The following is a 55,502-nucleotide window of genomic DNA, read 5'->3' on the forward strand; positions in this document are numbered from 1 at the left end:
AGTCCATGGACCGCTACAATCCTATCTTCATGATGGCTGATTCCGGCGCCCGTGGTAGTATGGCTCAGATCCGTCAGCTGGCCGGTATGCGTGGCCTGATGGCCGATACCTCCGGCCGTACCATCGAGATCCCCATCAAGGCCAACTTCCGTGAAGGCCTTTCCGTACTGGAGTACTTCATCTCCTCCCGAGGCGCCCGAAAGGGCATGGCCGATACCGCTCTGCGTACCGCCGACTCTGGTTACCTGACCCGTCGTCTGGTTGACGTCTCCCAGGAGGTCATCATCCGCGAGGACGACTGTGGTACCGACGATGGTATCATGGTCAGCGAGATCGAAGAGCACGGCCAGGTCATTGAGACCTTCGCTGAGCGTATCCATGGCCGCTATGCCACCGCGGATATCGTCGATCCTGAGACCGGCGAGCTGCTCTTCACCAAGGACACCATGCTCCGCAAGGAGAATGCTGAGGTCCTGGAGGCCCACGGCATCCACGCCGTCAAGATCCGCTCCGTACTCACCTGCCGCGCCCGCAGCGGTGTGTGCGCCAAGTGCTACGGCATCAACCTGGCCATCGGCGAGCCTGTGGGCGCCGGCGAGGCCGTTGGTATCATCGCTGCTCAGTCCATCGGTGAGCCCGGTACCCAGCTGACCATGCGTACCTTCCACACCGGCGGCGTAGCCGGCGGCGATATCACCCAGGGTCTTCCCCGAGTCGAAGAACTCTTCGAGGCCCGCAAGCCCAAGAAGATGGCCCAGCTGGCCGAGATTGGTGGCCGCGTGACCATCGAGGAGACCAAGCGCAACGTCATGTGCAACCTGACCATCACCGCCAACGACGGCGAGGTGGTGACCTACGCTCTGCCTTACTCTGCCGGTATCAAGGTCAAGGACGGCGACACCGTGGAGAAGGGCTTCCAGCTCACCGAGGGCGCTCTGTCTCCCCACGAGGTGCTGCGTATCCGCGGCCTGTCCGACTGTCATAACTATCTGATCCGCGAGGTTCAGAAGGTGTACCGTCAGCAGGGCGTTGACACCAACGATAAGCACATCGAGGTTATTGTCCGTCAGATGATGCGGAAGGTCCGTGTGGAGGACGCCGGCGATTCCGATCTGCTGTCCGGTTCCACCATCGACATCATCGAGTTCCTGGATGCTGAGCAGGCGGTCAAGGACCGCATCGCTGCCGGCGAGAAGAACGAGATGGGCGAGGAGCTGCGTCTGCCCACATGCACCCGTCTGCTCATGGGTATCACCAAGGCCTCTCTGGCCACCGAGTCCTTCCTGTCCGCCGCCTCCTTCCAGGAGACCACCAAGGTGCTCACCGAGGCTGCTATCAAGGGTAAGGTGGACCACCTGCTGGGCCTGAAGGAGAACGTGATCATCGGTAAGCTGATCCCTGCCGGTTCCGGTCTGACTCAGTACCGCAAGTTTGATACCTTCGACGACGAGGGCAACCTCACCGCTCAGGACGGCGGCATTGTGGCCGACGCTCTGGAGGCTCACGAAAGCGAGGACGCCGGGGAAGAGCTGCTCTTCGAGGAGGGCGCTATGGAACTGGAGTCTGAGTCCGTGGAAGAGGACCAGGCGCCTGAGCTGTAAGTTTAAACAAAACCCTGTTTTATCGGGACGCCGCAGAACGCGGCGTCCCGATTTTTATATATCACATATCCCACAAGATATAAAAAACACTGATCCATGCAATGTTGGAATGCATAGGGAAAATATAATTTATCGCTAAGAAAATGTTAAAAATGTGATATAAATTGATTAAAATAGTTGGATTTATACCATTATTGAAAATAACTGAAAATGTGCACAAAACAGCCTGTATTTTCCATGGAAGAGATTGTAATATCGTACATTGACTGTTTTCAGCTCTCCGACTATGCTAGTGACATAAGGAGAAAGGAGTTGAGCAAAATGGTCCTGAATGATGTGCTCAGCGTTGCTGGGATGCTGGTTATCGTGGTTGGTATGCTGTGGGCTTTCCAGTCTGAGAACCTGGGCGTCAAGCACCACGCTTAATGACGTAACGATATAAGAACAAAAGGCCGGAGAGCTTCCTGGGGAAGTTCTCCGGCCTTTTCTTGCGCTGGTTGTCTTTTGAGAGAGAATGGGATACAATGATCCTAACATCATAACAGGAGGTGGGGATATGTCCCTGGAAATGCAGAAGGCGGATATTACCAAGTTGAAGGTGGATGCCATCGTCAATGCCGCCAACCGTTCTCTGCTGGGGGGAGGCGGCGTGGACGGCGCCATTCACCGGGCCGCCGGGCCGGAGCTGCTGGCGGAGTGCCGAACCTTGGGCGGTTGTGAGACGGGAGAGGCCAAAGTTACCCAGGCCTACCAGCTGCCCTGCCGGTATGTGATCCACACCGTGGGGCCCATCTGGCATGGCGGGCAGCGGGGTGAGCGGGAGAAGCTGGTCTCCTGTTACCGTACCAGCCTGAAGCTGGCCTGGGAGAAAGGGTGTGCCTCGGTGGCCTTCCCACTGATCTCTGCTGGGGTGTATGGATATCCCAAAGACCAGGCCCTGGAAGTGGCAGTAGAGACCATTCAGGCCTTTTTGCAGGAGCACGACATGCAGGTGATCCTGGTGCTCTTTGACCGTGTGGTGGTCCAAATTGCCCAGGAAAAGTATCCCGATCTCTGGCAGAAATAAAATAGATCTCAAATATGTAGCCCCATAGGTACAATGTGAACCTATGGGGCTTAGTACTATGTATGAGGGAAATTAAAGCATGCGGGACAGCACATGCATGAATGTTGGCCATCTTGTCAGATAGAGTCTGTGCAGAATTATGTCCCAGATGTTTGCCCCAGTTCTCCCGAGGCTGCCGTACTATCTTGACCACGCACACCACCGCGGCCATCTGTACCGGCTTGGTTGCCCATTCCGCCGCGGCCGCCGCTCATCTGGCCGGGGTTGGTCTCCGAGCCATCGTTGGTGGTAATATCGCCGCCGTTGTTGGCATAGGCACCGTCACAATCAATAGCGGTGTTTCCGCTGCCGTTGCAGGTGAGAGCCAGTGTACCGCCGTTGATGGTAAGACTGCCGTTGGAGTCCACGCAGTCACCGGTGGATACGATGGTAAATGTACCGCCGTTAATCATAATAAAGCAGTTGGAGCTGGCGGTAAATGTGTCCTGCTGTCGGGCGCCAAATCCGCTAAAGCCAGAGCTGTCTGCCCCACCGCCGGCGTTGAGGCCGTCGTCATTGGATGTAATATCAAACACACCGTCCTCAATGGTGATAGACAGACCTTCAATGCCTTCATAGCAGTAGGGGATGGTAAAGGTGCCGCTTTGAATGGTGAGGGCGTCATCGCAGTGGATGGCATCATCTCTGCTGCTCAGGGTAAACTCTCCCGCGGCAATCGCCATTTCTCCTCCCGAATGAAGGCAGTCATCTGCGCTGTCGATGGTGAAAGTGCCGCCGTTGATGGCATAGGTGTTCTCACCTTTGATACCCTTCTGGCTGGTGGAATCCTCTTCCGTCTGGGTGGTGGAAGTGGTGGTCTGGTTCGTCCAGCCGCCCCGCTGGCCGCCGCCAAACTGGTCACTGCTGGTCATCTCTACGCTGGCACTGCCCTCTCCGGTAGATAGATTAAAGGTGCCGCCGTCAATCTGAAGGGCTCCCATGGCACTGACGGCATCTCCCTGAGAGAGGATGGTGAAGCTGCCATCCTTGATATAGAGCCATCCTAAAGTGAGATCGTCGCTGTTCTCCGCATGGATACCGTCCTTACCAGAGGTAATGGTCAAAACACCGTCTGCAATGGCGACACAGTCTTTGCCTGACAGGCCGTGGCTGGCGGAGGTGATGGTATAGTTTCCACCGGTAATGAGCAGGTCGTCCTTGGATACGACGCCATGACCGGCCTGGGCGTTGATGGTCAGGCTGCCGGAGCCATTGAGGGTTAGGTCAGTTTTGGCAAAGATTACTGCATCGATATTATTGTCATCGATAGCAATATACTCCCCACCGTTGGTCAGGGTATTCTCCGTGTTCTCCGCTGAAGTAATGAAGACCTTGTCAGCCTCTAAAGCGTAGATGGCAGCGGAGGTGGAGCTGGTAATGTCTGCTCCCGCCAGCACCAGTTGAACCTTTTCAGTATCGCCGGCGTCTACCACGATTTGTCCATCCGTAAGAGTACCCGAAATGCGGTAGATCCCCTCGGCGTGATGGTGATAGTACCGCCGTCGATGACAACGGAATTGGAATCGCAGGAGGCGGTGTTTCCATTCAGTTGTATGTCAATAGCCTCGCTCTCGTCATAGGTTCCTGCCAGATCCCGGTCACTGAATATTTCGGCTGTGTCGATGGTGGATACTGTGGTGGCCGTCATATCCTCAGAGGAAACGGTTCCTGTATTGGACGTGTCCTGCGCTGTGTTCTGTGCTCCGCAGCCGCTGAGAACCAGCAGGCCACACAGCAAAACGGCGGTAAGTCCGCGCTTTGTTTGTTTCATCGTATCATCTCCTTTTTACAGGGTGGCTATGGGCCCCAACCTTTGCTGCATACCTTGCAAAAAAGCGGGCGGAGGGCAAACATTACAACATTGCGCTTTCTCACGCTGCCAAGAAGCTGGTGCGGCTTATTTTTGCTATGGAGAAATCCAGGCAGCCGTACTGCTCGGCAACGTAAATTCCTCTTGATAGCCAGCACTGGGGTTCTAACGAGCTCCTGCTTTGCTATACCCTTTTTGAACCATCTGCCGTTTTACCACATCCATTCATTTTTAGGGTTGACACTTAATAGTTAATCTCTCTGTCTGTTGAGCATAATGTCCTGATAGGCAGCACCGTATTTGGAAAAAGAGGTCTTGAAGATCCCTTGCTCCGAAAGAACGTGTGCCATCCACAGGGGCAGGCCTCCGGCCACCTTCAATTCCATGAGTACCTGGCCAGGCGGCAGGATGGGTATCCCCCATGTATCGGAATCCAGCGTCAGCTCCTCCTGACGGTATCGGATTTCGCTGTCAAAGGTTATCCGAAGCTCCTCGTCCTCTACCCCGCGAAAGGAGTCCCGCTCATAGGAGAGGAACACCGCCGGACGCAGAGCCTGATAAAAGTCCATGGTATAGGCCAACTCTCTGCCGATTTGACTATTCTGCCAGGGCCGCCTCCCGTCGATACATGCCATCGCCTGATCCTGTGGAATGGAGATGCGACGTTTATACACCACCGAGAGGTACTTCTTTTTTAGTTCCATAAACACCGGATCGTGTTCTCCAGCCTGACCGTAGCTGCGCACACGGAGTTTTTCTTTGTAGATGGGTTTCTCCAGACTGCGGCGAATAAGCCGGTAATTCGGTGTATCCAGATAAAGATTCTGGATCGAGCTGTGGCTGTACTCGTCGGGTACCATATGGGGATCCATAGCAGTCAGTACGGCTTTCAGCTGACGGTAATCCATCAAATATTTGAATTCATATCGTTGAAAGGTCATTTGGTTCTTCACAGGCGAGGCCTCCTTGTTTGGATATTGTAAAACCAGTGTAAAAACCAAAACATAATTGAAGCTTAATTACGGCAGTGTTTTTCGTGAACAAAAAATGAACGTTTCCAGCCTCCGGGGATAACGGCCGGTTTGGAAAAGAAGGATTGTCTATGGACCGGGTGTGACAATAAGGAAGCGCAGGACTGCTTGGATACAGACACCCCCATCCCGATGCTGCGGCTTATCGCAAAGCTGGAGGAGGACAACCTCAGTGGTCTCTATATGGGGGGCAAAGGCCACCCGGCATAAAATAAAACAGGCGGACAGCGCAAAGCTGTCCGCCTGTTTTCCTAATTATTCAACGGTTTTTAAAGGGTGACCTATGAGAAAGGTCAGAATTGGGGAACCATTTATTCTATTGGATTTTATCGGCCCTGGAAGATGCGGGTGAGCTGAATGAGCAGGGTAGGAGCAAAGGCCAGGCCCAGCACACACAGAAGGTCAAAGCCGTTGAGGGGAGAGACCAAGAACAGGCTCTCCATGGCGGGGACAAACAGCACCAGAGCCAGCAGCAGGATACCTACGCCGAAGGCCATGAGGGAGTACACGTTGCTGCCCAGACCAAGCTTGACGATGGACTCCTTGCCGCGGCAGTTAAAGCCGTGGAACAGGCGGGCAAGGGTGAGGGTGGCGAAAGCCATGGTGCTGGCCAGAGCGGGGCCGGACTGGTTCAGACCGATATAGAAGGCGACCATGGAGGCGATGCCGATCATCAGGCCCTGACCAAACACCCGGGTGAGCATAGGCTTATCCATCATGGAAGCATTGGGGTCGCGGGGAGGCTGGTCCATCAGACCGGGACGCGCGGGCTCCATGCCCAGGGCGATGGCGGGCAGACTGTCGGTGAGCAGGTTGATAAACAGCAGGTGTACCGGCTGGAAGGGGACGCTCAGCCCGGCAATGGAGGCGTAGATGACGGCCAGAATGGCGCCCATGTTGCCCGAGAGCAGGAACTGAATGGCGTTGCGGATGTTGGCATAGACGCTGCGGCCGTTGAGTACCGCCTTGACGATGGTAGCGAAGTTGTCGTCGGCCAGAATCATGGCGGCGGCATCCTTACTTACCTCGGTGCCGGTAATGCCCATGGCCACACCCACGTCAGCCTTCTTCAGGGCGGGGGCGTCGTTGACGCCGTCGCCAGTCATGGCGGCGATGCAGCCACGGCGCTGCCAGGCGGTGACGATGCGGATCTTATGCTCGGGAGAGACTCGGGCGTAGACAGCGATGTGGGGGAGCTTCTGATCCAGCTCCTCGTCGCTCATGGAGTCCAGCTCCACGCCGTCCAGGGACATATCGCCCTCACCGAAGATGCCGATCTGCTTGGCAATGGCGGTGGCGGTGACCTTGTGGTCGCCGGTGATCATGACAGTACGGATACCGGCCTTTTTGGCGTCAGCCACAGCCTGGATGCTCTCAGGCCGGGGCGGGTCAATCATGGAGATGAGGCCCACGAAGGTGTAGTCGGTCTCGTCTTCCAGGGTGAGCAGACGGGCTTCCTTCATGGGACGCAGGGCGAAGGCCAGCACCCGCAGACCATTTTCCGACTGCTGGCGGTTGACCTGCTGGATCTGGGCGCGGAGCTCGGGAGTCATGGGGACAGGGCCGTTGGCGGTGAGCAGCCGGATGGAGCGGTCCAGCAGCACATCGATGGCGCCCTTGGTGTACAGGGTGGGACCGTCGTCGGTGTTGTGCAGGGTGCTCATCAGCTTGCGGTCGGAGTCAAAGGCCAGCTCGGCCAGACGGGGGTGCTGGGTGCGGTAGGCACGCTCCTCTACACCGAAGCGTCCGCCCAGCTGAACCAGGGCTACCTCGGTGGGATCGCCCACGGAGGCGCCGGTCTCGTGGTCCATGGTGGCGTCGCTGTCCAGCAGAGCGATTTTCAGCAGGGTGCGCTGGGCATCGTTGGCCAGCTCCAGGTCGGTGCCGCGGGTGAGGACGCCGTCGGCCCAGATGTTCTGCACGGTCATGCGGTTCTGGGTGAGGGTGCCGGTCTTATCGGAGCAGATGACGGAGACGGAGCCCAGGCTCTCCACCGCCTTCAGCTCCTTGATAATGGCGTTCTGACGGGCCATCTTCTGGGTGCCCATGGCCAGCACGATAGTGACGATGGAGCTGAGAGCCTCAGGGATGGCGGCAACGGCCAGAGCCACGGCAAACATGAGGGAGTCCAGGATGGTCATGTGGCTGCGGAAGACAGACAGGAGGAAGACGCCGGCGCAGATGATCATGATGACCATGGCCAGCTTGCTGGAGAAGTCGTCCAGGTTCTTCTGCAGAGGAGTCTTGCGCTGCTGAGTCTGATTCATCAGGGTGGCGATGCGGCCCAGCTGGGTGTCCATGCCGGTGGCGGTAACCACCATGACGGCACGGCCGTAGGTGACCAGAGAGCCGGAGAAGACCATGTTCTTCTGGTCGCCCAGGGCGACCTTCTCGCCCTCAATGGCTTCATTGGTCTTTTCCACCGCTTCGCTCTCACCGGTGAGAGAACTCTCATTTACCTTAAGAGACCAGCAGTTCAGCAGACGGCCGTCGGCCACCACAAGGTCACCGGCCTCCAGCTCAATGATATCGCCGGGGACGACCTGATTGCTGGGAATCTCCAGGCGTTGGCCGTCACGCAGCACTTTGGCGGAGGGGGCGCTCATCGCTTTCAGGCTTTCCAGAGACTTTTCAGCCTTAAAATACTGTACAGTGCCCAGAATGGCGTTCATAATGAGCACGGCGAAAATAACCAGGGTGCTTTCCATGTTGCCGGAGAACATGGAGATGAGGGCGGCTGCAATCAGAATAGCCACCAGCAGGTCTTTGAACTGCTCAGCAAAGACAGCCAGCACGCTCTTTTTCTTGCCCTCGGCCAACTGGTTGTGGCCGTACTGAGCCAGGCGCTGGGTGGCCTGGGCACTGGTGAGACCGTCTGAGGTGACCTGGAGGTGCTCCAAGGTCTGCTTGGGTGTCTTTTGGAAGAAGTTTTGATCCATAACACGTCGCCTTTCTTTCTCTGTTGTGAGGAATAGTTTGTGCCGGAAGAAACAAAAAAGACCTTCCGGCAGTATGGAAATACTGCCGAAAAGTCTTGTTACCACCAAAATATGGGGGCCCACCCTGCCAGATTATCCGAAGACAATCGAGATGTTGACAAGGCGGCTTGCAACTACTCCCTTTTCACGCGAGAAGTACTATATCACAGGGAAATAAAAAAGGCAAGGGAAAATTCGCAGATTTTTAGGGAGAAGGAAATCGGAAGTTGAGACATATGCCAAATTGGGGCGAAAGAGGGATTACCTGGCTCCATGATGGCCTTCACTTCCGTGGTGACCGCCGGAATTTCCGTTGCCGAAGCCCTGATCACTGCCGGTATTCTGTCCACAGTCAGAGGAACTGCTGGCGTCCTGGCCGGATGACAGATCGGACAGCCACTGGCGCAGCTGGTGCATGGAGCATTCGCTTACCTGTTCTGACGTGATGGAGGGATCCAGGGCTTGAAGCTGGAGCAGCATCTGATATTTGCTCAGAGACAGCCCCTCTTTCTGGGCCGCAGTGACCTGGGACCAGTCGGCGCTGGAACAGCTCCCGTGTCCCGCACAGGACTGAGTATCTTCCATCAGGTCCTGGCAGTGCTGCTGGTTTTGTCCCGCCACGGTAACCGCCAGCTCCGTACCGCTGTCCAGGGCCTGGGATACCTCCTGGCTGCCCAGAATGGCCTCCAGCGCATCGGTGTAGCTGAGGTAGGTGAGCTCCAGCTTGTCAGCCAGCTCCTGGTCCTGGGTGCTGTCGCCCTGGACCTGGAGTACCCGGTCAAATCGGTTCAGCGTCAGCTCCAAGGAAGGACCTGCCTCCACGCTGACGGCGGACACCGGAGTGAACCAGGCCAATGCACCGCCTGCCCCCAGAAAAACGACCAGCAGACAGGCAGCCGCCGCCAGCAGGCTGCGATAGCGGGGACGGGCGGGAGTGCGCCGTGCATGGAGATAGGCACGTGTGCGCTTCTTCAGCTCCGGACTGGCCTGGACGGCCTGAAAGGCATCATGGATCGGTCGGTTCAATGCGTTCACCTCCCAGCGTGCTGCGCAGCTGTTCCCTGGCCCGGGTCAGCAGAGTGTAGACGGTATTGGTGTTCTTGTGCAGGATCGCGCCGATCTCTTTGGCGGTGTAGCCTTCATAGTAGTGCAGATACACCACGTCCCGGTATTTTGCGGGCAGAGAGAGGACGGCCTCCAGCACCTCCCGGTGCTTCTGAGACAGCTGGTCGGGCTGATCGGCCAGCTCGTCCAGGGAGACGGTACGGCTGCGAAAAAAGCTTTTCAGCAGGTCCCGGCAGGCGTTGAGGGTCACTCGGATAAACCAGGCTTTCTCATGTTCCGGGCTTTCAAACACAGCGGAGCTGAGGACATACTTCAGAAAAACCGTCTGAAAGATGTCCTCCGTGTCGGCCGGATTTTTCAGATGCACCATGCAGAGCCGCCGTACCAGATCGGCATAGCGGTCGATGGCGCGGTTGGCCTCCTCTTCGCTGCGCATGTCCTCACCCTTTTACTTCGTTAATTCCAGCGGCCTCCCCTGTGGTGGCCGCCGCCGTGGTGGCCCTGGCCGCAGTTCTGGCCCAAATTGTCGCACACACCGTCGCCGTCGGTATCCCCATAGGCGCAATTGCTGCCGTGGTAGTCACAGATCCCGTCGCCATCCGCGTCCTGGTAACATGCTACCGAGTTCTGGCAGATCCCGGTACCATGTCCGAAGTGGCCTGCGGCCAAAGTCCCGGTGACAAGCAGGCCCAGCACCAGGGCGCTGGCCAGCAAAATGGTAATCATCTTTTTCATACAAAAACCTCCCCGATCAAACTGGGGCTCTCTTTGCCCCTCATAAGCAATACAACTGAGGAAGGCGAATCCATTCACCGGAGAAAAATTTTTATTCCTCCGAATCCGCCAGCTGGAACTGCCCCAAACGCAAGGCGGCGGACAGGGAGAAGCGCCGCTCGACACCGTCGGCAAAGCGTACCAAGATAATGTCGCCGGAGCGGGAGACGACCTGACCCGGACCGAAGCTGCGGTGGCACAGGGCTGCGCCAGGGACACAGCGGCGGGAAGTCTGTTCTATGGCTACCAGGTCCGGTACCGCCCGGGGAGAGAGGGGAACCGCTTTTTTGGCCTCCTCCTTGGATTTTGGGAAGAGAGAGGAGGCAAAGCGGCTGGTGAGCTCACTGCGGCGGAAACGCATGACCCAAAGCTCTTCCTTGGCCCGGGTCATACCCACGTAAAAGAGCCGCCGCTCCTCCTCATAGGCGTCCAGTTCCTGGGAGGAGGCGTCGGGACCGGGGAGCGTTTTGGGCAGCAGACCGTCGGCCACGTCCATTAAAATGACCCGTTTGTACTCCAGACCCTTACTGGAGTGGATGGTGGACAGGACGAAGGGACAGTTATGTTGAGACGATCCAGCCCGTACCAGCTCCCGCAGTACCTCCAGCCGCTCCAGCAGGCCGCCGGGAGTGGGCTCATTGGCTCCCAGAGCCTCCAGAATCTGCGTTTTGCTCTGATCCATGCCCCGCTGCTCCAGATAGTCACCGTATCCCATAAAGTGGACGATGCGGTACACGCCCCGGTCAGCCCGCTGGGTGAGCAGGTTGGCCATATGGGTCTGGAGGGCCTTGCACTGGCGGCGGGTCCAGGGGGATGTACCGGGGAGCGAGGCAACCAGTTCCAGAATGGGAGAGGTATCCGGACCGCACTGGGCCGCCGCCTGTTCGGCTGCCGCCCGGCTGATCCCTGCCCCCAGCTTGTAGTAGACCCGCAGGAAGGCATCTCCGTCCCAGGGGTCCTGGGCCAGAGTAAGGATATCCACAATATCCCGCACCACCCAGTGGGTAAAGAAACCGCTGTCCACCTGGCGGCAGCGGTAGGGGATGCCCTGACGCTCCAGTAGATCGATGAGGGGCAGGGCGCTGTCGTTGTCCCGGTAGAGGATCGCAGTCTCCTCTTTGCAGTCCTGGGCCACCTGGGCCAGGTAGCGGTATTGGGCGCTGCGGTCCTGGACCCAGATCTCTTTCAGGGCCGGCCCCTCTCCACGCACCGCCTTCATGTGTTTGGGGCGGCGGTTTTTATTTTGCTCAATAAATTTCTGAGCAGCGGCCACAATAGGGCGAGTGGAGCGGTAGTTCTGCTCCAGATAGAGAACCTTTGCCCCGGGGTAGATGGATTCAAATTGGGTGAGGGCCTGGGGGTAGGCGGCCCGAAAACCGTAGATGCTCTGGTCCTCGTCGCCCACCAGAAAGAGGTTGCCGTTTTGTCCCGCCAGCAGTCGGAGAATGGCGTGCTGGATTTTGGAGGTGTCCTGGGCCTCGTCCACACAGAGGTAGGGGTAGCGGCGGCGGAACTGCTCCAAAAGCTGAGGAAACTGCTTTAAAATCCGGTGGGCGTAGATCATCTGGTCGTCGTAGTCCATCAGCTGGTGGGTGCGCAGCAGGCGGCAGTACTCCTGGTAGATGGGAGGAAACTCCACCCCTTCCACTTCTACCTGTTCCAGATCCTCGCCGGAGATCATGCTGTTTTTCACATAGGTAATGGCGGTCTGTACCGCCTTGACGGTGCTCTCCGAGGCAAATTCCCCGCTCTGCCGCCGGCAGATCTCTCCGATGATGGCCGCCTGGCGTCCGATATCCTCCAACAGCTGGAAGGCCTGGCGGCCCTGGGTACGCTCATAGGCCCGAATGATTCGGCTGCACACTCCGTTGATGGTGCGAAACTCCAGCCGGTCGGCCAGAGGTTGGCCGAAGAAGGCGGCGAAGCGCCGGGACATATCCCGGGCGGCGGAGACGGTGTAGGTCATGGTGAGGATGTTTTCCGGCGGCACGCCCTGGGCAATCAGATAGCCGATGCGGGAGACCAGCACCGTGGTCTTGCCGCTGCCCGGCACTGCCAGCAGCAGCACCGGTCCGGAGAGGGCCTGGACGGCCTCCTCCTGCTGGGGGTTAAGATTTAAGTGGTATTGGGTTTTGAACTGAGCAAAGGTCATGAGGTTCTCCTGAAAACCGGGAGGGCAGCGCCCTCCCGGGAAATAAAAAACTTATGGGGCAATGGCCACTTTGATCACATGGTCCCGGCGGTGTTCAAACAGATCGTAGGCCGCAGCAATGTCTTTGAGTGGGTAGGTGTGGCTGATGAGGGGCGTGGTGTCCAGCTTGCCCTGGGCGATGAGGGAGAGAATCTCTCCGCAGCGGCAGCCGTCCACCCCGCCGGTCTGGAAGGTGAGGTTTTTTCCGTACATGTCCGGGAGCGGGAGCACCTGGGGCGCGTCATACAGGGCCACCACGGTGACAATGGCATTGGGCCGGGCACAGGTCCAGGCCAGAGTGAAGGTGTCCTCGCTTCCGGCCACCTCCAGTACCCGGTCGGCCCCTCCGTGGGCACTGTGTGCACGGACAAAGTCTGCGGCCTGCTCCGGTTCCACGGTCAGCACCTGGGGGTAGTGCTCCTGTACAAAAGAGCGGCGCTGGGGGTCCTTTTCGCAGACAATGACCTGTTTTGGCTCTTTCAGCAGCACACACTGGAGGGTGCACAGGCCGGTAGGCCCCGCTCCGATGACCAGCACCGTATCTTCGTGGCCAATCTGGGAATGCCAGCGGCCCAGTAGCCGGTGGCCAGGATGTCTCCCACAAAGAGGGCCTGCTGGTCGGTGACGCCAGCGGGGATTTTATTCAGTCCCTGGTCCGCGTAAGGGACCCGGACATACTCGGCCTGGCCTCCGTCGATGCGGCAGCCCAGAGCCCAGCCGCCGTTGGGGTCGGTGCAGTTGTTGACCCAGCCGTGCTGGCAGAAGAAGCACTCGCCGCAGAAGGTCTCCACATTGACGGTCACCCGGTCGCCGGGGCGCACGGTGGTGACGGCGGAGCCCACCTCCTCCACCACGCCCACCATCTCGTGGCCTACCGTGATGCCGGGCACCGCCCGGGGCACCGAGCCGTGCTTGATGTGCAGGTCGCTGGTGCAGATGCTGGACAGGGTGACCCGGACGATGGCGTCCCGGTCATCCAGCAAGGTGGGCTTGGGTTTCTCCATCAGGGCAAAGGTACCTTGTTTTATGTAGGTGTAGGCCAGCATGGCGGGATTCCTCCTTGCAGAATGGAGGCGGCCTTCTGGCCGCCATCATATTTGAGACCAGTATACCACACAAGGAAAAAACTTGCACCTTCTTTGCCTTCTCTCTTGACAATATCGATATTCGATTATATACTGAACGTGAAAATAACGATATTCGATATAAGAGAGGTGAGGGTGGTGCCACGGGCAAAGTTTCAGACGTTGACGGAGCAGATGTACTATATTCTCCTGTGCCTGAGCCGGGAAAACTGCGGTATGGATGTGATGGACCAGATCCCCGCCATGACCGGAGGACGTGTCCGGGTGGGACCGGGTACCCTCTACAACCTGTTGGAGCAGTTTGTGGAGGCGGAGATGATCCGGGAGACCCGCTGTGAGGGCCGCCGCCGCAGCTATATTTTAACGGAGAAGGGGCGGGCGCGGCTGGACGAGGAGTACCGACGCATCTGTCAGCAGCAGAAAGACTATGAGGCCATGTTCCGAGAGGAGGGTGCATCATGAAGAAAACCCGAAGAGATTGGATCCCGTTTTCTTTCTACGACCACACGGGAATGGAGAAGCATCTGGAGAAGATGGCACAAAAAGGGTGGATGCTGGAGGAGCTGACCAGTTTCGGTTGGAAATACCGGGAAATCCAGCCCCAGAAGCTGCACTTTTCGGTTTCCTTCGATACCCGGGCCTCGGAATTTGAACCGGAGCCCACAGAGGAGCAGTATACCTTTCAGGAGTTCTGCCAGCGTTCGGGGTGGAAGCTGGCTGCGGCCTCGGGGCAGATGCAGGTCTTTTACAACGAGGAGGAGGACCCACTGCCCATCCAGACCGACCCGGAGATGGAGGTTCGGATGGTGGGCAAGCTGGCACGACGGATGGTGCCGGCTTATTTGATCCTCCTGGTGCTGGGCTTTTTTGTGGGAGGTTCTTGGTGTTACTCGCTGATCCACACGCCCATCAAACTGCTGACGACTCCCGGCTCCACCTTTATGGGGCTGTGTTGGCTGGGCTTGTTCGTTTATAGCGTCACCGATTTGATCACCTACCTTGCCTGGCGGCGCCGGGCGTTGTCCGCCGCCCAGCGGGGAGAGTTTTTGCCTACCCGGGGATGCCACAAGCTCATGCATGTGGTGCTGGGAATGATCGTTTTGGGATTGATGTATTGGCTTGCTACCGAACGCAGACCAGGTATGCGATTGGTAACGGGCGGGATACTGCTGGCCTATGTGGTTGTTTTCTTGGCCGTAAATGGTACCAAACGAACCTTGAAGCGCAGAAAGGCGTCTGCTGGAGTAAAACGTGCGATAACCCTCAGTTTAGATGTGATCTTGTCCATGATTTTGGTCGGTACGGTGATGTTTCTCTTTATCCGAGGACTTCAAAGCGGGGCAATTTCTGTGGAGCAAGAGATTCGCGCCCCTCTCTCTGCCAGTGAACTGACCGGAGTGGACGAAGAGAAGTATCTCACCACGGTCAGCACGGACATGTCCCTGTTCCTGGACCGGAAGGAGGTGCGGTGCCGGACAGGATTTGAACAGATGACAGAAGTGCCGCGGATGAACTACACCTTGGTGGAAATCCATATCCCCATTTTGTATGATGCCTGTTTCCAGGAACTGTGCCGGGAGAAAGAGAAGCGGATAGCCACCTATGTGGATGGGAGCATCGTCCATGCCCAGTATCAGATGGTAGATCCAACCCCATGGGGAGCTGAGGAGGCCTATCAGCTCAATTTGGCCGGGGAATTCCGGCAGGAGTACATCCTATGCTGGAAAGACCGGATCGTCCAGCTGGGAGCGGACTGGGACCTGACGGCGGAACAGATGGCCGTGGCCGGGGAGAAGCTGGCAAACGCATAAGCAAGAAAAATCGGTGGAGTTTTGAAAAACTCCACCGCTTTTTTTAGTGTTTTGGCCGGGCTTTGAACAGCAGGGCGGCCAGAAAGCCGAAGAAGATGGCGGCCGCCACACCGCCTGCCGTGGCGGCGGCTCCCCCGATAAAAGCCCCCAGCAGGCCGTGCTGCTGTACCGCTTCCCGCGCCCCTGTTGCCAGGGTATAGCCAAACCCGGTGAGGGGAACGGTGGCACCAGCTCCCGCCCAATCTACCAAGTACTGATAGAGGCCGGAGCCACCTAAAATCACTCCGGCGGTGACATAGCAGACCAGAATTTTGGCGGGGGTCAGTTTCGTGCGGTCGATGAGGATCTGACCCAGAGCGCACAGCAGCCCGCCGCACAAAAAAGCATTGAAGTATTCCATGGAAGGTCACCTCTCAATTGGTGTTTGGACGCTGGGCCGACAAGGCCACGGCGTGGCAGATCCCCGGTACCGACTCCCCCTGAAGGGAGGAGGTAGGGGAGTGGAGGGCTCCGGTGGGGCAGAAGAGAATGTTCTGCCACTTGCCGCTGCGCAATCCCTCCACCAGATAGCCGGTGAGCACGCTGGCGCAGCAGCCGCAGCCCGAGCCTCCGGCGTGGACGTCCTGGCGTACCCGGTCGAAAATAAGCAGGCCGCAGTCGGTGTGGCGGTCGGACAGGTCGATCCCATCCCGCTGGAACAGTTCCAGCAGCAGCGTGCGGCCCAGCTCCCCCAGGTCGCCGGTAACGATGAGATCATAGAAGTCAGGGGAGCGGCCGGTGTCCCGCAGGTGGGCGGAAATCGTCGAGTAGGCGGCGGGCGTCATGGCGGCTCCCATGTTATTGGTGTCGGTGACCCCTTTGTCCACAATCTGACCTGGCGTCACATGGGTAATATATGGCCCAGGCCCCTCCTGGTCCAAAATCACCGCGCCCGCCCCGGTCACGGTCCACTGGGCCGTTGGGGTGCGCTGGCTGCCGTACTCTAGAGGGGTGCGGTACTGCCGCTCTGCCGTACAGAAGTGGGAGGAGGCCATGACCCCCGCCCGGCGGCCAAAGTCTCCGTCCAGAGCCATAGAGGCCAAAATCAGCCCTTCGCCCATGGTGGAGCAGGCCCCGTACAGGCCAAAGAAGGGAATGTGCTGCTCCCGGGCGGCAAAGGAGGAGCCGATACACTGGTTCAGCAGATCTCCGGCAAACAGCCAGTCCAGAGTGGACGCACCCTGTCCCAGCTTGTCCAGCGCCAGAGTGAGCGCCTTTTTCTGCATGGCGCTCTCCGACTTTTCCCAGGTGGACTCCCCAAAGGTATCGTCACTGTCAATGAGATCAAAGGTCTTTCCCAGAGGACCCTGTCCCTCCAGCTGTCCCACCACGTTGGCGCAGGTCAAAAAAGAGGGGGGATGGGAGAGAGCCACGGTCTGCTGTCCCAGCTTTTTCTTGCTCATAGATGCCACCTCGCAACAAGGATGGTGCTAGGATTTCCGGAATGGGAAAAGTTATGCTCTGCCCCTGGAAAAAGAAAGCAAGGTGGAGTATAATACAATAGTTAACCATTTGAAGATAAACGGAGGAACTCCAGTATGAGTCAGGAAAAGACCCGCTTTTTATCCTATATTTGTCCCCGCTGCCGCCAGTCGGTGATTGTGGAAAAGGACGTGTTCGCGCTGGCCGCCTCGCCTACCCGCATCCAGTGTCCCTGCGGCCACTCTGAGTTGGACGTGGAGTTTCTGCCCCAGCGGGTGCGGCTGAAGGTGCCCTGTCTGTACTGCGGCCGGGAGCATCTGGTGTCCTGTTCGTCCACCGCCTTCCTGCGGGAGAAAGCGCTGGCCTTCTCCTGCGCCCAGTCGGGGCTGGACTGCTGCTATGTGGGCGAGGAAGGGCCGGTGTACGCCGCTACCGCCCGTCTAGAACAGGCTTTGGATAAGCTGGAGGACGAAGGCGGGGAGCGGGGCGTATTCCTGGACGAGATGGTCATGGAGGAGGTCCTCTCCGAGATCCGGGATATCGCTGCCCGGGACGGCATCTCCTGCACCTGCGGCAGTCACAGCTGGACCTTCCAGGTCAATTACAGCTCGGTGGACCTCATCTGTAAGGAGTGCGGAGCCCAGATGCGTATCCCTGCCGGCACTGCCGACGATATTGACGATATCTGCTGCAAAACGCGGCTGCTGATCCGTGGAAAGGAGAACCAATGAGCCAGTTTTATGAGATGACCCTGCCCATCGACTCCCGGGATGTGGATGGAAGAGGATACTGCAAGGCCGGACCTCTGCTGGGACACCTGCAGGAGGCGGCTACCCAGGCCGCAGAACACGGCGGGTTTACCCGGGAAATCATTGTGAAGCGCTACGGTGCGTTCTGGATGCTTACCCGGGTGTGGTACCGTCTGGAGCGGCCCCTGCACTGGGGAGAAAATCTCACCATCCGTACCTGGCACCGGGGAGGCCGGGCGGCTACCATGTACCGGGACTATGACCTGCTGGTGGACGGTGAGCCGGTAGGCGAGTGCGTATCCATCTGGGTGCTGGTACGGGCCAGCGACCGGAAGATTTTGCGGCTGGAGAGTGTGGAGGAGCTGCAGAACACCGGTGGAGGAGAGCTGTGCAAGACAAAAAAGCTGACCAAGCTGCGTCTGCCCCAGGAGATGGAGCCGGTCTGCCATCGCCGGATGCAGTACAGTGACACCGATATCAACGGCCATGTGAACAACTGCCGCTACGCCGACTTTGTCTGTGACGCCATGGAGATGCAGAATCTGGAGGAGGACAAGTTCCTCTCCCAGCTGCAGATCGGCTACCTGGCGGAGTGCCGTCCGGGGGATGAGCTGGAAATGCAGTTGGGGCAAGAGGGAAATATGCACTTTGTCCAGGGTATGGACGAGGAGGGCAAATCCCGCTTTGAGGCCTCGGTGATTTTTGGTGAAGTGCTTCCTTGACAAGGAATTCAAGGACAGGTACAATAAATCTATTACAGGTGTTTTTTGAGCCGATTTGCCCCTTTTTGGGGCGAACGAAAGGAAAAGGAGTTGTAGCTTATGGTCAATCAGGATGCTGCGCAGAAGTTCCTGAAGCAGGGCCTCACCTTTGATGATGTTCTGCTCATTCCTGCGGCCAGCGATGTGCTGCCCGCCGACGTGGACCTTCACACCCAACTGACGAAAAAGATCCGTCTGAATATCCCCCTCATCAGCGCCGCCATGGATACCGTTACCGAGTACCGCATGGCCATTGCCATCGCCCGTGAGGGTGGTATCGGTATCATCCATAAGAATATGTCCATCAGCCAGCAGGCTGAGCAGGTGGATATGGTCAAGCGCTCTGAGAACGGCGTTATCACCAATCCCTTCTGGCTGGCTCCCGGCCACACTCTGGCTGAGGCCGACGAGCTGATGGCCAAGTACCGCATCTCCGGTGTGCCCATCTGCGACAACGGCAAGCTCATCGGCATCATCACTAATCGTGATATGAAGTTTGAGACCGACATGAGCCAGCTCATCGACAACGTGATGACCAAGGAGAACCTGGTCACCGCCCCCGAAGGAACTACTCTGGCCGAGGCCAAGGAGATCCTGCGCAAGCACAAGATCGAGAAGCTGCCCATCGTGGACAAGGACTTCCACCTGAAGGGCCTCATTACCATCAAGGACATCGAGAAGGCCGAGGTGTATCCCAACTCTGCCCGTGACGAGAAGGGCCGCCTGCTGGTAGGCGCTGCCATCGGCGCCACCCACGATGTGCTGGACCGTGTGGCCGCTCTGGTTGAGGCCGGCGTAGACGTGCTGGGCCTGGATTCCGCCCATGGCCACACCCAGAACGTGCTGGAGACCGTCAAGCGCATCAAGGCTCTGTATCCCGATGTACAGCTCATTGCTGGCAACGTGGCCACTGCCGAAGGCACCCGGGCTCTTATTGAGGCGGGCGCTGACTGCGTGAAGGTGGGTATCGGCCCCGGTTCTATTTGTACCACCCGTGTGGTGGCCGGTATCGGTGTGCCCCAGATCACTGCCATCTATGACGCTGCCCGCGTGGCCGCCGAGTACGGTGTGCCTGTCATCGCCGACGGCGGCGTGAAGTTCTCCGGTGATATCGTCAAGGCCATTGCCGCCGGCGGCAATGTGGTCATGATCGGCTCTCTGCTGGCGGGCTGTGAGGAGTCTCCCGGCGACACTGAAATCTATCAGGGACGTCAGTTCAAGACCTACCGCGGCATGGGTTCCCTGGCTGCCATGAACCACGGCTCCAAGGACCGCTACTTCCAGGAGAACAACAAGAAGCTGGTTCCCGAAGGTGTTGAGGGCCGTGTGCCTTATAAGGGACTGACCAGCGAGACCATCTATCAGCTCATGGGCGGACTGAAGGCCGGTATGGGCTACTGCGGCTGCCACACCATTGATGAGCTGCAGTCCAAGGCTCAGTTCATCCAGATCACCGCTGCCGGTCTGCGGGAGTCTCACCCCCACGATATCTACATCACCAAAGAGGCCCCCAACTACACCATCAGCCCCGACTGATTCCTTTCATGAACGAAAAACTCCGCGCTCATTGCGAGCGCGGAGTTTTTTGTATCAATTGAGATGTGGTTTAAAAAGGGAAAAATACGAAGATCAAAGCAGCGTGCCGCCGTTGTTGGTCAGTGCCTCCAGCACCTGATAGCGGTCCATCTGGAACTGCTTGGTCATGGCCAGAGCTTCCTCCATGTCCAGGTCCACGATATGGCCGTCCCGGGTGGCGATAATGCGGTTGCCCCGGTTGCTCAGCAGGGTCAGCACGGCCTCGTAGCCCATGCGGCTGGCGGTCTCACGGTCACGGGCGGTGGGAGAGCCGCCACGCTGAATGTGGCCCAGCACGGTGACACGGGGATCGATACCCACCTCGTCGTGGATACGCTTGCCGATCTCAAAGGCGCTGCCTGCGCCCTCAGCCACTACCACCATGTAGTGGGTGGAACCGGCCAGACGGGCACGGCGGATCTTCTCCACCACGTCCTCCTGGAAGTCGACTTCACGCTCGGGGATCAGCACGGCCGTAGCGCCCACAGCAATGCCCACATACAGGGCCAGATAGCCGGCGTGACGGCCCATGACCTCAACCACGGAGCAGCGCTCATGGGACTGCATGGTGTCGCGCAGTTTATCGATACACTCAATGGCGGTGTTGCAGGCGGTGTCAAAGCCGATGGTATAGTGGGAGCAGCCGATGTCGTTATCGATGGTGGCAGGGATGCCCACCACGCTGATGTGGCTGCCCGCCTCAGCAGCCTGGCGGGAGAGAGCCAGTGCGCCGCGGAAGGTGCCGTCGCCGCCGATGGCCACAATACCGTCCAGACCCAGTAGCTTGCAGGTATTCAGAGCCTTAGCACGGCCCTCGGGATTCATGAATTCCATGCTGCGGGCGGTGTAGAGCATGGTGCCGCCCTTATTGATGATATGGCTGACGCTGGAGCCATCAAGCTGGACAAAATCGCTGTTAATAAGACCGTTCCAGCCTCTGCGGATACCCACACACTGGATCCCGTGGCTTACTGCGGTACGGACGACCGCACGGACGGCTGCATTCATGCCAGGAGCGTCGCCGCCGCTGGTCAGAACACCAATACGCTTCACCTTATTCTCCATTTGGAGCTCCTCCTTCGTCTGGCCGTGGCCAACATGTTCTCAGCATTGCTGCTAATTGTTTCGTAGTGTAAAAGTTGGCGGATATCAAGGCGCTTACAATCGTCTTAATTATGTCACTGTACACGGCTTTGTGTCAAGAATATCCCGGCGCTTTCTTTCATTATTTCATAGAGCAGAAACAGATAGTCTATCCATTTTCAGGATAAAACAGGGGCTCAAAAAAACTTTTAAAAAATTTCAATTTACCTGTTGACAATGGGCTGAAAATCTAGTATACTAGCGAAGCCGTCGCAAGTGAGGCGCACAACTCGGGAGCATAGCTCAGCTGGTAGAGCACATGCCTTACAAGCATGGGGTCACAGGTTCGAGCCCTGTTGTTCCCACCACTTCCCCCCATGACTACCTGGCTCGGTAGTTCAGTTGGTTAGAACGCCGGCCTGTCACGCCGGAGGTCGAGGGTTCAAGTCCCTTCCGCGTCGCCATTCGCCTCTGTAGCTCAGTTGGTAGAGCAGGGGACTGAAAATCCCCGTGTCGCTGGTTCGATTCCGGCCGGAGGCACCAAGTGAACAAAGCCCTGGAGAGGGTTCCCCTCTCCAGGCAACATGCGAGTGTAGCTCATCTGGTAGAGCGCCACCTTGCCAAGGTGGAGGTAGCGAGTTCGAGCCTCGTCACTCGCTCCAATTTTTTGGAGCGGTTCCGCTCCAGATGGTGCCATAGCCAAGTGGTAAGGCAGAGCTCTGCAAAAGCTCCACTCCCCAGTTCAAATCTGGGTGGCACCTCCAAAATGTGTTGATAAAAAAGATGCACAGCAAAAACGCCGCACGAAAGTGCGGTGTTTTTGCGTCTAAAAGAAAAAATAGGCGAATTCAGAACAGAAAAGTTAGATTTTCAAAAAGAGGGTCCGCTCACTCCGAAAACGGCGGTTTGGGAGATGCACATGGCCCATTTTACGAAATCAGGTGATTCGAACCCCCAAGCATTCAAAAAAACATGAGAAACCGCGCAGCCGCCCTCCGGCCCCATAGATCTGGGCCAGAGGGCGGCTTTTGCTTTTGGCGGCAGGTTTGTCCCTTTGGCGATTATGCTCCATTTGTGCGCCATTCCTTATTGGTATTGGTAATAGCTTTCGGGTGGCTTTTCATCTATACTTGCGTCAGCAAATGCGAAAGGAGAACGACGCGATGGCCGATACCAAGAATCTCTGCGCTCAGATTCCCCTGACACTCCATGACCGGGTATGCACCGAGAAGGATCAGGCGGGCCTGACCACCGCACAGTACATCACCAACCTGCTCACCGAATACTACCAGATGAAAGAAAACGGAGGGAACATGAATATGGCTAACAATGGCAACAGAACGATGGCATTCCAGATTCCGGAGGAACTCTTCCAGCGCATCAAGGCACACCTGGACCGGGAGAGCCTGCGGCTGGGCCGGAAGTACACCCAGCGGGAGTTCGTCCTGGGTCTCATCGAGGAGGCCCTGACCGCCGCCGAGAACACCTGCCAGCCCCAGGAGGACACCGAGGACACCCAGCAGCCCCAGGGGGACGGTGAGGACGCCTACCAGCCCCAAGAGGACGGCGAGAACGCCCAGCAGCCCCAGGAGGACGGCGAGGACACCTACCAGCCCCAGGGGGACAGCGAGGACGCCTACCAGCCCCAAGAGGACGGCGAGGACACCTGCCAGTCCGATGAGGACGGGATCACAGAAACGGCGGAATAAACGCACAACGTCATCGTGACGAGAGAGGCCCCCAGGGCATCCCGGAAAACCGGGGTGTCCTGGGGGCCTTTTTCGCTTTTTGACCCGGAAAGGAGGTGAAACATCATGACAAAGAAGCAAGAGCGGTTCCGCTTCACAGACACGGAGATGGAGATCGTCAAGGGAACGGATTTGCCTGATCTGCTCACCCACCTGGGGTATCAGGTACGGCGGGTGGGCAGCTACTACACCACCAGAGAGATGGACAGCCTTCGGATCAAAGAGCGCCGGACCTGGAGACGATATTCCAACCAGACGGGTGGGGACGCCATCACCTTTCTGCAGGAATTCTGCGGCAAGGACTTCCGGGAGGCGGTCAGCTACCTGCTGGAGTTCAACGGTCACCGCGCGAGAGCCTCCCCCGTCCCGCACCAGCCGTCCCCAGCAAAAAAGGAACGGCCCGCCTTTGCCCTGCCCAGTGCAGCCCCAGACCAGCGGCACGTTTTCGCCTACCTTCGGAAACGGGGGATCGCCCCCCAGGTCATCCAGAGCTTCATCCAAGCTGGCCTACTGTATGAGGATGCCGACCACCACAACTGCGTGTTTGTGGGCCGGGATGGAGGGGGCCAGCCGGTGTTCGCCAGCAAACGCGGCACCTATGACCGGAATGGCCCTGGGTTCAAAGGAGATGTTACTGGTAGCAATAAGGACATCGCCTTCCGCCTGCCCTGCGACCCTGGCCTGGATCATGTAGCAGTTTTCGAGGCTCCCATCGACCTGATGAGCTTCTGCACCCTGCACCGGCAGATGCGGAGCAACGCCGTTGCCCTGTGCGGGTTGTACCGGGGGCCGCTGGACAACTACCTGCGGGAAAATCCCCACCTGAAGCAGATCGTCCTGTGCCTGGACGCGGATGGGCCTGGACAGGAGGCAGCGGAGAAGTTCCTGGACGAGTACACCCAGGAGGGCTATGCCGTGTCCATTCAAATACCCGCCCAGGGCAAGGACTGGAACGAGTACCTGCTTCGGCGGGGCAGTGAGGAGAGGAGGCGGAAAAACGGCGAAAGATGACCCATGCTCCAGGTTGAACATTACAAAAACGGAGGAAAGACAATGAAACGCATTGTAACCACACTGTGCGCCCTGGCCGTTATCATGGTCGGGAGCATCCCTGCCATGGCTGCGGAGGAGCCCACGCGCCAAGACGCCAGCTACTACCCCATCTCTGTGGATGAGTACACCTACGGGGAACTGGAGGAACCTCGGATCAACAAGGTCTACCAGCTCTCCCTTTCGGATGACCCCAGCCTCATCCCCACAGAGGACTTTGAGCGGGACGGCCTATGGTTCACTTTGCTGGACATGACCCGAAAAAATGAGGTGGGCGTGGATACCCAGCCCTACACCGAGACGGTCACCCGGCCCAGCAAGACCAACGATATGGCCCAGGTCCTCCAGGCGCTGGAGGCAGAGATGGAGGTCACCACGGCGGAGGGCTACGCCGGCACCCTGCATCTGGACCACACCAGCGTCCAGGTCAAGACGGACGGCTACGCCACCAAGACCAACAACCTCTCCGCCACCCGTAGCTACCCCAATCTCTCGGACGCAGATGTATCCCTCGTTCCCAAGAGCATCGAGGACAAGGGCAAGACCCTCACCCTGGCTGATGTCCAGTGGAGCGAGGCGCAGTATTCAGACGGCGCGGGTGGCACCGTGACCCGCTACACCGCCACCGCCAGCTACACTGGCACCAGCACCAGCCGATATGCCACCGGCTACACCGTGACGGCCAATTACACCGGCGAGGTGGCCAAGACCGGCTGTGACATGGTGACCTACACCGCCATCTTCGGCAGCACCGAGGCCCCGGAGGAGGTGCCGATGGCGGAGGGGGCTCCCGGAGCAGAGACCCCGTCCCAGGGCGTGGACCTGTCCGCGCTGAAACAGCCCCTGCTGGCAGGCGGCGTGATCCTCGCTCTGGCGGTGGGCGGGGTGGTCGCCTTTAAGAAGATCAAGGAGAGGAGATGACCGCTTGAAACTGTGCGCACTTCTGCTGGCTGCCATGCTCTGCACCCTCTGCGTAGGGCAGGCCAGCGCACTGGAATACACCATGAACGCCCCGGACGATTATTTGTTCGGCAGGCCCACCTCGGATGACACCATCTATGAGTGGGAAAACCCCAATGTGGATCGGAGCAAGAACACCGCCCTGATCCCGCCCACCTTCGGGAGCCCCACCAGCTATCTTCCGGGCTCTGGCACTCCCCTGACACCCAATCTCATTCCCGGTGCGCTGACAGGCGGAGGGCTGGTCACCCAAACAGGAGGCGTGACCTATCCAACTGTAGGGGGCAGTCCCGGTGGAAACAGTGGGGCCGGATCAGCTGCCATGGGTTGGACGGATGTGACCGGTGACCTCTACTACTCCGGCGGATATCTGGGAACGCTCAAAATCCCCGCCATCGACCTGTCCACAAAGGTATATCAAGGGACGGACAGCAGTACCCTCAGTAAAGGTGCCGGTCATTTCCCGGATACCAGCATCTGGGCTGGAAATGTGTGTATCGCAGGCCACAACCGTGGTGTCCGGGATGACTTCGGAGAGCTGCATACGCTGGAGCCGGGGAACTCCGTCACTTGGAAAACGAAGCTGGGGACCCGGACTTATAAGGTCATATCGGTAGAAAAAGTGCTGGAGACGGATACCAGCGGTACCGCAGCTACCAGCGATGACCGGCTGACCCTGTACACCTGTGTCCGGAACCAGAGAAATTACCGCTGGTGTGTTACCGCAGTGGCAGCATGAGCTCTGGGCTATCTTGAATTTTTCTGATCTTTTATGGTATGATAGGGCAACATTTTGCGGAGGTGGACACTATGGAACGGGTATTCAACAATCGCTTTGCGCAAATCATGGAGCTACTCCAGCAACAGGGCTTTTCCCTATCCATATCATCAAAATCTGGTTTTTGGGATGTTGAACGCAATGGACAGTACATTTGCCAGATCAGTGAGGAACGCCTTGTTTGGGATGATCGCGTGAACGCCAATGAAACGGTGCAGGAGGATTTTGGGAAAGTACTCCAAGTTCTGGAGAGCGTTTGAAGCGATTTAGAGGAAGGAACTACATCCCCCGTAGGATACATTTTACACCAAACTCGATCGACACCGGCTATTGGCTACAAGGTACTCAAGGATCGATCAACCATTAAAAATCCGCTGCAGATAGGACCATTACCGGAGGAGATATGGCTATCCCACTGGATGGAACTTTGGATCATCTGGTATACTTACAAACTTTGCGAATAACAATCGCCCCCTACCGGCGCCCCCCTGACGCATTATGCGTCAGGGGGGCGCTATTTTTCGTTTAAGGAGGAATTTGGCCGAAATGAAAAAACGTCTATTGTCGCTGTTCTTGGTCTTTGTCACACTCCTGGGCATCCTTCCCACCGCTGCCCTTGCAGCTAACACGGAGGAAGAAGCACTGGGCGAGGTGGATATCTATAACGGCGGCTATGAGCTGTCATACCTGACCATCAATGGCCGGATCAGGACTCAGGACTATACCTATTTCAACTATGTGGACGCTAAGGGGCAGAAAAAAGAGGTCCCAGCCTATTGCGTCAACCCCAATATCAAGGGCGTCCCGCAGACCGTGGGCGTGGGTGAGAGCATCAAGTATCTTGCCAATGAACGGTCCAGCGATCCCAAGGTGGTAGGCATCATCTCCAACGGCTACCCCCACCGCAGTTTGGGGGAATTGAAGCTGGATAACAAGTACCAAGCCTACTACGCTACCAAAATGGCTCTCTGGTGCTACCTGCTCCCCAACTGGAGCATCGCAAATTTGAAGGTAGCCCCTGGCTTAACTGGCTCTGAGTTGGACATCGGCAACCGCATCCTGGTGGCGGCCAAGGATATTTACAAGCGGGGCACCACCTACAATTATATGCTGGAACCCCGGATGACGGCCACCCCGGATAAATCTGCTGCCTACTCTGTCACTGTGGACGGCAAGCAGTACAAGCAGCAGGTATTCACCATCTGGAGCGAAACATGGGTGTATGACTACGATGTAGTCGTATCCTTTGCAGACCCCGGTTCGGTGCCCCGGGGGACCCGCATCGTGGATGAGAACGATCAGGATATTACCGCTGTCACCACCCAGCCCACTGGGGACGGCTACGGCGGGAAATTCAAGGTGCTGTACCCCGCAGACAGCATTGAGGGCGAGAGCGGCAGCGTCCAGCTCTCCCTGACGGCGGATGTTGCCCAGTATGCCGCCATGTACGCAGTCTGCCAGGAAAAGGACAAGTACGGCAATTTGCAGAATTATATCTGCGACCTGGACAATTCCCGGCACATGGAACTGGCAGCAGTGAGCAGCTACACGGGCGGCGGTGAGCCTGACCCGGAGGAAACAGCCCTGAAGATCGTGAAGCTGGAGGAGGGCACCAAGATCCCCTTAGAGGGTGCTGTGTTCTCCGTGTACGACCCGGAAGGCCGCAAGGTGGGTTCCTTCTCCACCGGCCCGGATGGGACGGTCATCATCCCTCTGACCCTGGAGGGCCACTATACCGTGACTGAGGAGATATCCCCGGCTTTTCATCTGCTCCCGGAGGAGCGCACCCAGCACGCCGATGTGGAGTACGACAAGGTTGCCACCCTGACCTTTTGGAACGCGCCCTACGGCTCTCTGCGGGTCCAGAAGTTGAGTGACACCGGAGACGCGCTCAACGGCGTCACCGTGCAGATCAAGCATATTGAAAGTGGCGAGATCCAGACCGCCAAGACCAAGATCGGCGGCATGGCCGTGTTCGACCACTTGAAGCCCGGCGGCTGGGAAGTCCGTGAGGTGGCTGGCATCTCCGGCTGGATCGCGGATACCGACACTGTCCAGACCGTCTCTGTGGTGGCAGGCAAGACCAGCGATGTGACCATCCTCAACAAGGAATTGCCCGGCCTGCGGATCATCAAGTATGAGCGCGGCACCAAGAGGGCAATGCCCAACGTCTCCTTTGAGATTTTCCGGGACGCTGAGAGCCTGGGTATCTTCCAGACCGATGAATTTGGGGAGATCCTGCTCACCGACTGCAAACCCGGCACTTACCGGGCAGAGGAACGAGACACAGGCGGGGATGGCCATGTGCTGGATACCACGCCCCAGGAGGTGGAGCTAAAGGCCGGAGACGGCATCAAAAAGCTGGTTTTCTTCAATGACCGTCTGCCCGGAATCCATCTCATTAAGGTAGACAGCTCGGACCTCTCCAAGCCCATCCCCAACGCCCGCTTCCGATTCGAGGCGGTGGACGGCAGCTTTGGTCCAGTGGAATACACCACTCTGGAGGACGGGACCATCGACCTCTCCAAACTCCCTGTGGGCGCGATGGTAGTAACGGAACTGGATTGTCCGGGCTATGTGATCGACGACGCCCAGCGCATCATCCATTTGGATGGGAATGAACAGGCCCAGTTCGTGTTCACCAACAGCAAGCTGCCCAATCTCCATCTGTATAAGGAGAGTTCGGACAGCAAGCCCCTGGGCGGCGTCACCTATCGCCTCGCCAAAATCGAGGACGGCTCCCGGTATCTGGACCGCACCACCGGGCCGGATGGCTCCATCGTCTGGGAGGGTCTGGAGCCGGGGGTGTACTCCCTAAAGGAAACCTCCACGGTGGCGGACCACCTGCTGGACCCCACCGAGTACCATGTGCAGCTGTTCCCCGGCAAGGACGCCACCATCTGCCTGCAAAACAATAAACGGCCCAACCTCACCATTTGGAAGCATGACGCAGACAACAGCGCACCGATCAAGGGCACTGTATTTCTGGTAAAAGGGGCAGATGGACATTCCGTTGCCGAAGTGACCACCGGGGCGGACGGCTCCGCCACCGTCCCCAATCTCCTGCCCGGCGTCTATGAGGTGATTGAAAAATCGGTGCCGTCCCCGTATCTTCTGGATGCGCCCAGCCAGCTTGTCACCCTCTATCCCAACCGAAACCGGGATGTGTATTTTGAAAACCATAAGTCGCCCACCATTGAGATCATCAAAGAGAACAGCATCACCCATGACCGCCTCCCCAATGTTCGTTTTCAGGTTTGGTACGCCAGCAACGATACGGAAACCGGCGAGCTCAACGACCTGGGCGTATTCACCACTAACGAGGATGGCCGCATCGAGCTGACCGGTCCGGCCAACGGCCTGCGGGACGGATGGTTTCGAGTAAAGGAGTTGGCCCCGCCCACTGGATTCTCCATCAAGGGCAGCGACACCCAGGAGGCGTTTATCCCCGCTGGCAAGGGCCATACCTTCCTCTTTGAAAATACCCCTCTTTCGGCCCTCTGTGTGTGGAAGTATGACAGTAAGACCGGGGCAGCCATTGAGGGCGCTGTGTTCCAGGTGCGCTATCTCTCTGGTAATACCAGCGGCACCGGCGGCACCGTCATCGGGACCTACCGCACTTCGGTCAACGGGTCCTTTACCGTTACGAATTGCAAAGCAGGCACTTATATCATTGAGGAGCTCTCCAGCGACGGCTCCCATGTCATCGACACACCGCCCCAGACCGTCTACCTCTCTGGGCAGGAGCAGGAAGTCGTGCAGGTCCACTTTGGCAACAGCCCCAAGGGGGCCGTCCTGGTCAAGAAGGTGTCGGACGATGAGAAGAAGCTCCCGCTTTCTGGGGTGGAGTTCTTCGTGACCACCTCAGACGGAGCCGTGGTAGGCGACAATAACGGTAAATTTGTGACGGACAGCGCAGGTTCCTTCCTGGTGGAAAATGTCGCCCCCGGCACCTCACTGGTGGTGAAGGAAACCAGGGCCAAACCCGGATACCTGTTGGATGATGTCCCCCAGACCGTCCAGGTCAAGGCGGGCCAGACCGTCACTCTGGAATTTCGGAATAAGCCCCTGGGCAATCTGGTAATCGAAAAGTGGGGCCGGAACGGGACCAAGACCGTCCCCCTGGAGGGCGTCAAGTTTGAGATCAAATACGCGGATGGCCGCTATGTGGATGACGGGGGCGGCACTCTGTCCAGCAAGGGTATCTACTATTCTGACTCCACAGGCAAAATCACCCTGTCCGGAATCACTGGCACTGTCATTGCAACGGAACTGGAGAGCGTGTCTGGATATACCATCGACCCGGACAGCCAGAGCCAGACCGTCACCATCAACCCCAATGATACGCAGACGCTGCGGTTTTACAACAATGCCGTGGGCGGCGTGGAACTCATCAAGGTCAGTTCTGCCGACAAAACCAAGCGTATCCCCAACACCACCTTCGAGATCCGGCGGGTCAGCGATGACGCTCTGGTGGACACCGTGACTACCGGGAAAACCGGCAGCGTCTTTGTGACCCTGGAGGATGACAGCTATTATGCGGTGGAAACGGAAAGTGCCGAGGGCTTCAAACTGGACAACACGCCCCACTACTTCACTGTAAAAAATGGGAGCTGCCCTCCGCTCACCGTGACCAACGCGCCCCTCTCCGGCATCCTGCTCCATAAAATTTCCACCGCCGACGGCAAAGGCATCCCCGGCGTGTCCTTCATCCTCTACGACAGCGGCCATAACCCCATCGACCAGCAGACCACCGATGACCGGGGCTATGCCTGGTTTGAGGATCTGACTGTTTCGGGCCGCTATTACCTGCGTGAACTGGAAAATGAGGGCTATATCCCGGACACCCAACTCCGCACGGTCTATGTCAAGGCAGGCGAGGTAACGGAGGTCGAATGGGAGAATACCCCCATCACGGGCCAAATCCAAATCGTCAAGAAGTCCGCCGACTACAACCCCACCACCGGCCTGCCCGCCGGGACGCTGCTGGAGGGAGCTGTGTTTGAAATTTACGATAAGGCGGGCAATCTGGTAGACACCATTCGGAGCGATGGCCGGGGGCTTGCGGTTTCCAAGCAGCTCCCCTTGTCGCGTTATACCATTCGGGAAGTCAAGGCTCCATCCAACTACGGCGTGAATGAGCAGGAACTGACCGCCTACCTGGAGCATGAGGGCCAGATCGTGCGCTTTGAGGTGACCAACAAGAGCCTGACCACTGGTGTGTCCATCACCAAGACAGGCCCCAAGGAAGCAATGAGCGGCCAGCCGGTCCGCTACACCTTCTCCGGCATTTCTAATACCTCAAACGTCCGTCTGGACAGTTTCTATTTCCGGGACACCCTGCCCGCTCAGGTAAGATTGAGCACGGTGGTGACCGGGACCTGGAACTTCCCCGGTACCTATAAGATCGCCTACCGGGTGAATGGCGGAGAGCACCGCACTTTGGCAGACAATCTCTCTACCAGCAAAAGCTATACGCTGGACGCCTCTGCGGCTGCTCTTGGTCTTGCCGGCAATGAACGTGTGACCGAGATCATGTTTGTGTTCGGTCAGGCTCCCGCAGGTTTTGCCCAGGTGGAGAAGCCCTATCTGAACTGTATCACAGTTTCCAATTTGAATGCAGGTTCCAGCTTCGTCAACATCGCGGATGTAGGCGGTGTGTACAACGGGACCTGGGTCCAGGCCATCAGCCGGTGGGTGACGAAGGTGTATGGAAAACCCATTCCTCTGCCCCGTACCGGCTATTGATCTATACATCGTGGACCTGCTCTCTGGGGCAGGTCCACGATATTTTTGCAACATTCATCAACGATATTTATCACCAACATGAAAAGGAGAAATGAACTATGCTGAAGATCACTGCCATCGGAAACCTGACCAACGACGTGGAGCTGAAGGTGAGCGAGACTACTGGAAAGCCCTACGCCATCCTGCGCATTGCTTCGGATCGCCGCTACCGAGATCGGGACGGCAACCGGCTCACCGACTTTATCTCCATCAAGGTACGTGGCCCTCTGGCCGAGCGCTGTGCGGAGTTTGCCTGGAAGGGCTGCAAGCTGGCTGCTGCAGGCGACTTCGAGACTATCTCCTTTGCGGATGATCCTGACCGCCAGCCCGGTTTCCTGATCAAAGCCACGGAGGTGGAGTTCCTCTCTCCCCGGAAGGTGGAGGAAGGTGTTCAGGCCGAAGCGGAGGCCGCCTGATGCGCAACACCGGCATCCGATACAGCAGCAAGGAGCGTATGCCCACTGTGCTGTCGGAGATGGCCGAGCTGCTCCCCCCTTTGAGCGGGGAGCAGCTGGCTGTGCTGGAAGCAGACCTCTTGGCAAATGGCTGTTATGCCCCAGTCATCGTCAATGAGGATATGGTCATCGTAGATGGTCACAACCGCCAGAAGCTATGCCAGCAGCATGGCATTCCCTATGAGATGGCCGTGTTTTCCTTCGTGGATCTGCTGGAGGCCAAGCAGTGGGCACTGGATACCCAAAAGGGTCGCCGCAACCTGGACAAGTGGGAATTGGGCAAAATTGCCCTGAAGCTGAAACCGGACATTGAAGCCAGGGCCAGGAGGAATATGTCCGCAGGGGGCGGAGATCAGAAAAGCGAGGATGCAAAATCGGGTTTGGCAACATTGCCGAACCCGATTTCTCCCATTGATACCCGCAAAGAGCTGGCGGATACTGTCGGCCTGGGCGAACGCACGATGGGCAAGGTGATGCAGATTGGGGAACACGCTCCTCCCGCCGTGAAGGAAGCCCTGGACAGCGGGGACCTGTCCATCAACCAGGGCTACAACATCACCCGTCAGGTGCGGGATCTGCCGGAGGAGCGGCGGGAGGAAGCCGCAGCCCTGGCGGTGGAACTGGAAAAGGCAAAAAAGGAGATCCGCCAGGGGGATGAGGACTCAGCCCGCAGGCACAAGATCGCGGGGCTGTTTTGCAAGGCGTTTGAAAAAGCGGTCCTGCTGACACCCACAGAGGAAAACGTGCGGATCTGGGCGGAGTGTACACGCATGAACCAGGATGAGATCAGGGACAGCGCGCAGGAGGCCTGTGAACTGGCGGAGGTGTTTACCGCCATCGCCAATATCCTGGGGACTATGCTGAAGGATCAAGGAGGGAACGAGAGCATTGCGTAAACAGAAGCCAATTCATGGGGCAGGGCCTCCTGGCAAGCCGCTCCTGCCCTTGGAGGCGGAAGTGGAGATCCTGGAAAAGCTGGGGGCTGATCTGCGGATCGGCTCTGGGGAGATCGCTGCCATTTTGAAAAAGCACGGTGTGGAGGCAGACGTGGAGCGACTCCAGGACAGCTACCGGAAACGGCTGGGGCAGCGGCTCATGGCCAGTATCCGGGATGAGGAGGGGCGCCGCGAGGTGTTGGCCCGCGGCAGTGAGTACATCGTGGTGGAGTGCTGCAGCGACCAGCAGGCCCTCAAGGCTATCCGCCACCGTATCCATAGCCAGATGAATGGCCTGGATGATTCCGCCGGCAAGGTGCGCCGCCGTATCCGTGTGCTGGATCGTCTGGTGGGAAATCTTATGCTGGGTAGGAGGAAGGAATCGTGAGTGTATTGGATACCGCAGATACCATTCGGGCGCGTTATGAGGGGGCCGCCCCCCAGCTGGACCCGGAGGGCTTCCGCCTGTTCCGTGCGGCTGGGGAGATCACCGGCATCCGAAACTTATGGGAGGAGTTTCCCTACGAGGACGCCTGTGGCCGGTTTGAAGAGGCCAATGGCCATGAGCTCCTGCGTTACCTCACCGCCGCCCATTTCGGGGCCGTCTCCTGGGAGGTCGTGCCTGGGACCACCTATGAGCGGGCCATTCTGCGGGAGGTGGATACCTCCACCGAAGAATACCAGGCGTTTGCACGGCAGCTCTATGCCAAAGCGCTGGAGCGTATGGGTTTGGAAAAACCAACACTCAAAAAAGAAGAAGGAAAGAAAATGAGCAGAGGAGGCGATGCTCGATAGCAAAGATCAACAAAGGCGCATGGCACACCAATGGCGTAAAGGTCCGACCGGCCCGCGCGACGGCCCAGAAAAGAAAAAGTGAGGAAGAATCGAGGTAACACCAGATGAGCGAACCCATTATGATCGGCGTGGACCATGGCTATGCGGCCATGAAAACTACACACTGTACGTTTCCCACTGGATTGGTGGAATATGAGCACGAACCCTACACCCGAAAAGGTGTGTTGGAGTACGGCGGAAAGTTTTATGTTGTGGGCAGCGGCCGCCAGCCGCTCCAAAAAGACAAAACCCAGACAGAGGACTATTACCTTCTGACCCTTGCGGCCATCGCCATGGAGATGGGCTTTCGGGGAACAAACGGTATGGCAGATATCCATTTGGCAGCAGGCTTGCCCCTGACCAGTTTTGGGCGGGATAAGAAAGCATTCCGTGACTATCTGCTCCGGGCTGGTGGGCCGGTGACCTTTCGGTATGAGGGCGAAAGTTATACCATCACCGTTTCGGATGTGTCTCTGTTCCCCCAGGGCTATGCGGCTGTTCTGACCCAACCGGAACTGCTGGACGAACCCTCTGTCATCGTGGCGGATATCGGGGGCTGGACGGTGGATCTGATGCGCCTGGACAGACGAATCCCCAACGCCGCCACCTGCCGCAGCCTGGAGTTGGGCATGATCCGCTGTGTGGATGAGATCGGAGAGCAGGTGCGGCGGCTGTTTGGCCTTTCCCTGACCGCACCTCAGATCGAGAGCGTCCTGCGTGGTGACTCGGCCAGCATGGATGAGCGAGTCCGCGCTGTCATCCATGCCCAAGCGGATAAGTATGTACGGGGACTGCTTTCCGCCATCACGGAGAGCGGTCTGGATGTGCGGGCCATGCCCACAGTATTCCTGGGCGGCGGCGCAGCCCTGATGAAACGGCACGGTGGGGCCGTTGAGGGCCTTTTCCGGCCTTTTATCCTGGATGATGTATGTCTGAACGCCAAGGGATATGAACGCCTTGTGGCCCAGATGTCGCGGGGAGAACGGAGAGAACGGGATGGCTGAGAAACGGCGGCTGAACCTCTCCTTCTCGTTGTCCTCCCCTTACCAACGGGAGGCGTGGCGTATCCTGCGGGCCATCCCTGCGGGACAACGCACTGACGCGGTATGCCGGATGGTTTGCAAAGCACAGGAGCAGGACGCCCTTCTCTCTGCCATGCGGGGCCTGATCCGGGAGGAACTGCGGGATATCCAGTGTAAAAGCGAACAAACGAAGCAGGCCGGGGACGTGGATGACAGCGTCCTCGGTTTTCTGCGTGCGCTTCAGGAGGGAGATGATATGACCTGATCCGTTATTTTGATATGTTTGCCGGGGTGGGCGGTTTTCGGGCTGGACTGACCCGTGTGGGCGGGTTCCAGTGCGTTGGCCACTGCGAGATCGACAAGTATGCTGAAGCCAGCTACCGTGCCATCCACGACATCCGAGAGGAGGAACGATATTATCCAGATGCAAGAGCCATTGACCCAGACGACCTGCCCCAATTCGACCTGCTGTGCGGGGGATTCCCCTGCCAGGCATTTTCTAATGCTGGCCGAAGGAAAGGATTTGCCGACGCCAGAGGCACTCTGTTCTTTGAAATTGCCCGACTGGCTGAAGCCAAACGGCCACGGTATCTGCTGCTTGAAAATGTTCCCGGCCTTTTATCGCATGACCATGGGAAGACCTTTGCGGCCATCCTCTCCGCATTGGATGACTTGGGGTATCATGTCGAATGGACTGTGCTTAACTCAAAACATTTTGGAGTTCCCCAATCAAGGAAACGGGTGTTCCTTATCTGCTATCTTGATCCCCGATGCGCCGGAAAAATACTTCCTGTCTTCGGAGATGGTGGAAAAGCTCTTATACAAGTCCTTGGAGGGTCGCAGGGACACCGGGTCTACGACCCGGAAGGAGTAGCCTGTACCCAGACGGCTGGTGGGGGCGGACTCGGTGTGAAAACCGGGCTGTACCTGATCCCGCCGGCGGCCCCCTTCGTGGATCTGAGCGCGGGCGCGCCGCACCGGACAGACAAGGCCCGCTGTCTCACCGCCCGCTATGGGCAGACAACACTCTCTACCCATCCAAGGGAACGGTCTGGAGTACTGTACATCAAGGAGGCCACTAAAAAAGGCTGGAAAGCAGCTTACCCAGGAGACACAGTTGATCTGGGCTATGCTGGGAGCAACACCCGGCGCGGGCGTGTGGGCCACGACATTGCCCACACACTGGAGACCAGCAGCATCCAGGGCATCGTGGAGCGCGGCGGGCGCATCCGCCGCCTGATGCCCCGTGAATGTTTTCGCCTCCAGGGGTTCGAGGATGAGCAGATCGACAAGATCCTGGCTATCACCTCAGATGCCCAGGCTTATAAACAGGCGGGCAACGGCGTGACAGTCAACGTAGTGGAAGCCATTGGCAGGCGTATCAGGGCGGTGGATGAGCAGCTTAGGAAGGAGGATGCTGCAGCATGAGCGAGATCGGCATCAAGGACCAGTGCTTCGGTGTGGAAGTGGAGATGACAGGCATCACCCGTGAGCAGGCCGCTCATGCTCTTGCAGACTATTTTGGGACAAGCCCACAATATCTTGGAACTGGCTACGACACTTGGGGAGCTACAGACCCGGAGGGGAAGATATGGAAGCTGATGAGCGACGCCAGTATCCGGGCGGAACGAAAAACACGGACAGGATATACCTCAAATGCCGGAACCAGTTACCGTGTAGAAATGGTCACACCGAAGCTCACCTATGCAGAACTTCCAAAATTCCAGGAGTGTATCCGTAGGGTGAGGGCTGCAGGGGCCAAAGTCAACAGCTCCTGCGGCATCCATGTCCATGTGGATGCCGCCAACCATAACCGCCAGAGTTTGAAGAATCTTATCGGCATCATGTATTCCAAAGAGGACATTCTGTTCAAGGCATTACAGGTAAACGAGTCCCGTGCTTCCCGATGGTGCCAGAAGGTGCGGGAACCCATGCTTCTGCAGGCCAGGACATTGTCCTCAGAAGAAACAAAAGATCTGACCCAGCTGGAGAGCATCTGGTATGAAGGAGACATTGGCAACGATGAACATTACAACTGGACCCGCTATTACGCCCTGAACCTCCACTCTGTCTTTTACCGCGGTACCGTGGAGTGGCGCTGCTTCAACTCTACGCTCCACGCAGGCCGGGCCGCAGCTTATGTCAATCTGTGTCTGGCGATTTCAGCCCAGGCCATTGCTCAGCGCAGCACTGTCATGCGCAAGACCCACAGCGACAACGAACTGTTCACGTTCCGGGTGTGGCTGGTGCGCCTGGGGCTCAACGGAGACGAGTTCAAACACACCAGAGATCATCTTCTGGCAAATCTGGAGGGTGACCGTGCCTGGAGATATGACAAGGACAGTTATGAGGTCAATCGGAAAAAGAAGAAACAACGAGAAGCGGAGAGGTGACGCTGATGAAGATACGGATAGAAGAAACCATATATGAGGGGACCGGAGCAGAGATCCTGGATCAGCTGCGGCTGGCTTCCTTTGACCCTTTGGAGTTCCCGGATGCGGAGAGTTACCTCTGGCAGCTCCAGAACAATTTTATCCGCATGACGGATCAGGAGTGCCATCTGCCGGAGGCCGGACTGGAAAAGCAGGCACAGGTCATGTTCGCTGCTCTGGCCAAGGTCGGCGCACTGGAGGTGTTGGAGGATGGCTGATAAGCTGTATTTTGCCTATGGGAGCAACATCAACCTGGAGCAGATGGACTACCGCTGTCCAGATGCCACGGTGGTGGGGCCGGTGGTACTGGAGAACTACGAGCTGCTGTTTCGCAGAGGTGGTTTTGCCACTATCGAGCCAAAGAAGGGAGAACGAGTCCATGGCCTGCTGTGGAGCATCACGCCGGAGTGTGAGCGATCCCTGGACCTTTATGAGGGGTATCCCCGCTTTTATGATAAGCAGACCGTGACAGTACGCGACGGTCTGGGCCGGGAATTGCCTGTGATGGCCTACATTATGGATGAGCGGTTCCGGGAACCGATGCTGCCTACGGAACCCTATTACAACGGCATTCTGGAGGGCTACAGGCAGAACGGCCTGCCGGAGGCATCTTTGAAAAAAGCATGGGAGCACGCCGTCCAGGAGGTACATCAGGAGACAGAGCGGATCAACGCCAACTTTACGAACTGCACCAGACCGTCCAAGCGGCGGGGCGGCTATGACCGCTGACACTATGATGCGGGAGGAGGAGCGGTATGTCCAGTAAAAAAATCTCGCTGACTGGCGAGGTGCATATCAGTACCGGAAGCATCTACACCACCGTGGACGCACTGGAAGCAATGAAAGTCATCGGTTTGGCCTACGGTCTCTACAGTCACGCCGAAGAAGTTCGGGGTCAGCGTGTCATGTTGGACGAGGGCGGTGGACACCCTGTCCTCGTTGTGCAGGAGGACATAAGCCACCACGGGAGTCCCCTGTGGGAAACGATTTGTACCCTGACCGATGATCCCCGGCAGATTCCGCGGTATCTGGCCTTCCGGGACGCGCTGAAGATGCTGAGGGAGATGGATCGAGAGCAGGAACGCTCGCCTGTTCCCCAGGTGCCGGTGCGGCAGATCAAAAAAGATGGGAAAAAGCACCATGAGCGGTGAAAAATATTCGTTTTTTGACGTGCCGGAAGATGACATCTCGCCCCTGTTCACAAACAAGCTGCAGGAGCAGGCACACGTGGGGTGCCTGCGGGGGAGATTTCAGGATGGCGGGATCGCGGTGGATTGGTTTGGAGGGAATGAGACCCTGTGTACGCCGGAGTTTGACGCGGAGCTGAAGGACCTGTTGAAAAACCTGTGCCAGGACGGGCCGTTGGATGACTCGCAGGCTATGAGGCGTTTTTGCCTGGAACGCCCCCAAGCAAAAATGTCAGGGCGAGATACCTTTTTTGCTTTTCGTATCGACACCAGCCGGTATCGCTATTATTTACGTCTATTCCTGCAAAAACAGAAGTTTTTTATCTTCTGCTATCAGCCCGATCAATTTAAGCAGGATCGTCCCACGCCGGACTATCATTACCAATACCGTAAAAAACCGAGAGCAAAACAAAAGTCAGGAGGCGAACGCGCGTGAAGGTTTTGGTGGTAGAGCCGATGAAGGAGTGCTACACCAAAGAGATCAACGGCCTGGAGGAGATGCAGGCACTTGTAGGCGGGTATATCCAGGCCATCTACCCCTTCCCGGATAAAGCAGCTGTGGTCTGTAACGAGGAAGGAAAGAACCTGGGCCTGCCTTTCAATCGCCCACTGTTCGATGAAAATGATTTGCCCTACGATATCATCTGCGGCACATTTTTTGTGGTGGGTTTAGGTGTAGAGGACTTTGTTTCTCTGACAGAGGAGCAGATCCGTCGGTACAAGGAACATTATGATAGGGTCATGGTCCTCACAGCAGCCAAAGAAACGACACCCCAGCACAAGCCCCCCCATCCACACAAATACAGACGTGGTGTGGAACGGTGAACACGGAGGAGCCTATGACCAATTACGACCTAACCAGCATAGGCGCTGTTTCTGCCTCCGCAAAGCTGGCACATATTCGCGCCAATCAGGAGCCGGATTAGAGCAGCTATAACGCCGCATGGCTCCATGGCTACGCAGACGCCCTGACCAATGTGGCAGATGCCCTGGAACACCAGCAGGAACTTATGGACTCTATCATTGGCTGCATGGGCGAGCAGTATGACAGCGCAGAATTATACGACATTCTCCACAATGCCCTGGCAATGTCCGACGAGGATATCCTGTCTTTGGGTTTTGACCTGCCCCAGTGCCATGAGTATGACACGGAGATATCCACAAAAAGACCAAAAGGAAGGAAATTTGCACTCTATGAGAGATAAATACATCCTGACCGCTGAGTCGGTCACCGAAGGGCATCCGGACAAGCTGTGTGACACCATCGCAGATGCTGTTCTGGATGCCTGCCTGCTCCATGACCCCGGCGCCCATGTGGCCTGCGAAGTCATGGCCACAACTGGCAAGCTCATCGTGGCAGGTGAGATCACCGCCACGGAGCTGCCGGATATCCCCGCCATCGCCTGCAGCACAGCCTGTAAAGCGGGATACCCCAGTCTGGACTATGAGGTGGAAGTCATCACCCGTGACCAGAGTCCCGATATCGCCGGGGCTGTTTCCCAGGAGGACAAGCTTGGCGCAGGCGATCAGGGCATCATGTACGGTCATGCCTGTTCGGAGACGGAGGAACTGCTCCCGCTGCCCGTTGTCCTGGCCAATCGGCTGACCTGTCTGCTGAGCCACGTCCGCAGGACCGGACGCATCCAGGGGTTGGGGCCGGACGGCAAAGCACAGGTATCTGTGGAGTATGTGTTCGGCCAGCCCAGCCGGATCACCAGCGTGGTGGTCTCCTGCCAGCATGATCCTGACAAGGATATGGAGATGCTGCGCCGGGAGATCCATACGGAGGTCATCCAGCCTGCCCTGCGGGAACTGCCCCCAGATGAAGGAACAGAGATCCTCATCAACCCCTCCGGGCGCTTTGTGCTGGGCGGCTTTGAGGCGGATACTGGGCTGACGGGGCGCAAGCTCATGGTGGACACCTATGGTGGTCTTGCGCCTCATGGCGGAGGGGCACTGTCTGGGAAGGACGGGAGCAAGGTGGACCGCAGCGGGACCTATATGGCCAGATACATCGCAAAGAACATCGTAGCGGCGGGTCTGGCAGAGAAGTGTACAGTCAGCTTGGCCTATGCCATCGGCAAAGCTGATCCAGTCGCAGTGGACATCGATACTCACGGCAGTGGTGAGTACGGGGACGATGTGCTGGCTCAGGCGGTGCGGCAGGTGTTTGAATTGACGCCCGCCGGGATGATCCGCACACTGGGGCTGGACAAGCCCATTTTCGCCCAGTTTTGTAATTATGGGCACTTCACCCATCAGGATGCACCTTGGGAGCAGTGTGACTGTGCGGACCTGCTGTGGAACGTGTGCAGAGTCAAGGAAGCAGGTGTCTCCAGCCGGTGAGATATGTTGCTTCCTGCTCCTTTGGCAAGGACAGTCTTGCCACTATCTTACTGGCCAGGAAGCATGGAGAACCGCTGGATGAGGCGGTCTACTGCGAAGTCATGTTCGACAAGACGATTTCAGGCGAAGTCCCGGAGCACCGGGATTTTATATACACCAAAGGTATCCCCGCCCTGGAGAAGATGGGCATTAAGGTCACCATCCTTCGCTCAGAAAAAACCTATGTGGATCTGTTCACTGGGCGTGTGACCCGTGGACCCAAAAAGGGGATGGTACGCTCCTTCCCGGTGTGTGGGAAGTGCTATGTCCAGCGGGACTGCAAGCTGCGGCCCATTGAGCGATACCGAAAAACACTTCCCCCGGATACCGTTCAATACATTGGTATCGCTAAAGATGAGCAAGCGCGGCTGCTGCGGCTGGGCGGAGACCAAAAGATCTCCTTGCTGGAGAAATATGATTTCACCGAACAGGACGCCAAGGAGCTCTGCCAAACGGCAGGGCTCCTTTCGCCTGTCTATGAATTCACAGACAGGGGCGGCTGCTGGTTCTGCCCCAATGCCAAGCAGAAAGAACTGCGGCACCTCTACGACCATCACCCGGATATGTGGAATAGGATGCTGGAATTGCAGGCTATACCGGGGAAAGTATCCGAAAAATTTGACCGCAAGCGGCGCTTTTCCGATATTGACGCACTGTTCCGTCAGGAGGACGCCTGCAATGAAGCAGCCGGAAAGGCAGCATAGCAGAAAAAAGGAGTGAGAGAAACGAGCAACCAGAAGTATGAGATCACGGACATTGCCCATGAAAAATACCCCTTCCTCCACCGTATCCGCGCTCTGCGGGACATTAGGCCGGACATCAAAGCTGGGGATCTGGGCGGCTTTGTAGAGAGCGAGAGCAACCTCTCCACTGAACTGGAGGACAATGCATGGATCTATGACGACGCCGTTGTCTGCAATAACGGCTACGCGGATCGGGGCGCTGTTCTTCGAAATGAGGCGATCGTGTGCGGCGACGGCTATATTTCCCATGGGGCTGTCGTGAGTGGACACAGCCGGGTCGAGGACAGCGCCTATGTGCGCGGCGCTGTCCTCAACGGCCACGCCCGGGCTTCCGGATGCGCTGTCGTGCGCTGTTCCCGGGAGAGCGGTCACCCCCCGATCCTCTCAGGCCACTGTGCAGTTTACGGGAACGTGTCTGGTGATGTGCGGCTGACCGGGAGCACAGTGATCATCAGCGGTGAGGAGATCTATAACGACACTCTGGACACCCTGGTCATCAGCGGCCAGAATCGTTCTGTTATCCGCCATCCCGCCAGGGATGAACTGGCGCCCCAGATACCGGAGCCGCAGCAGGAAAAGAAACAGCGAAAAGAGGTGGAGCGGTGAGCAACTTCTTTGAACAGGAGCTGTGGTATCTGTTCGGCGATGAGCAGGTCATCGACACTCCTTACTGTTCCGGACAGAGCTGTTACGGGACACTGGACAGGGATCTGCGGGTACGGATACAGTTTATCTCCACCCACATTTCCGGCCAGTACGATGCCCTGAAGCTGACTGTTTTGAACCGGATCAATGGACCGGTGGACATCCAGGTACTGAAACTGGGGGATATTCTGGGCAAGAAGCCCATCCCCGGCAACCCCAATTTCCGGGAAGGTGTGGCTCCCCACATCTGGGATAGCTATGGGAAATTCGAGTGGTACGCATATCGCCCCACAGAGGCCGACTATGAGACAGTCCGGCAGGCTGTGGGCCGTTATCTGGATGTGTTTCGGGACCGGACTCTGGAGCGGACCAGAAATGGCCCAAAACTGGTGTACATCTGTGCACCGCTCCGGGGTGACGTGGAAAAGAACATCAAGTTCGCCCGCCAAAAGGCCCAGGAGGTGTTCCAGGCGGGCGACATCCCTGTCTGCCCCCACCTGATGTTCCCGCCTATCGCTGACCCGGAGAATCCACAGCAGGATCAGGCAACGCGGGAGATGGGCCTGCGGCTGGTGGAGCCCTGCCAGCAGGTCAATGTGTATGGCCCTGTACGAACACCGGGGATGCAGGCGGAGATCCATCATGCAAAGGAACTTGGTATCCCAGTGAAGGAGGAACAGCCGGAGATGAAGAAAACAAAGAGCCGCTCCAAACGTGGACAGGCCAGATAGGAGGTAACGATGGCAGAGATCAAGACAGTCACTGCCGATGACCTGCGGCAGATGGAGGATCAGGAGGGTCTTGTCCTCCAGGGCTGCGGCGGCGACCTTCAGGAGTGGGTAGACGGCATCAATGATCTGTTCACCGAGGCAGGTATCCTGCAATCGGGAAGCCGATTTGGAAGGGTATCAGTATTTCAGCAGGATGGCCTGACAAACCTGCTGTTTCCCTTTGAGGGTGTTCAGTTGGATGTGGGAAAGCTGGCTATATGGCGGCTCCAGACCCATGCACAGTTCGGCGGCACATGGCTCAGCGACTATGTCCCCAACCGGCTGGGCGGATTTGTCCAGGAACAGAGACCCACAAAGCCCAAAATGGCGCTGGTGGGCCGCGACGGGAATATCTTTTCTATTATGGGTACCGCCTCCCAGCTGCTTCAAATGGCAGGAATGCATGACCAGAATAGGGAGATGATCGACCGCGTTACCTCCTGTAGTGACTATAACAAGGCCCTGCATATCATCAGCGAGTATGTGGAGACGGAGCTGACACCGCCTCCCATCCACCAGAGATCCAATAAAAAGAAAGCGAGGGATGCCCATGAGCGATAACATGAGCGACAAGTGGAAGATCATCCAGGGAGACGCCCTGAAGGTGCTGGAGGGCTTTGCCCCCGGCACCTTCGATGCCGTCATCACCGACCCGCCCTACGCCTCCGGGGGACGCACTCAGGCGGAGAAAAACAAGTCCACTACATCCAAGTATTCCAGCATGGGAGAGAATGCGCCCCCTCCTTTCGAGGGGGATGCCAAGGACCAACGTTCCTGGACCCGCTGGGCGGCAGAGTGGCTGTATGAGGCTCGGAAGCTGTGTAAGCCCGGAGCGCCGGTGTGTATGTTCATCGACTGGAGGCAGCTCCCCGCTGCCACCGACGCCCTCCAGTGGGCGGGATGGATCTGGCGGGGTACCGCTGTTTGGGATAAGGGCAACAGCCGCCCCCAGAAGGGTCGCTTCCGCCAGCAGGCGGAGTACATCGTCTGGGGCTCCAACGGGGATATGCCCCTGAGCCGCCCGGTGCCCTGTCTGCCCGGTGTGTTCAAGTACGGCAATCCCCAAAATCGCATCCATCTGACCGAGAAGCCCCTTCAGCTCATGCGGGATGTGGTGAAGATCGTGGAGCCGGGTGGCCACATCCTGGACCCCTTTGCCGGTAGCGGCACCACGGTATTGGCTGCTGTGCTGGAGGGCTACACTGCCACTGGCATTGAAGTTACTGACGAGTACGCCCACCGGGCCAGGGAGCGGATCGCAAAGGAAGTGGGTGTCTACGAGGACTTGAGTGGAGTGGCATCTTAATGGAAAAGCAAACTTCGGCCAAATTTTTCCGAAAACCAACTCATGTGTTAGGTTTGATGGATAGTACCGCTATCATCCGCCCTACACCCTTTCGAATCATCAGAGAGATCATCCTCACAGATGCCCAATACCACCGTTTCCAGTCTGATCTGCTGGCAGAGCGGCCATACATCGCGGCCAGGACCAAGCTTACCGGCTATGACCGGGAAACTGGAGGATTCTGCTGTCTGCTAGTCACCAGCCGCAATCGGAAGGATGGTATCCTTGTGGATGGTGAGGGTTATCACTATGCCAGATACGCGGCTTATGTCCCAAACAAGCAGGCACTGGATCTGCGCGGTGTGGTCCGGGATAATTTGGACTTAAAATCAAAAGAACGATGATTTCAAGAGTGGGTACAGCAAGGCATTTTGTGTATATGCCCTGCTGTTTATTTTTCATGGACGGCCAGGGGCAGGGTGTCATGTATTGACACCCTGCTTCAGTTTTTTGCGCAGTTTCATCAAATAAGGGTGTCAATACATGACACCCAAAGGAAGGAGGATACATGGGGACCAAGGAGAACCATCTGCAGCAGGAACAGTGTGGGAGTTTTTCTTTTGAGATGCGGCCCCACTAGGGCCGGGGCCTATGCCGCCCGCAGGCGGCGACGGCGCAAGCATAGCGCAAATGTACATTTTGCGCGCTTGCAGGGGATAAACCCCTGCCCCCCATGCCGCCTGCGGGCGGATATTCGGAGTACAGAAGGAGAAAACAAGATTGACACCCCCTATTTAATAGGGTATAATTTGAATCGAAGGAGGAAAAAATGTGACAAGACTTTTTGTGGAGCTACCCTCCTTCCGAAATGACTGGAGGGCGCTCGGACTGGCGGATGGTGACTTACGTCGTCTACAGGAGGAACTGTTGACTGACCCGCAGGCCGGACGTGTCATGCAGGGGACTGGCGGCATCCGAAAGATCCGCTTTGCTTATGAGGGCCGCGGCAAAAGCGGCAGCATCCGGGTCATTTATATCGACTTCCCTGCTTATGGGAAATTGTATCTGTTGACTGCATATGCTAAGAATGAGGCGGAGAACCTGACCAAAGCAGAACGTAATGAATTGAAAAAATTAGTGGAGATCCTGGAACAGGAACTGCGTATGAAGGAATAGGAGGTGCTGGTATGGGAATGTTCGATAAGATCAAGACTGGTCTGGAAGAGGCTGTGGCCTATGAGCGGGGGGCGCTACGAGCAAAGACGACCAAGCTGTCTGTCCTGCCTGTGGACCATTACGAAGCTGATGAGATCCGGGAGATTCGGAAAAGCACAGGATTTACTCAGGCTGTTTTTGCACAGTATATGGGTGTCAGTGTAAAAACGGTAGAGGCATGGGAAGCTGGAAGAAACCACCCGGAAGGGACTGCCTGCCGCCTCCTGGCCCTGACTCAAAAAGACCCTGCCTTCCCCATCAAAACGGGGATCGTAGCTCGGTGATAGGATAAGAAGATCGTAAAAGCCGCTGCTGGTGCAGCGGCTTTTTGCATACCAAAGGAAAGGAGCGTGAAGTCATTTCGGAACAGAGACACCATTTCCACATGGAATTGACACCGCAGCAATATGAACTGCTATGTCAGCAGTCCAAACAGTGTGGCCTGAGCAAGCGGGTCTTTCTGGTGCGGCTCATCGAGGGCAAGCCAGTCAAGGCCCGCCCATCCCAGGAGATCAAAACTCTGCGCACGGAGATCCACCACATTGGAAATAACATCAACCAGATCGCCCGCAGCGTCAATGCTGGCATCGCCAGGGCGGAGGATGCCAAGCGGGGGCTGTACCTACTGGACCAGGTATATGAACTTCTCTATGAGGTGGCGAAAAAGTAATGGCCATCACCAAGATCCTGGCGCGGAAGGGGCGGCTGGATGTGGGCATCCGCTATGTTCTCAATGGGGACAAGACCCAGGAGCAGATCCTCACCGCCCACCAGGGCTGTGACCCTGGCTGGGAGCTGCGGCAGATGCTGGAGACTAAGTCACAGTATGGAAAGGAGGATGGTGTCCAGTATTACCACATGATCCAATCCTTCCGGCCTGGGGAGGTGTCCCCGGAATTGGCCCTGGAGATCGCCCGGACACTGGTGGAAGAACACCTGCCCGGTTACCAGGCCGTCATCGGTGTCCATGTAGATAAGGAACACATCCACGCCCACATCATCTTCAACTCGGTGAATGCGGACGCCGGAGAGAAATACCACAGCAGCCCCCAGAGCTACTACCGGCAGATCCGGGCCATCTCGGACCGGCTGTGCCGGGAACATGGCCTGTCCGTCATCCTGGAGGGCCAGGGGGCCAGGGCGGTCAGCTTTGCGGAGTGGCTCCGGCAGTCCAGAGGCCAGCCTACCTTCCGCGCCATGCTGGAGGCAGATCTGCAGGACGCCATCCAGGACGCCAACGACCTGGGCCACTTCTTCCTGCTCATGGAACACAAGGGCTGGGAGATCAAGCATGGCAACCGTTTGGGTTTCCGTCTCCGGGGCCAGGAGCGGTTCCTCATCCCTGGCAGGAAGGACCCCCGGTTCACTGAGGAGGGCATCCAGGCTGCGATCCAAGGGGAATTATCCGCCATCGACCAGGGCCTGCGGCCCGCAGTCATCCCTCGGCCAGCGTACCGCCCCTTCAGGCCCCATCCCAAGTACAAGGGTTTCCTGGCACTGTACGTCCACTATCTCTACCTGCTGGGCAAGGCTGGGCAGCGGCAGTATCCGCCCCGCATGACGCCCCAACTCCGGCAGGCCGCAGCACAGGCGGAGCAATATCGGCAGCGATTCTATTTCCTGCGGGATAACGATATTGCTACGCCGGAGGACATGGCGGCGTTTCTCACTCGCACGGAGGATGCGCTGGCCAGCTTGACAAAGCAGCGCACCATCCTCAATGTGCGGAAAAAGAAACGACAGGTGCTGTATACGGCTCTGGCGGATGTGGAGGCCCTGGCGATAGTCAAGCAGCTCTATGAGGATGGCGTATCTGGGATGGAGGAACAGTTTGCCCGCTACCTGGATGCCGTCACGCGGCTGGAGGGTTGCGGTTGCCCCAGAGAGCAGCTTCTCCAGGAAAAGGCGGAGGTTTACCAGAGGCTTGCCGAGGTGAACCGCCAGATCCGCCAAGAGCGGCAGAAGCTGGCTATATGCCGGGAGATCCAGAAAGAGGCGCCGCAAATGGAGCGCAGTATCCAATATACAATGGAACCAGAGTCTGCAAATAAAAAGTCAATAGAAAAATGAAGAAAAATTGAGGAGAGAAAAAGACATACCAAAAGCGGTCAGCAGGTAAAGGCCGCTGGCCGGATAGTCAGGTATGTAACAGTGCGCATTACTTCTGAGGAAGAATAATCGTTGCTTTAGAGAAGTTGTCCCAGTCAAGACACTGCCCACAGCGGTCGCAGTAGGTCTGGTACTCCCGTTCCATAGTCCTTCCGCATTGTGGGCAAACAGGAAAACCCGTCACGCCAGAGAGGTATCGAAAGCAGCGGATGTGTGTAACCGGCATCGGTTCGCGGAAGGCCATCTCTCTCCAGAACTCTGAGGGGATCAACAGGTCATTTGGCGTCAGTTCAAAGCCAACGCAGAGTTTTTCCAGCGTCAGGATCGTGGGCGCAGTCTTGCCTCTGGCAATGTCGCCAAAGTACCTGGAACTGAGGTCGCATCGTTCCGAGGCGGCTTCATAGCTGAGTTTTCGAGTATCACATAATTTGAGGATGGAGGTGGATAAATTGTCTAAAAACATCTTAATCGCTCTCTTTCTGTCATAAGATGCTTTTAGCGTAAATGCAGTATCGTTCCCCAACAAGGAAGGATACTTCCTTAATTTCCCTCCAGAGATGCCAGATATTCTTTTACTCTGCCATAATAGATGCGCAGGAACTTGTTGGCGCCGGCTGTCATGTAAACCAGATAGGGTTTGCCCTCGGCTCGCTTCTTATCCATGAAACGGTACACCGGGTCATCCTGGGGCTGTGTTTTTAGTAGGCAGTCCATAACCAGGAATAAGGCGCGGCGCAGCTCCGGCGGCCCGCTTTTGGAAACCCTCGTACTTTTGGCCTCGTGAGTGCCGGACTGGTCAGCGCCAGGGTCAACACCCGCGAAAGCGGTAATGGCGTTTCGGTGGGTAAACCGGGTCACATCACCAAGCTCCGCCATAAGTTGAGGGCCAAGGGAATCTCCCACTCCGTGCATGGCCATGACCACAGTGTATTCCGGGAGCTGGGCTGCCAGGGCCTGCATTTCAGCCTTGAGCCGTTCCAGAGAGGCAGAGACGGCGTTCAGCGCATCAATGGCCTGCCGGACCATGGTTTTGGTCAGAGCGTCCTTGGGGAGCATGGCAATCAGGTCCTGTGCTCCGGTGTGGACCTCAACGGCTTTGCTCTGCCTGAAGTTGTAGCCATGCCGTTTACACCACTTGCGGTAACGCTCGGCAAAGGCAGTGAGGCTCATGTTCCGCACGCAGTCTACATGCCAAAAGGTCGTGGCAAAGTCCACCCACTTCTGCGACCCATCCTCACGGACGGGGCTGTCAAAGAGGGTGTTGACACCGGGATAGGTCTGGTCAAGAAGGGCGATGAGGTTATTTTTCATCATCGTCTTGGTCTTGGAGTACAGACTCTGCTGCCGGTTCAGTGTTTTCAGTTGCATTCGAATCGTATCCATGGGTGTATGTTGGCGCAATTCTGCCCAGTTGTCAATACCGTACCGGGCAATCTTGCGGGAATCCGCCTTGTCTGTTTTCACTTTGCGCAAGGTGTTATTTCCGTAGTCCTTGATGAGCTTCGGATTGACTGCACTGACAAAGACGCCCTCCTCATGAAGAAAGCGGGCTACTGGCTCATAGTACCGTCCAGTGTGCTCCATGACTACCCGTGTCTCACCGTCCAGACTTTTCAAGTAATCTGCCAGCTCCTTGAGTTCGCTGCCGGTGTGACCAACAGAAAATGGTTTTGCCACCACTTCTCCAAAAGGACGGAGGACAGACACCATGCTCTTTCCTTTGGAAACATCGATCCCTGCCACATTGTTCATATTGATCGCTCCTCATCATGGATTTGTTTTGGCGACCAGCCATTCCACCATTGCCGATCCAATCTATTTGATGACACGGGCGCACCAAGGAGGTGGCTCAACCTGCATAAATCGAACGCTGCGAATGAGAGGCTGGCTGACGGACTTCGTCACGGACGCGCTGGTCCTTGGAGGTATACATCAGGCCAAGACTCTCTCATTCTAACAGCTTTGGCAACGATGCGGAAAAAGACACGGCTGGCTGCCGTGCCTTGATCCGTAAATATATTGTAATAGGAGGTGAGACACGATGAACGTAGGAGGCGGTGAGGCGGCAGACCAGATGGTGCGTATGATGCTGTCTGGGACCGAAGTGGCTGTCCGGCTGTCCGGATCGGCGCTGAAGAACCTGCTGGCCCTCTCCCTGGCCCTGGCCAGGAACCATAAGCAGCTCTCCGGGAAGGTCAATTTGGGTAAAATGCTGCGGGAGACCAGGGATCTGCGTCAATTCCCCATGACCCCGGAGCAGTATCGTCAGTTTGAAAAGCTGGCAAAAAAACAAAAGCTGCTGTTCAGCACCATTCGGGATCAGGACGAACGGGGCAAGCTGGTGGATGTGATCCTGCCGGTGACTGAGCTGGACCGGGCCAACCAGATCTTTGAGCGGCTGTTGTCCCAGGTATCCAGTCAGGAGAAGGACGTTTCCGACTTGCAGAAAGCCCCGCAGGAGCGGCAGGACGTCCCTGTGCCTGAGCATCAGAAAAATCCGCCAAAAAAAGATTTTCGGTCGGAACGAGACTCACCCGATACAAGACCCAGATCCTCTATACCCAGCGAGAGCGCGGATATGAGGACGACCCATGACCGGCCCTCGGTTGAGGAACGGCTCAAAGGGTACCGGGAGCAGATGCGGAAGCAGTCTGTTCCGGCCAGACAGAGAACTAAAAATCGGACAAAAACGAAATAACAGGAAACGATCATACAGGCGATCCTTCTCACATGGGGTGTCGGAACTCTTCCGACACCCCCTCTTTTTGCAGTTTGGTGAGGTGATCGTTACTGAGATCTCCAATCAAATCAGGCGGCCTGCTGGTCTGCCTGTTCTTGTATATCCCCGTGGTCTGGGGCGCGCTGCTTCTGGCTCAATCCTTGGGAGGGGGGCTGCCGGAAATCATCGCCAAGCTGACCGATGCCCTTCGACATCCCTGGGTGGTGCGCTGGACAGACAAGAGCCTGCTGACCATCCTGGTCTGCACCGGCGCCTATGTCATGGCCCTGGCCCTGCACAGCGCGGAGCAGGGCCGCAGGCGAGACGGCGCGGAACACGGCTCGGCAGCCTGGGCCACACCCCAACAGGTCAACGCCCAGTTCTGCCAGAAGCAGAACAAGCTGCTGACCCGAAACGTCCGCCTAGGGCTGGACACCCACAAGCACCGCCGTTCCCTCAATGTGCTGGTCATCGGCGGCAGCGGCGCCGCCAAGACCCGCAGCTATGTGAAGCCCAACATCCTGGAGGCCAACACAAACTATGTCATCACCGACCCCAAATCGGAGGTGCTGCTGGCCACCGGTGGGTATCTCAAAAGCCAGGGCTATGACATCCGGGTGCTGAATCTGGTCAACCTGGCAGAGAGCGACGGCTACAACCCCTTCCGCTATATCCGGGATGAAAAGGACGCCCTCAAACTGGTGAACAATCTCATTCAGGCCACCACTCCCAAGGGAAGCCATGAATCGGACCCGTTTTGGACCAAGGCGGAGACGGCGCTGCTCCAGGCCATCATCCTCATGTTGTGGCAGGAGGCTCCGGAGTATGAGCAGAACTTCTCCATGGTCATGCGGGTGCTGGAATACGCCGAGGTCAAGGAGGAGGACGAGGAGTATGTCTCCCCCCTGGATCTCCTGTTCCAGGCTATGGAACGGGAAAAGCCGGACAGTGTGGCTGTCCGGCAGTACAAGGTATTCAAGCTGGCGGCGGGCAAGACCTCCAAGAGCATCCTGGTCTCCACCGCTGTCCGACTGGCCCCCTTCAATCTGCCTCAGATCAAGGCCATCACCGACCACGATGACATGGACCTCTACACCCTGGGGGAGAAGAAATGCGCCCTGTACGCCGTCATACCCGATAATGATAATACGTTCAATTTTCTGGTGTCCCTGCTATACTCCCAGGCGTTCCAAGCACTCTATTACAGCGCCGACCAGATCCACCACGGGGCCTTGCCCCGCCATGTCCACTTTGTGCTGGATGAGTTTGCGGCCATGCCCCTGCCGGGGTTCACGCGGGAACTGGCCACTATGCGGTCCCGCAACATCTCCGCCAGCACCATCATCCAGAACATGGCCCAGATCAAGGAGCTGTATAAGGACTCCTGGGAGACCATCCCCGGCAACTCGGACACCATCCTCTACCTGGGCGGCAACGAGGCCAGCACCCACAAGTACATCTCCGAGGCCCTGGGCAAAGCCACCATTGATACCAGGACCCACGGTCAGAGTAAGGGACGCTCCGGTTCCTGGTCCACCAACTTCCAGATGAGCGGCCGGGAGCTGCTCACTCCGGACGAGGTGCGGGCGCTGGACAACCGATACGCCATCCTCTTCATCCGAGGCGCCAAGCCGGTCATGGATCTGAAATACGACCTCACCCGGCATCCGGCCATCCGACACACAGTGGACGGCGGTGGGCCACCCTACATCCATCACAGGCATCAAACGCCAGCGTTTACTGGTATTCCTCTCTTCACGGCATTTTCCGCTGAGCATAGATCCGAAAAGGAGAATGCTGCATGAATCAAAATCAAAATCTGAGTGACCGCAGGAAAAAGGAACGTCGCGCCCACAGGGCATACGCTGCTCTGGTATGCGTCCTGAGCATGACAGCCGTGATGACCGTCCCGGCCCTGGCTGCCGACGACCCGCTTTCTGTGGTCAACAGCCTGTCCGACTTTATCTTCTCTCTGATCCGGGCGGTGGGACTCATCCTGCTGGGCTACGGAATTTTGCAGGTGGGCCTGTCCCTCCAGTCCCATGACCCCTCCCAGCGTTCCAACGGCATCCTCACCATCGCCGGCGGTATCGTGATCACCTTTACCAAGGAGATCCTCACTCTGATTACCGGAGGCTGAGGATGGAGGAGAAAAAATACCTGCCCGGACATATTGTTCCGGGCAGGTGGGGGGTGAACAAATAATTGGGTAGTGGAAACTGGATCGTAGACAACCTGAACTCCGCCCTAAACACCTGGAACAACAAACTGGCAGAGATCTGGCAGCTCATCAGCACCAGCCCGGAGGAGTTCAAAGGTGGTGGGATCTGGGATGTGATCGTGGGGATCAACGGCGGCTTACAGGCCATTGGATATGCCTTGCTGGTACTGTTCTTTGTGATGAGCATAGTCAAGACCTGTGGCAGCTTTACGGAATTTAAGAAGCCGGAATTGATATTTAAGAGCTTCATCCGCTTTATTCTGGCCCAGGCAGCAGTAGGACATGGGATGGAACTGATGATGGCTGTGTTCCGTGTCGCTCAGGGAATGGTCTCCTCCATCATATCCTCTTCTGGTCTCTCGGCTCTGACTGCCACCACGCTCCCAGATGAAATGGTGACGATCATTGAGGATGTAGGGCTGATCGAGAGCATTCCCCTGTGGGCCGTCACTCTATTGGGTTCCCTGTTCATTTGGGTCTTGGCTCTGGTCATGATCCTCACTGTGTATTCCCGCTTTTTCAAACTCTATATCGCCACCGCCATTGCGCCCGTCCCTCTGGCCAGCTTCGCGGGACAGCCCTCCAGCAGTATCGGCATGGCCTTTGTCAAAAACTATGCCGCCATCTGCCTGGAGGGCTGTGTCATTGTATTGGCCTGTGTCATTTTCTCAGCATTTGCCTCCACGCCGCCTGCTATTGTGGACAGTACCCTGGCCCCGGCCACCATCGTGTGGAACTATGTGGGTGAGCTGGTGTTCAATATGTTGGTGCTGGTGGGGGCTATCAAGATGAGCGACCGGCTCATCCGGGAGCTGATGGGCCTGGGCTGATCACAGGCCCTGGGTGTCCACCATGGAGCGCCCCTCAGCTCTGGCCTGCCGCACACGGCTGGCCAGGGCAGCTCCGGCCAGCCGGTCAGCCAGCACATAGCTCACTGTCTCCGCCACCCAGCGGAGGAAGGTCACCGCCCAGGAGAGGGCCGCAAGCCCCACCAGGGCCAGGAAGATCCCGTCCGCCAGGGCGGTGTGGGCCTGATACCAGCCGTGGCACACGGTGAGCATCCCCAGGGCGAACAGCAGCGGGAGGCCCAGGCGGAGACGAAAGGCCAGCCGGAGCAACGGAAGCAGGAGCGATACACCAAGCATCAAAAACAAATACGCCATGCAGGAGACCTCCTTCTCTGGTTTTTGGCATGGTACCATAGCTGGGCGGCATTTGCAACGGTCTGTCTGGCAAAAGCAAAAATAGAGAGGTGAACGACATAGAAGTACGGATCAACAAAGAAGTCCGGGACTACCAGGAGGGCATCTTCTTCGGCCTGACCCTGCGGCAGTTCCTCTGCGCCCTTGGCGCCGTGGCGGTGGCTTTGGCAGTCTATTTCTTCCTGGGGCCAGCTCTGGGCGGTTCGGATGTGGGCTGGGCCTGTGTCCTGGCCGCCGCACCCTTTGCCCTGTGCGGCTTTTACCGATACAACAGCATGACGTTCGAACAGTTTATTCTGACGGTCATCCGCTCAGAGCTGCTCTATCCAAAGCGGCTCGTATTCAAATCGGATCACCTGTATACCAAAGCTCTGGAAAATGCAACGATAAAGGAGGCGCTCAAACTTGATTAAGACCCTGCTGAATACGTTAAAGCAGGACAAAGAAATATTCGAGGTGCCAAGATCTGTACAGGACGCCATCCCCATCCGCCGCCTGTGGCCGGATGGGGTGTTTCAATTCGGCAGCAAATTCTCCAAGACCCTGCGGTTCAGCGACATCAACTACGCCATCGCTTCAAAAGAGGACAAGACGGCGATGTTCCTGGACTACTCCGAACTGCTCAATGCACTGGATGCCGGGTCCACTACCAAGATCACTATCAACAACAAGCGCGTCGCACGGGAAAATGTGGAACAGGAGATCCTCATCCCTCGCCGGGACGATCATCTGGACGGATACCGGGCGGAGTACAACACCATGCTTCTGGACAAGGCCACCAACGCTGCCAACAGCGTGGTGCAGGAGCGGTATATCACCCTCTCTGTCCACCGCAAGAGCGCGGAGGAGGCCCGGTCTTTTTTTGACCGGACCATGCATGATGTGACTGCCCATCTCCACCGTCTGGACTCCCACTGTGAGGAGTTGGATGCTGTGGAACGGCTGCGAGTCCTCCATGACTTCTACCGCCCCGGAGAGGAGAACGGGTTCCGCATCGACCTCCGGGACTGTATGCGGAAAGGGCATTCCTTCAAGGATGCTGTCTGCCCGGACAGCCTGGAGTTCAAGAAAGACCACTTCATTATGGGGAACAAGTACGGGCGGGTGCTATTCCTCAAAGAGTATGCCAGCTACATCAAAGACTCCATGATCAACGAGCTGACTGCACTGGACCGGAACCTGATGTTGTCCATTGACATCATCCCAGTACCTACGGATGAGGCAGTACGGGAGCTGCAAAGCCGCCTGCTGGGTGTGGAGACCAATGTGACCAACTGGCAGCGGCGGCAGAACAGCAATAACAACTTCTCTGCGGTGGTGCCGTATGATCTGGAGCAGCAGCGGAAAGAGACGAGAGAGATGCTGGACGACCTGACCACCAGGGATCAGCGGATGCTGTTTGCAGTGGTGACGCTGGTGCATCTGGCCGATTCCAAGGAGGAACTGGACAGTGATACGGAGACGCTCCGATCCACCGCCCGCAAGCACCTGTGCCAACTATCCACCCTCAACTGGCAGCAGGCGGACGGGCTGGTGACCGCTCTGCCTTTGGGCCTGCGGCGGATCGACGCCCTGCGCACCCTGACTACAGAGGCTCTGGCTGTCCTCATGCCCTTTAAGGCACAGGAGATCCGGCACCAGGGCGGCGTGTACTATGGGCAGAACACCATCAGCAAGAATCTCATCCTGGCTAATCGGAAGGAACTGCTCAACGGCAACGGATTTGTCCTGGGCGTCTCCGGTTCTGGCAAGTCCTTTACCGCCAAGCGGGAGATGGTGGGACTGGCCCTTTCCACCGAAGATGACATCATCGTGATCGACCCGGAGTCAGAGTACCGCCCTCTTATGGAAGGGCTGGGCGGCGAGGTCATCAACATTTCCGCCACCTCCAGCAACCACATCAACGCAATGGACATGGAACAGGGGTATGGCGATGGGGA

Annotated in this window: 59 protein-coding genes, 5 tRNA genes and 3 pseudogenes (1 of these 67 running past the window's edge); 51 read left to right on the top strand and 16 right to left on the bottom strand. The window is 57.4% G+C overall.

Annotated features, from left to right (window positions below):
- Positions 1-1,601, top strand: a pseudogene (locus ACLTXB_RS05605) (DNA-directed RNA polymerase subunit beta'); the annotation flags it as partial.
- 556 nt (positions 1,602-2,157) lie between these two features.
- Positions 2,158-2,655 (top strand): annotated as a pseudogene (locus tag ACLTXB_RS05610) (O-acetyl-ADP-ribose deacetylase); the annotation flags it as partial.
- A 149-nt stretch (positions 2,656-2,804) separates the two neighbouring features.
- On the opposite strand, the gene ACLTXB_RS05615 reads toward ACLTXB_RS05610, so the two are convergent.
- Positions 2,805-4,139, bottom strand: coding sequence for a carbohydrate-binding domain-containing protein (locus ACLTXB_RS05615; RefSeq protein WP_428226325.1), 1,335 nt, complete (start codon positions 4,137-4,139; stop codon positions 2,805-2,807).
- Positions 4,133-4,477: a hypothetical protein gene (locus tag ACLTXB_RS05620; RefSeq protein ID WP_428226326.1), complete on the bottom strand. Its 345-nt coding sequence runs from the start codon at positions 4,475-4,477 to the stop codon at positions 4,133-4,135. The genes ACLTXB_RS05615 and ACLTXB_RS05620 overlap by 7 nt, the downstream gene beginning before the upstream one ends.
- Positions 4,478-4,506: 29 nt before the next feature.
- Here ACLTXB_RS05620 and ACLTXB_RS05625 point away from each other — a divergent pair.
- Positions 4,507-4,653 (top strand): annotated as a pseudogene (locus ACLTXB_RS05625) (IS110 family transposase); the annotation flags it as partial.
- A gap of 114 nt (positions 4,654-4,767) precedes the next feature.
- Here the strand turns inward: ACLTXB_RS05625 and ACLTXB_RS05630 are convergent.
- Positions 4,768-5,469: a polyphosphate polymerase domain-containing protein gene (locus ACLTXB_RS05630; protein WP_428226327.1), complete on the bottom strand. Its 702-nt coding sequence runs from the start codon at positions 5,467-5,469 to the stop codon at positions 4,768-4,770.
- 129 nt (positions 5,470-5,598) lie between these two features.
- On the opposite strand from ACLTXB_RS05630, the gene ACLTXB_RS05635 reads away from it, so the two are divergent.
- The gene (locus ACLTXB_RS05635) at positions 5,599-5,757 is read left to right on the top strand and encodes a hypothetical protein (protein WP_428226328.1); all 159 of its coding nucleotides are present in this window, start codon (positions 5,599-5,601) and stop codon (positions 5,755-5,757) included.
- A 116-nt stretch (positions 5,758-5,873) separates the two neighbouring features.
- On the opposite strand, the gene ACLTXB_RS05640 is transcribed toward ACLTXB_RS05635, so the two are convergent.
- The 7 genes from ACLTXB_RS05640 to ACLTXB_RS05670 all read right to left on the bottom strand — a co-directional run bounded on the left by ACLTXB_RS05640 (position 5,874) and on the right by ACLTXB_RS05670 (position 13,601).
- On the bottom strand, positions 5,874-8,486 hold the full coding sequence (locus ACLTXB_RS05640; RefSeq protein ID WP_428226329.1) for a cation-translocating P-type ATPase: 2,613 nt from the start codon (positions 8,484-8,486) through the stop codon (positions 5,874-5,876).
- Positions 8,487-8,786: 300 nt separating this feature from the next.
- Positions 8,787-9,551, bottom strand: coding sequence for an anti-sigma-I factor RsgI family protein (locus ACLTXB_RS05645; protein WP_428226330.1), 765 nt, complete (start codon positions 9,549-9,551; stop codon positions 8,787-8,789).
- Positions 9,532-10,026, bottom strand: a complete 495-nt coding sequence (locus ACLTXB_RS05650) for an RNA polymerase sigma factor (RefSeq protein WP_428226331.1) — start codon at positions 10,024-10,026, stop codon at positions 9,532-9,534. The genes ACLTXB_RS05645 and ACLTXB_RS05650 overlap by 20 nt, the downstream gene beginning before the upstream one ends.
- Before the next feature lie 20 nt (positions 10,027-10,046).
- Positions 10,047-10,325: a hypothetical protein gene (locus ACLTXB_RS05655; protein ID WP_428226332.1), complete on the bottom strand. Its 279-nt coding sequence runs from the start codon at positions 10,323-10,325 to the stop codon at positions 10,047-10,049.
- 91 nt (positions 10,326-10,416) lie between these two features.
- Positions 10,417-12,516, bottom strand: a complete 2,100-nt coding sequence (locus ACLTXB_RS05660) for an ATP-dependent helicase (protein ID WP_428226333.1) — start codon at positions 12,514-12,516, stop codon at positions 10,417-10,419.
- Between the two features lie 51 nt (positions 12,517-12,567).
- Positions 12,568-13,092, bottom strand: coding sequence for a zinc-binding dehydrogenase (locus ACLTXB_RS05665; protein ID WP_428226334.1), 525 nt, complete (start codon positions 13,090-13,092; stop codon positions 12,568-12,570).
- Positions 13,035-13,601 carry an alcohol dehydrogenase catalytic domain-containing protein gene (locus ACLTXB_RS05670; protein ID WP_428226335.1) on the bottom strand — a complete coding sequence of 189 codons (567 nt, stop codon included), beginning with the start codon at positions 13,599-13,601 and terminating at the stop codon, positions 13,035-13,037. Before ACLTXB_RS05670 ends, ACLTXB_RS05665 begins: the two co-directional genes overlap by 58 nt.
- Positions 13,602-13,814: 213 nt before the next feature.
- Between ACLTXB_RS05670 and ACLTXB_RS05675 the strand changes: the two genes are divergently transcribed.
- Together ACLTXB_RS05675 and ACLTXB_RS05680 are read left to right on the top strand one after the other, a co-directional pair.
- Positions 13,815-14,102, top strand: a complete 288-nt coding sequence (locus ACLTXB_RS05675) for a PadR family transcriptional regulator (RefSeq protein ID WP_428226336.1) — start codon at positions 13,815-13,817, stop codon at positions 14,100-14,102.
- Positions 14,099-15,451 (top strand): DUF2812 domain-containing protein, encoded by a 1,353-nt coding sequence (locus ACLTXB_RS05680; protein WP_428226337.1) that lies wholly within the window; start codon positions 14,099-14,101, stop codon positions 15,449-15,451. The genes ACLTXB_RS05675 and ACLTXB_RS05680 overlap by 4 nt, the downstream gene beginning before the upstream one ends.
- A 43-nt stretch (positions 15,452-15,494) precedes the next feature.
- Here ACLTXB_RS05680 and spoVAE read toward each other — a convergent pair whose 3' ends face one another.
- Both spoVAE and spoVAD read right to left on the bottom strand, forming a co-directional pair.
- On the bottom strand, positions 15,495-15,851 hold the full coding sequence (gene spoVAE / locus ACLTXB_RS05685; protein WP_008981854.1) for a stage V sporulation protein AE: 357 nt from the start codon (positions 15,849-15,851) through the stop codon (positions 15,495-15,497).
- 13 nt (positions 15,852-15,864) lie between these two features.
- Entirely contained in the window at positions 15,865-16,893 is a 1,029-nt protein-coding gene (gene spoVAD, locus ACLTXB_RS05690) for a stage V sporulation protein AD (protein ID WP_110440123.1), read from the bottom strand.
- 135 nt (positions 16,894-17,028) lie between these two features.
- On the opposite strand from spoVAD, the gene ACLTXB_RS05695 reads away from it, so the two are divergent.
- The 3 genes from ACLTXB_RS05695 (at position 17,029) to guaB (ending at position 19,958) form a co-directional block, all read left to right on the top strand.
- Positions 17,029-17,643 (top strand): hypothetical protein, encoded by a 615-nt coding sequence (locus tag ACLTXB_RS05695; protein ID WP_110440124.1) that lies wholly within the window; start codon positions 17,029-17,031, stop codon positions 17,641-17,643.
- Positions 17,640-18,383 (top strand): acyl-[acyl-carrier-protein] thioesterase, encoded by a 744-nt coding sequence (locus ACLTXB_RS05700; protein ID WP_428226338.1) that lies wholly within the window; start codon positions 17,640-17,642, stop codon positions 18,381-18,383. The genes ACLTXB_RS05695 and ACLTXB_RS05700 overlap by 4 nt, the downstream gene beginning before the upstream one ends.
- A 99-nt stretch (positions 18,384-18,482) precedes the next feature.
- The gene (gene guaB / locus ACLTXB_RS05705) at positions 18,483-19,958 is read left to right on the top strand and encodes an IMP dehydrogenase (RefSeq protein ID WP_008981858.1); all 1,476 of its coding nucleotides are present in this window, start codon (positions 18,483-18,485) and stop codon (positions 19,956-19,958) included.
- A gap of 93 nt (positions 19,959-20,051) precedes the next feature.
- On the opposite strand, the gene pfkA is transcribed toward guaB, so the two are convergent.
- Positions 20,052-21,062, bottom strand: a complete 1,011-nt coding sequence (pfkA, locus tag ACLTXB_RS05710) for a 6-phosphofructokinase (RefSeq protein WP_008981859.1) — start codon at positions 21,060-21,062, stop codon at positions 20,052-20,054.
- A 310-nt stretch (positions 21,063-21,372) separates the two neighbouring features.
- On the opposite strand from pfkA, the gene ACLTXB_RS05715 reads away from it, so the two are divergent.
- From ACLTXB_RS05715 to ACLTXB_RS05890, 36 genes are all read left to right on the top strand, one after another.
- Positions 21,373-21,448, top strand: a tRNA-Val gene (locus ACLTXB_RS05715).
- Between the two features lie 19 nt (positions 21,449-21,467).
- A tRNA-Asp gene (locus ACLTXB_RS05720) sits at positions 21,468-21,544 on the top strand.
- 3 nt (positions 21,545-21,547) lie between these two features.
- A tRNA-Phe gene (locus ACLTXB_RS05725) sits at positions 21,548-21,623 on the top strand.
- 43 nt (positions 21,624-21,666) lie between these two features.
- Positions 21,667-21,742: transfer RNA gene (locus ACLTXB_RS05730), tRNA-Gly, on the top strand.
- 27 nt (positions 21,743-21,769) lie between these two features.
- Positions 21,770-21,844, top strand: a tRNA-Cys gene (locus ACLTXB_RS05735).
- Between the two features lie 399 nt (positions 21,845-22,243).
- Entirely contained in the window at positions 22,244-22,789 is a 546-nt protein-coding gene (locus ACLTXB_RS05740; RefSeq protein WP_428226339.1) for a translation initiation factor 2, read from the top strand.
- A 105-nt stretch (positions 22,790-22,894) separates the two neighbouring features.
- Entirely contained in the window at positions 22,895-23,839 is a 945-nt protein-coding gene (locus tag ACLTXB_RS05745; RefSeq protein WP_428226340.1) for a toprim domain-containing protein, read from the top strand.
- Positions 23,840-23,881: 42 nt separating this feature from the next.
- Entirely contained in the window at positions 23,882-24,799 is a 918-nt protein-coding gene (locus tag ACLTXB_RS05750; protein ID WP_428226341.1) for a hypothetical protein, read from the top strand.
- A 34-nt stretch (positions 24,800-24,833) separates the two neighbouring features.
- Positions 24,834-25,577, top strand: a complete 744-nt coding sequence (locus ACLTXB_RS05755) for a class D sortase (protein WP_428226388.1) — start codon at positions 24,834-24,836, stop codon at positions 25,575-25,577.
- A 71-nt stretch (positions 25,578-25,648) separates the two neighbouring features.
- Positions 25,649-25,876 (top strand): hypothetical protein, encoded by a 228-nt coding sequence (locus ACLTXB_RS05760; RefSeq protein ID WP_317326014.1) that lies wholly within the window; start codon positions 25,649-25,651, stop codon positions 25,874-25,876.
- A gap of 286 nt (positions 25,877-26,162) precedes the next feature.
- Positions 26,163-31,364 (top strand): SpaA isopeptide-forming pilin-related protein, encoded by a 5,202-nt coding sequence (locus tag ACLTXB_RS05765; RefSeq protein WP_428226342.1) that lies wholly within the window; start codon positions 26,163-26,165, stop codon positions 31,362-31,364.
- Positions 31,365-31,462: 98 nt separating this feature from the next.
- Positions 31,463-31,819, top strand: a complete 357-nt coding sequence (locus ACLTXB_RS05770; protein ID WP_317380769.1) for a single-stranded DNA-binding protein — start codon at positions 31,463-31,465, stop codon at positions 31,817-31,819.
- The gene (locus tag ACLTXB_RS05775; protein ID WP_428226343.1) at positions 31,819-32,754 is read left to right on the top strand and encodes a hypothetical protein; all 936 of its coding nucleotides are present in this window, start codon (positions 31,819-31,821) and stop codon (positions 32,752-32,754) included. The genes ACLTXB_RS05770 and ACLTXB_RS05775 overlap by 1 nt, the downstream gene beginning before the upstream one ends.
- 61 nt (positions 32,755-32,815) lie before the next feature.
- Positions 32,816-33,181: a synapsin-1 (Synapsin I) gene (locus ACLTXB_RS05780; protein WP_317380767.1), complete on the top strand. Its 366-nt coding sequence runs from the start codon at positions 32,816-32,818 to the stop codon at positions 33,179-33,181.
- The gene (locus tag ACLTXB_RS05785; RefSeq protein WP_317380766.1) at positions 33,178-33,588 is read left to right on the top strand and encodes a hypothetical protein; all 411 of its coding nucleotides are present in this window, start codon (positions 33,178-33,180) and stop codon (positions 33,586-33,588) included. Before ACLTXB_RS05780 ends, ACLTXB_RS05785 begins: the two co-directional genes overlap by 4 nt.
- A gap of 104 nt (positions 33,589-33,692) precedes the next feature.
- On the top strand, positions 33,693-34,631 hold the full coding sequence (locus ACLTXB_RS05790; protein WP_428226344.1) for a ParM/StbA family protein: 939 nt from the start codon (positions 33,693-33,695) through the stop codon (positions 34,629-34,631).
- Positions 34,624-34,914, top strand: a complete 291-nt coding sequence (locus ACLTXB_RS05795) for a hypothetical protein (RefSeq protein ID WP_417306164.1) — start codon at positions 34,624-34,626, stop codon at positions 34,912-34,914. The genes ACLTXB_RS05790 and ACLTXB_RS05795 overlap by 8 nt, the downstream gene beginning before the upstream one ends.
- 14 nt (positions 34,915-34,928) lie before the next feature.
- Positions 34,929-36,077 carry a DNA (cytosine-5-)-methyltransferase gene (dcm, locus tag ACLTXB_RS05800; RefSeq protein WP_428226345.1) on the top strand — a complete coding sequence of 383 codons (1,149 nt, stop codon included), beginning with the start codon at positions 34,929-34,931 and terminating at the stop codon, positions 36,075-36,077.
- Positions 36,074-37,042: an amidoligase family protein gene (locus ACLTXB_RS05805; protein ID WP_428226346.1), complete on the top strand. Its 969-nt coding sequence runs from the start codon at positions 36,074-36,076 to the stop codon at positions 37,040-37,042. The genes dcm and ACLTXB_RS05805 overlap by 4 nt, the downstream gene beginning before the upstream one ends.
- A 5-nt stretch (positions 37,043-37,047) precedes the next feature.
- Positions 37,048-37,299 (top strand): hypothetical protein, encoded by a 252-nt coding sequence (locus ACLTXB_RS05810; protein WP_428226347.1) that lies wholly within the window; start codon positions 37,048-37,050, stop codon positions 37,297-37,299.
- On the top strand, positions 37,292-37,810 hold the full coding sequence (locus tag ACLTXB_RS05815) for a gamma-glutamylcyclotransferase family protein (RefSeq protein ID WP_428226348.1): 519 nt from the start codon (positions 37,292-37,294) through the stop codon (positions 37,808-37,810). Before ACLTXB_RS05810 ends, ACLTXB_RS05815 begins: the two co-directional genes overlap by 8 nt.
- A 26-nt stretch (positions 37,811-37,836) precedes the next feature.
- Positions 37,837-38,232 carry a hypothetical protein gene (locus ACLTXB_RS05820; protein WP_428226349.1) on the top strand — a complete coding sequence of 132 codons (396 nt, stop codon included), beginning with the start codon at positions 37,837-37,839 and terminating at the stop codon, positions 38,230-38,232.
- Positions 38,222-38,704 carry a hypothetical protein gene (locus ACLTXB_RS05825; protein WP_428226350.1) on the top strand — a complete coding sequence of 161 codons (483 nt, stop codon included), beginning with the start codon at positions 38,222-38,224 and terminating at the stop codon, positions 38,702-38,704. Before ACLTXB_RS05820 ends, ACLTXB_RS05825 begins: the two co-directional genes overlap by 11 nt.
- Entirely contained in the window at positions 38,701-39,093 is a 393-nt protein-coding gene (locus tag ACLTXB_RS05830; RefSeq protein ID WP_428226351.1) for a DUF3846 domain-containing protein, read from the top strand. Before ACLTXB_RS05825 ends, ACLTXB_RS05830 begins: the two co-directional genes overlap by 4 nt.
- A gap of 185 nt (positions 39,094-39,278) precedes the next feature.
- Positions 39,279-39,473 carry a hypothetical protein gene (locus tag ACLTXB_RS05835; RefSeq protein WP_428226352.1) on the top strand — a complete coding sequence of 65 codons (195 nt, stop codon included), beginning with the start codon at positions 39,279-39,281 and terminating at the stop codon, positions 39,471-39,473.
- The gene (gene metK / locus ACLTXB_RS05840; RefSeq protein WP_428226353.1) at positions 39,463-40,614 is read left to right on the top strand and encodes a methionine adenosyltransferase; all 1,152 of its coding nucleotides are present in this window, start codon (positions 39,463-39,465) and stop codon (positions 40,612-40,614) included. Before ACLTXB_RS05835 ends, metK begins: the two co-directional genes overlap by 11 nt.
- Positions 40,611-41,357, top strand: a complete 747-nt coding sequence (locus ACLTXB_RS05845; RefSeq protein WP_428226354.1) for a phosphoadenosine phosphosulfate reductase — start codon at positions 40,611-40,613, stop codon at positions 41,355-41,357. The genes metK and ACLTXB_RS05845 overlap by 4 nt, the downstream gene beginning before the upstream one ends.
- Positions 41,358-41,369: 12 nt before the next feature.
- A complete protein-coding gene (locus ACLTXB_RS05850) occupies positions 41,370-42,002 on the top strand; it encodes a hypothetical protein (protein ID WP_428226355.1) in 633 nt (210 codons plus the stop codon).
- Positions 41,999-42,772, top strand: a complete 774-nt coding sequence (locus ACLTXB_RS05855; protein ID WP_428226356.1) for a hypothetical protein — start codon at positions 41,999-42,001, stop codon at positions 42,770-42,772. The genes ACLTXB_RS05850 and ACLTXB_RS05855 overlap by 4 nt, the downstream gene beginning before the upstream one ends.
- Positions 42,773-42,781: 9 nt before the next feature.
- A complete protein-coding gene (locus ACLTXB_RS05860; RefSeq protein WP_428226357.1) occupies positions 42,782-43,372 on the top strand; it encodes a hypothetical protein in 591 nt (196 codons plus the stop codon).
- Between the two features lies 1 nt (position 43,373).
- Positions 43,374-44,117, top strand: a complete 744-nt coding sequence (locus ACLTXB_RS05865; RefSeq protein WP_428226389.1) for a DNA-methyltransferase — start codon at positions 43,374-43,376, stop codon at positions 44,115-44,117.
- A gap of 56 nt (positions 44,118-44,173) precedes the next feature.
- Positions 44,174-44,500 carry a DUF6329 domain-containing protein gene (locus tag ACLTXB_RS05870; protein ID WP_428226358.1) on the top strand — a complete coding sequence of 109 codons (327 nt, stop codon included), beginning with the start codon at positions 44,174-44,176 and terminating at the stop codon, positions 44,498-44,500.
- 427 nt (positions 44,501-44,927) lie between these two features.
- Positions 44,928-45,272 carry a type II toxin-antitoxin system RelE/ParE family toxin gene (locus ACLTXB_RS05875; RefSeq protein WP_297710896.1) on the top strand — a complete coding sequence of 115 codons (345 nt, stop codon included), beginning with the start codon at positions 44,928-44,930 and terminating at the stop codon, positions 45,270-45,272.
- A gap of 11 nt (positions 45,273-45,283) precedes the next feature.
- Positions 45,284-45,595, top strand: coding sequence for a NadS family protein (nadS, locus tag ACLTXB_RS05880; protein ID WP_428226359.1), 312 nt, complete (start codon positions 45,284-45,286; stop codon positions 45,593-45,595).
- Positions 45,596-45,696: 101 nt separating this feature from the next.
- Entirely contained in the window at positions 45,697-45,981 is a 285-nt protein-coding gene (locus ACLTXB_RS05885) for a plasmid mobilization protein (protein WP_428226360.1), read from the top strand.
- Entirely contained in the window at positions 45,981-47,381 is a 1,401-nt protein-coding gene (locus ACLTXB_RS05890) for a relaxase/mobilization nuclease domain-containing protein (protein ID WP_428226361.1), read from the top strand. The genes ACLTXB_RS05885 and ACLTXB_RS05890 overlap by 1 nt, the downstream gene beginning before the upstream one ends.
- A gap of 88 nt (positions 47,382-47,469) precedes the next feature.
- On the opposite strand, the gene ACLTXB_RS05895 is transcribed toward ACLTXB_RS05890, so the two are convergent.
- Both ACLTXB_RS05895 and ACLTXB_RS05900 read right to left on the bottom strand, forming a co-directional pair.
- On the bottom strand, positions 47,470-47,946 hold the full coding sequence (locus ACLTXB_RS05895; protein ID WP_428226362.1) for a helix-turn-helix domain-containing protein: 477 nt from the start codon (positions 47,944-47,946) through the stop codon (positions 47,470-47,472).
- A gap of 14 nt (positions 47,947-47,960) precedes the next feature.
- Positions 47,961-49,172 carry an IS110 family transposase gene (locus ACLTXB_RS05900; RefSeq protein ID WP_428226363.1) on the bottom strand — a complete coding sequence of 404 codons (1,212 nt, stop codon included), beginning with the start codon at positions 49,170-49,172 and terminating at the stop codon, positions 47,961-47,963.
- Between the two features lie 289 nt (positions 49,173-49,461).
- Between ACLTXB_RS05900 and ACLTXB_RS05905 the strand changes: the two genes are divergently transcribed.
- The 4 genes from ACLTXB_RS05905 to ACLTXB_RS05920 all read left to right on the top strand — a co-directional run bounded on the left by ACLTXB_RS05905 (position 49,462) and on the right by ACLTXB_RS05920 (position 53,190).
- Positions 49,462-50,118, top strand: a complete 657-nt coding sequence (locus tag ACLTXB_RS05905) for a DUF3801 domain-containing protein (RefSeq protein WP_428226364.1) — start codon at positions 49,462-49,464, stop codon at positions 50,116-50,118.
- 137 nt (positions 50,119-50,255) lie between these two features.
- Positions 50,256-51,944, top strand: a complete 1,689-nt coding sequence (locus ACLTXB_RS05910) for a VirD4-like conjugal transfer protein, CD1115 family (protein ID WP_428226365.1) — start codon at positions 50,256-50,258, stop codon at positions 51,942-51,944.
- A complete protein-coding gene (locus ACLTXB_RS05915; RefSeq protein ID WP_297710902.1) occupies positions 51,941-52,279 on the top strand; it encodes a formate hydrogenlyase in 339 nt (112 codons plus the stop codon). Before ACLTXB_RS05910 ends, ACLTXB_RS05915 begins: the two co-directional genes overlap by 4 nt.
- Before the next feature lie 65 nt (positions 52,280-52,344).
- Complete coding sequence (locus tag ACLTXB_RS05920) at positions 52,345-53,190, top strand: hypothetical protein (RefSeq protein ID WP_428226366.1); 846 nt, start codon at positions 52,345-52,347, stop codon at positions 53,188-53,190.
- Here the strand turns inward: ACLTXB_RS05920 and ACLTXB_RS05925 are convergent, their stop codons facing one another.
- Entirely contained in the window at positions 53,191-53,523 is a 333-nt protein-coding gene (locus ACLTXB_RS05925) for a hypothetical protein (RefSeq protein ID WP_428226367.1), read from the bottom strand.
- Between the two features lie 89 nt (positions 53,524-53,612).
- Between ACLTXB_RS05925 and ACLTXB_RS05930 the strand changes: the two genes are divergently transcribed.
- Complete coding sequence (locus tag ACLTXB_RS05930; protein WP_428226368.1) at positions 53,613-53,975, top strand: PrgI family protein; 363 nt, start codon at positions 53,613-53,615, stop codon at positions 53,973-53,975.
- On the top strand, positions 53,968-55,502 hold the 5' portion of the coding sequence (locus ACLTXB_RS05935) for a VirB4-like conjugal transfer ATPase, CD1110 family (protein WP_428226369.1). It continues 802 nt past the right edge of the window; only the first 1,535 of its 2,337 coding nucleotides appear in the window; the start codon lies at positions 53,968-53,970; its stop codon lies off the right edge, out of view. Before ACLTXB_RS05930 ends, ACLTXB_RS05935 begins: the two co-directional genes overlap by 8 nt.

It is taken from the genome of Flintibacter sp., assembly GCF_046973065.1.

What these genes read in the sequence shown, in the direction of transcription:
- ACLTXB_RS05620 (WP_428226326.1), bottom strand. Translation starts at nt 4,477, where the DNA reads ATGAAACAAACAAAGCGCGGACTTACCGCCGTTTTGCTGTGTGGCCTG.
- ACLTXB_RS05640 (WP_428226329.1), bottom strand. Translation starts at nt 8,486, where the DNA reads ATGGATCAAAACTTCTTCCAAAAGACACCCAAGCAGACCTTGGAGCAC.
- ACLTXB_RS05650 (WP_428226331.1), bottom strand. Translation starts at nt 10,026, where the DNA reads ATGCGCAGCGAAGAGGAGGCCAACCGCGCCATCGACCGCTATGCCGAT.
- ACLTXB_RS05655 (WP_428226332.1), bottom strand. Translation starts at nt 10,325, where the DNA reads ATGAAAAAGATGATTACCATTTTGCTGGCCAGCGCCCTGGTGCTGGGC.
- ACLTXB_RS05660 (WP_428226333.1), bottom strand. Translation starts at nt 12,516, where the DNA reads ATGACCTTTGCTCAGTTCAAAACCCAATACCACTTAAATCTTAACCCC.
- ACLTXB_RS05670 (WP_428226335.1), bottom strand. Translation starts at nt 13,601, where the DNA reads ATGCTGGCCTACACCTACATAAAACAAGGTACCTTTGCCCTGATGGAG.
- ACLTXB_RS05675 (WP_428226336.1), top strand. Translation starts at nt 13,815, where the DNA reads ATGTACTATATTCTCCTGTGCCTGAGCCGGGAAAACTGCGGTATGGAT.
- ACLTXB_RS05680 (WP_428226337.1), top strand. Translation starts at nt 14,099, where the DNA reads ATGAAGAAAACCCGAAGAGATTGGATCCCGTTTTCTTTCTACGACCAC.
- spoVAE (WP_008981854.1), bottom strand. Translation starts at nt 15,851, where the DNA reads ATGGAATACTTCAATGCTTTTTTGTGCGGCGGGCTGCTGTGCGCTCTG.
- spoVAD (WP_110440123.1), bottom strand. Translation starts at nt 16,893, where the DNA reads ATGAGCAAGAAAAAGCTGGGACAGCAGACCGTGGCTCTCTCCCATCCC.
- ACLTXB_RS05695 (WP_110440124.1), top strand. Translation starts at nt 17,029, where the DNA reads ATGAGTCAGGAAAAGACCCGCTTTTTATCCTATATTTGTCCCCGCTGC.
- ACLTXB_RS05700 (WP_428226338.1), top strand. Translation starts at nt 17,640, where the DNA reads ATGAGCCAGTTTTATGAGATGACCCTGCCCATCGACTCCCGGGATGTG.
- guaB (WP_008981858.1), top strand. Translation starts at nt 18,483, where the DNA reads ATGGTCAATCAGGATGCTGCGCAGAAGTTCCTGAAGCAGGGCCTCACC.
- pfkA (WP_008981859.1), bottom strand. Translation starts at nt 21,062, where the DNA reads ATGGAGAATAAGGTGAAGCGTATTGGTGTTCTGACCAGCGGCGGCGAC.
- ACLTXB_RS05740 (WP_428226339.1), top strand. Translation starts at nt 22,244, where the DNA reads ATGGCCGATACCAAGAATCTCTGCGCTCAGATTCCCCTGACACTCCAT.
- ACLTXB_RS05745 (WP_428226340.1), top strand. Translation starts at nt 22,895, where the DNA reads ATGACAAAGAAGCAAGAGCGGTTCCGCTTCACAGACACGGAGATGGAG.
- ACLTXB_RS05750 (WP_428226341.1), top strand. Translation starts at nt 23,882, where the DNA reads ATGAAACGCATTGTAACCACACTGTGCGCCCTGGCCGTTATCATGGTC.
- ACLTXB_RS05755 (WP_428226388.1), top strand. Translation starts at nt 24,834, where the DNA reads ATGCTCTGCACCCTCTGCGTAGGGCAGGCCAGCGCACTGGAATACACC.
- ACLTXB_RS05760 (WP_317326014.1), top strand. Translation starts at nt 25,649, where the DNA reads ATGGAACGGGTATTCAACAATCGCTTTGCGCAAATCATGGAGCTACTC.
- ACLTXB_RS05765 (WP_428226342.1), top strand. Translation starts at nt 26,163, where the DNA reads ATGAAAAAACGTCTATTGTCGCTGTTCTTGGTCTTTGTCACACTCCTG.
- ACLTXB_RS05770 (WP_317380769.1), top strand. Translation starts at nt 31,463, where the DNA reads ATGCTGAAGATCACTGCCATCGGAAACCTGACCAACGACGTGGAGCTG.
- ACLTXB_RS05775 (WP_428226343.1), top strand. Translation starts at nt 31,819, where the DNA reads ATGCGCAACACCGGCATCCGATACAGCAGCAAGGAGCGTATGCCCACT.
- ACLTXB_RS05790 (WP_428226344.1), top strand. Translation starts at nt 33,693, where the DNA reads ATGAGCGAACCCATTATGATCGGCGTGGACCATGGCTATGCGGCCATG.
- ACLTXB_RS05795 (WP_417306164.1), top strand. Translation starts at nt 34,624, where the DNA reads ATGGCTGAGAAACGGCGGCTGAACCTCTCCTTCTCGTTGTCCTCCCCT.
- dcm (WP_428226345.1), top strand. Translation starts at nt 34,929, where the DNA reads ATGTTTGCCGGGGTGGGCGGTTTTCGGGCTGGACTGACCCGTGTGGGC.
- ACLTXB_RS05805 (WP_428226346.1), top strand. Translation starts at nt 36,074, where the DNA reads ATGAGCGAGATCGGCATCAAGGACCAGTGCTTCGGTGTGGAAGTGGAG.
- ACLTXB_RS05810 (WP_428226347.1), top strand. Translation starts at nt 37,048, where the DNA reads ATGAAGATACGGATAGAAGAAACCATATATGAGGGGACCGGAGCAGAG.
- ACLTXB_RS05815 (WP_428226348.1), top strand. Translation starts at nt 37,292, where the DNA reads ATGGCTGATAAGCTGTATTTTGCCTATGGGAGCAACATCAACCTGGAG.
- ACLTXB_RS05820 (WP_428226349.1), top strand. Translation starts at nt 37,837, where the DNA reads ATGTCCAGTAAAAAAATCTCGCTGACTGGCGAGGTGCATATCAGTACC.
- ACLTXB_RS05825 (WP_428226350.1), top strand. Translation starts at nt 38,222, where the DNA reads ATGAGCGGTGAAAAATATTCGTTTTTTGACGTGCCGGAAGATGACATC.
- ACLTXB_RS05835 (WP_428226352.1), top strand. Translation starts at nt 39,279, where the DNA reads ATGGACTCTATCATTGGCTGCATGGGCGAGCAGTATGACAGCGCAGAA.
- metK (WP_428226353.1), top strand. Translation starts at nt 39,463, where the DNA reads ATGAGAGATAAATACATCCTGACCGCTGAGTCGGTCACCGAAGGGCAT.
- ACLTXB_RS05860 (WP_428226357.1), top strand. Translation starts at nt 42,782, where the DNA reads ATGGCAGAGATCAAGACAGTCACTGCCGATGACCTGCGGCAGATGGAG.
- ACLTXB_RS05865 (WP_428226389.1), top strand. Translation starts at nt 43,374, where the DNA reads ATGAGCGACAAGTGGAAGATCATCCAGGGAGACGCCCTGAAGGTGCTG.
- ACLTXB_RS05870 (WP_428226358.1), top strand. Translation starts at nt 44,174, where the DNA reads ATGGATAGTACCGCTATCATCCGCCCTACACCCTTTCGAATCATCAGA.
- nadS (WP_428226359.1), top strand. Translation starts at nt 45,284, where the DNA reads ATGGGAATGTTCGATAAGATCAAGACTGGTCTGGAAGAGGCTGTGGCC.
- ACLTXB_RS05885 (WP_428226360.1), top strand. Translation starts at nt 45,697, where the DNA reads ATGGAATTGACACCGCAGCAATATGAACTGCTATGTCAGCAGTCCAAA.
- ACLTXB_RS05890 (WP_428226361.1), top strand. Translation starts at nt 45,981, where the DNA reads ATGGCCATCACCAAGATCCTGGCGCGGAAGGGGCGGCTGGATGTGGGC.
- ACLTXB_RS05900 (WP_428226363.1), bottom strand. Translation starts at nt 49,172, where the DNA reads ATGAACAATGTGGCAGGGATCGATGTTTCCAAAGGAAAGAGCATGGTG.
- ACLTXB_RS05905 (WP_428226364.1), top strand. Translation starts at nt 49,462, where the DNA reads ATGAACGTAGGAGGCGGTGAGGCGGCAGACCAGATGGTGCGTATGATG.
- ACLTXB_RS05915 (WP_297710902.1), top strand. Translation starts at nt 51,941, where the DNA reads ATGAATCAAAATCAAAATCTGAGTGACCGCAGGAAAAAGGAACGTCGC.
- ACLTXB_RS05925 (WP_428226367.1), bottom strand. Translation starts at nt 53,523, where the DNA reads ATGGCGTATTTGTTTTTGATGCTTGGTGTATCGCTCCTGCTTCCGTTG.